Consider the following 56,654-nt stretch of genomic DNA (forward strand, 5'->3'; position numbering starts at 1 on the left):
CTGTCCTCCTTCTTCCAGGGAGCATGGGAGGCCATCGTCAACTTGGCCCAGACCATCTGGGGTGGTATCGGCGACTTCTTCTCTGGGCTGTGGGAGGCCATCTCCACCACGGCCCAGGCGGTTTGGAATGGCATCAGCGAGTTCCTCTCCGGCCTATGGACCGGCATCGTCAGCACTGCCCAAAGCATCTGGAGTGGTATCACCGAGTTCTTCTCTGGGCTGTGGGAAGGTATCAGGTCGGTGGCTGAGACTGTCTGGAATGGTATCAGCACCTTCCTGTCCGGCCTGTGGACGGGCATCGTGAACACCGCCCAGACCATCTGGAACGGTATCACCACCTTCTTCTCCGGGCTGTGGGAGAGCATCCGGGCCACCGCCGAGGCGGTCTGGAACGGTATCAGCACTTTCCTCTCCACACTTTGGACAGCCATTTCCGCGGCGGCGCAGACCATCTGGAACGGCATCGCCACCTTCCTGTCCACCCTTTGGACGGCTATCTCCACCACGGCCCAGGTCGCGTGGAACGGAATCAAGGAGTTCCTCTCCGGCATCTGGGAGGCCATCAAGGGTGTGTTCACCGCCGCGCTGGAAGCCATCAAGTCGGTGGTGACCGGGGCTTGGGAGGCCATCAAGAGCGTGGTCACCACGGCGATGGAGGCGCTCTAGACCGCAATCAGCACCGCATGGGAGGTGATAAAGACCGCCATCTCCACGGCGCTGGAGGCGATCAAGACCGCAGTCACCACAGCGTGGGAGGCTATCAAAACGGCGGTCACCACAGCGATGGAAGCCATCAAGACGGCAATCACCGCTGCCTGGGAAGCCGTCAAGACCACTGTGCTGACGGTCATGGAGACGGTGAAAACTGCTATCACCGCAGCGTGGGAGGCAATCAAAACCGCCGTCACCACGGTGGTCAACGCCATCAAAGATACAGTGACCCAGGTCTGGAATGCCATCAAGGAGGCCGTTTCCGGCATCATGGACCGGCTGAAGGAAACCGTCGTCAACGCCTGGAACGCGCTGAAGGAGGCCGTCACCAGCGTGGTCAATGGCATTAAAGAGGCGGTCACGGGTGTGTTCAACGGCCTCGCCGATGGTGTGCGGACGGCAATGACGAAGGTGCTGGATGCGGTGAAGTCTGGCTTCAACTTCGTCAAAGACCACATCCTCGGCCTGGGCAAACAGGCCGTGGGCTGGGGCCGCGACCTCATCATGGGCATCGTCAACGGAATCAAAGGGGCCATCGGCGCGGTCAAGGACGCTGTGTGCAGCGTGGGCGACACCATCCGCTCCTTCCTCCACTTCTCCGTCCCGGATGAGGGGCCGCTCACCGACTACGAGAGCTGGATGCCCGACTTCATGGCGGGCCTTGCCAGGGGCATCGAGCAGAGCCGGGGAGCCGTTCACGCCGCCATTGGAAATGTGGCGGACGATTTGGCTCTCACCCCCACTGTATCTGTGGCGGCGGGCAGCTTAGACGCTCTAAAAACTGGCAGCGGGAGATACACCGAAGCTACCGCCGCTGACAACAGCTCCGACCTGTCCGCTCGGCTGGATGCCATGTACGAGGTGGTCACCAAGTACCTGCCCCGGCTGGCCAACCGCCAGATCGTGCTGGACTCCGGCACTCTGGTGGGCGAACTGTCCGATGGCATGAACCGAACGCTGGGGAGGTCTTTCCTATGATCCGAAAATTCCGACTGACCAACGGCGCGGGGGACGGTTGGGACCTGAACAGCCGCTCCTCCTTCTTTCACTCCATCGCTGGCCTCGGCTTTAAGGACGGCACCCAATATGAGCAGGTCGGCACTGACTTCATCCCCCTGGAAGAACTGTTCTCCCAGGGGGAGATGTCGGGCCGCATCCTGTTCGGCGGAGCCGCCGCCTACCAGACCTACCGGGAGTTTTCCCGGTTCGTCCGGGCGGTGCCGCTCACTCTCATCTATCAGACGGACGAAACATACCGGGTCCCGATCCGGCTGACGGAGCTTTCCAAAGGAGAACTGATGGAGGGCGGCGGCGGGCTGGTCTGCGATGTGACATTCCTCGCCACCGGGCTGTTCTACAAGAGCGTCACCCGGCAGAGCGGGGTGCTGTCCATTGGCGGAAAGGTTTATCCGTACACCTATACCTACTCTTATACAGAGGTATCCCAGAACACCCTGGTCATCGATAGCGACAGCTACGAGGACAGCCCCTGCAAGGTCACCATCTTCGGCCCCTGCCTCAACCCGGTCTGGAAACACTATGTTGACAATGAGCTGTTCGAGACGGGCCGCTACGAGGGCCTCATCATGGCGGACCACAAGCTGGTGGTGGACGCCACCGGCATTCCGTACAGCATCACCGAGCGCGGGGCGGCGGATGACATTGTTGCCGACCGCTACCAGCTCTGCGACTTTACCACGGAGCGGTTCTTCCACCTCAAGCATGGGAGCAACCGTATCTCCGTTTCCCACGATGGACTGAACACAGTGAAAATGATGGTGGAAGGGAAGATTTCGTATGAAACCGTATAGTGTGGAGATTTTCCGGCCCGACTTCACGATGGTCGGGAACACCAATGTCAACGAGGTCACCTACAAAGAGGACTACCTCACCTCGGACGAGAACACCATCACGGTGCTGGCCCTCCCCGGTATCGAAAAGCAGGACTTCATCCGTATCAGCCGGGGCAGCGCGGAGTACGCCGGAGTGGTCACTGAGATCGGCTACGGCACCGACCACTCCAAGCGGCTACAAACCATCTCCTACAAACCTCTGGTGGAGCTGCTCAACACCGGCATCCTGTTCGATGTGAATGCCCAGGGCCAGGGGACGCTGGAGGAGTTCATCTGCGACCGCATCCGGGAGACCTTCATCGAAAACCCGGACACCCTCCAGAACATCCACGGCCTGTCCGTGGCCCACACCAGCGCCACCACCGGCTGGAGCCTGCACATCACCCCGGCCCAGAGCGGCGGACATTACAATATCGTCAACCTCATGGACTCGGTCATCATCCCCGCCATGCAGAAGTACGGCATTCTGGTCAAGGCCGCGCTGGACATCCAGAACCGGGAGATACACCTCTCGGTGGGCCGGGCCGGGGGAAGCATCCTCACCATCGAGGCTGACCTTCCGAATATCATCAAGAAAAGCGTCACCATCAAGCAGGTCAGCGCCGATGTAAACAAACTGGTGCTGTACGACAGCGCCGACTACGCTGCCACCCGCACCTACTACCTCCACCCAGACCTGGGCTACGACACCTACGACCGGGACCGCATCACCCCTGTGGTCTGCGAGATGCAGGCGGTGCAGAGCGAGGAGGGCAGCACCTTCGATGCCGCCGCCATCCGCGCCGCCCACGACAAGTTCTCCGGGCTGGCCTACTCCAACCTCATCGAGCTGACCATGGCGAATGACGATGGGCTGGTGAAGCCGGAGCGGATAGAGTTCGGGCAGGAGGTGGACATCATCTCGGACGGGGTGGCCTATCGGAGCATCCTCACCGGGCGGGAACGAGGGAAAAACACCAAGCTGGTATTCGGCACCGTCCGGCTGGACCTCACCAAAATTCTAAGGAGGAGCGGCAATGGCCAATAACATCGTTTTGAAAACCTTTCGCGGCGGCAGCGTGACCCCGCTGGACGACGCCATCATCCAGCAGACGGTCATCGGCACCAACGGCATCTTCAAGGGCTGCAATGTCACCTACGCCAGGGGCAACGTCCTCCATGTGTCCCAGGGCTTCGGCATGATCAAGGGGCGGTTCTTCGAGGTGTACGACTGTGAGGTTGGCGTCATCCTCAACAGCGGCTCCGGCACTCTCCAAGGGCGGCTGTATATCCACATGGACCTTTCCAATGCGGATGAGCCGATTCAGCTTTTGACCGAGACAGCCTCTGTGCTGACCGACCTGACCGGGGACGAGGATGTGAACTTCAACAACACCGCCTACGACCTGGAGCTGGCTACCTTTGGTGTGACCCGGACGGGCATCACCAACCTGGTGCCGACCTTCGAGAAGATCATCGGGGCCTCCGGCAGCGGCGGGGCCAGCTCCCTCCAGCGGTCCACCGAATACTTCAAAGGCGACTTCGTGACCTGCAAAAAGTCCCCCGGCTGGGTGACGCTCTACTGCACTACCGCTGGTGTGACCGCCGCCGCGGAGCCTGTGGAGTACGCTGGCATCGCCCAGGTGGGCGACACGGTGCAGGACGGCACCTGCGTGTTCACCGCCCGCGATGTGGTGGGTGAGATCGATGTGCTGAAGGACCTGTTCACCGACACCGAGACCAGTATCGCCGGTCTGGAGGACGGCCTTCAGGAGCTGCGGGAGGAGCTGAACCACAAGGCCGAGAATCTCCCGCCCCCGGTCGGCACCATTAAGTACAGCGCCGCCGACCCAGGCCCGGATTGGGTGAAGTGTGACGGTAGCTTTGTGAGTGAGGACGATTACCCCGAGCTGCTCCCGCTGCTCAACCACAAAGAGCCAACCGCTGCCGACCTGCTCACCGCCTATACAGCGGAAAAGGCCGGAGCCATCACCAACACCTGCGTGTTCAACGGCTCCATCTGGGCCTATCTGGTGGATGCACACCTTCTGGTCAGTATTCCGCCCACCGGCACCGCCAAGACCATCCCTGTTTCTGGTGCGGAAACCCTGTCCTCCGCAAGCCCCGCCTATCTCTCTATCTGCGGGGGATCTCTCTACCTGACACAGATTGGCGGTACTCAGACAAAGATTCTCCTATTTGAATTGGTGTCGTTCACTGGTTCAGAGTCCTCAATTGAAATGGCAGCGGTTACGACTTATAGGAGCGGTTCGGTCACTCAAACCGCTACCCAGTTCACGATCCCCTACGTGGTAGATGTGGGTGGTACTAAAATGATGTCACTATACATTAACGACACCTATTTCTACTACATTACATGGAAAGCAGGAGAATATGCCACTACCGCCCAACAGCAGCAGGGCTACTGCAGCGGTGCCAGCACCAACATGAACTATGTCTACTCGGCAAAGCTGGCGGCAAAATTCGGTTTCTCTCCAAAAAATCAAAACGAAGCTATCTATGCTTCCCGTTATTTGGGAGTTCGGGATGACAACGTTTACGGTATGAAGTTCTGGTTTAGTATTGCCTCTGTCTCTCAGTCACTCTATGGCACCCCGGAGAGTGACCCATACTACTCCTACGAAAGCTACACTGACATGAACGAGGCAATAGAAAAGGACACACGGGGTAAGTATCTTAAAAAGTTCATTGCTGAAAGTTATACTCCGCAGATGATGACGCTCCCCGCTGGTGGCGGTAACGAGTACCTTTATAACGTGGACCTTATTGACCGAAAGGTCACGTTGATGCACGGAAGGTACAACGGCGGGACGTTGCCGGAGTGGAGGGATATCAACATTAAGCTCCCGTCCAGGGCTGTCCTGTTCACCGATTCCGTCTGCTATGTGGCAGAGCAGTCCATGTGGTTCATCTTCGTGGGGACGGGGCTGCTGTTCGGCTCCAAGCTGGCCACCGGCGGCTGGGGCTATATCGACACCATGGGCCTCCTGGGGCTGGTGGCGAGGTATGGGTGCATCACCTATCTACCCGGAGAGAACGCGCTGTATATCAGCGGCCTTAACACGGCTGGCATTCCTGTGGTCTGCAAGCTGCTGTTTGATGGTGAGATGGATTTCACCGGCGCGGGCGCGTGGCTTCCCGTGCTGACCAAAGACGGCATCCCGGCCTACATCAAGGCCAAGACAACCGAATAACGGATGAAGGGCTGTCCGCCGCTTGGCGGATGGCTTTTTATTATACACATTTTTGAAACGGAGGGATTTTCCATGAAAGAGTTCTGGAACACGATCCAGATGGTATTCGCCGCCGTGGGCGGCTGGCTGGGGTACTTCCTGGGCGGCTGTGACGGCCTGCTCATCGCCCTGGTGGTGTTCGCCGTGGTGGACTACATCACCGGGGTCATGTGCGCCATCAACGATCAGAAGCTGTCCAGCGAGGTTGGCTTTCGCGGCATCTGCCGGAAGGTACTGATCTTCTTCCTGGTGGGGGTGGCGAACATCCTCGATGTGGAGGTCATCGGTACCGGGAGCGTCCTGCGCACCGCCATCATCTTTTTCTACCTGTCCAACGAGGGTGTGTCCCTTCTGGAGAACGCCGCCCACCTGGGCCTGCCCGTTCCCCAGAAGCTGAAGGACGTGCTGGAGCAGCTCCACGACCGGGCGGAGAAGGGCGGTGAGGACGAATGAGGCTCGTTGAATCCATCCTCACCAAAAACCCCTGCTACACCGCAGGCCGGGAGATCACGGCCAAGGGCCTCATGCTCCATTCTGTAGGCTGTCCCCAGCCCAGCGCCCAGGTGTTCGTTCGCAACTGGAACAAGGCCAGCTACGACCGGGCCTGCGTCCATGCGTTCATTGATGGCAACGATGGCACCGTGTACCAGTGCCTCCCCTGGAACCATCGGGGCTGGCATTGCGGGGCCAGCGGCAACAACACCCATATCGGGGTGGAGATGTGCGAACCGGGCTGCATCAGGTACACGGGCGGGGCTACTTTCACCTGCTCTGACCTTCCCACCGCTCAGGCCGTTGCCAAGCGCACCTATCAGGCGGCGGTGGAGCTGTTCGCCATGCTCTGCCAGAAGTTCTCCCTCGACCCTCTGGGGGACGGGGTCATCGTCAGCCACAAGGAGGGCTGCAAGCGGGGCATCGCCTCCAACCACGGCGACCCGGAACATCTCTGGACGCAGCTCGGCCTGCCCTACACGATGGACACATTCCGCAAGGCGGTCAAGGCCGCGATGGACGGTGGGGCCGCTGCTCCCAGCGATGTGTCCGGCACGAAGATTATGGGCGCGGCTGTCGCTACGGCGGAGCAGATGCGCACCTACATCAAGGCCAAGAATCCGAAGGTGGCCCAGAGCGTTCTGAACATGGTGCCGCTCTATCTGTCCGAGGGGGCGGCGGAGGGAGTGCGGGGCGACATCGCCTTCGCGCAGTCCTGTCTGGAGACCGGGAACTTCGGCTTCGCTGGCTCCGCCGTCACGCTGGACCAGAATAATTTCTGCGGCATGGGTGTCACCGCCAACGGCATGAAGGGTAATTCCTTCTCCACGCCCCAGCTTGGCATCCGGGCGCAGATGCAGCACCTCAAAGCCTACGCATCCACCGAGCCGCTGAAGAACGAGTGCATCGACCCCCGGTTCAAGTATGTGGCGCGGGGCTGCGCCGAGGTGGTGGAATGGCTGGGTCAGAAGGAGAATCCCCAAGGCAAGGGTTGGGCCACTGGCGCAGGTTATGGGGAGAAGATCATCACCATCCTCAACAGCATTCTTGCCACCGCTGGCGGAGCTGCTCCGGCTCCTGCCGCCGTTCCCTTCAAGGTGAGGGTCACTGCCACCGACCTCCGTATTCGCACTGGCCCTGGCACCGACACCGCCAAGACCGGGAAGTTCACTGGGGCTGGGGTGTTCACCATCACCGAGGTCAAGGACGGCACAGGCTCCGCCAAGGGCTGGGGCAGGCTGAAATCTGGCGCGGGGTGGATCGCCTTGGATTACGCGCAGAAAATTTAATCGGCATTCAAGCCCACCGGGAACATCCACCCGGTGGGCTTCTTGCTTTTACCATCGTTTTGAGGGGGTATCACTTATGGTGACAGCGAAAGCAAAAGACATTCTACGGTATCGGGAACAGGGGCTGGGCTATAAGCGCATTGCCGCCCTCACCGGCTACTCTATCAACACGGTCAAATCGGTGTGCAGAAGGAATCCTGACGGGGCAGAGCGATTCTGCCCTCAATGCGGGGCCATGCTGACGCACACACCCCATCACAGGGAGAAGAAGTTCTGCTCAGATAAATGCCGCATGGCTTGGTGGAACAGCCACCCGGAAGCTGTCAACCGCAAGGCTGTCTACCACTTCACCTGCGCCCAATGCGGTCAGCCCTTCGACAGTTATGGCAACGACCACCGAAAATACTGCTCCCGTGCCTGTTACGCCGAGGCGCGGCGAAAGGGGGTATAGGTGTGTCCGAGGAGTTTTTCCGCAATCTTGCAGCATACAAAGCAGCGATGAGCCTCGCCATGGGTATGCTCCACCAGGGCATCATTTCCGAGAGTGAGTACACTGAAATCGATACAATTATGACCAAAAAGTACGGCCTGTCTTTGGATAGCATTTTTCGTTCAAAAACTTGATAAACCTGCGGTTTAGAGCGAATATGTGACCACCAAGGAGGTGATTTTTTGGAACGCATTATTCAGAAAATGGGGCTGAAAGTCCCAGCCCAGCCCAAGGTCAAGCGGGTCGCGGCCTACGCCAGAGTGTCCTCCGGCAAGGATGCCATGCTCCACTCCCTTTCGGCCCAGGTCAGCTACTACAGCGACCTGATCCAGAACCATCCTGGCTGGCTCTACTGCGGAGTGTTCGCTGACGAGGCGTTGACCGGCACGAAGGAGAACCGTGAGAACTTCCAGCGGCTGCTGGCCGAGTGCCGCGCCGGGAACATCGACCTCATCATCACCAAATCGATTTCCCGGTTCGCCCGAAACACCGTGGTGCTGCTCCAGACCGTCCGGGAGTTGAAGTCGATGGGCGTGGATGTGTACTTCGAGGAGCAGAACATCCACTCCATGAGTGCAGACGGTGAGTTGATGCTCACCATTCTGGCATCCTACGCCCAGGAGGAGAGCCTTTCCGCCAGCGAGAATCAGAAGTGGCGCATCAAAAAGAACTTCGAGGATGGCAAGCCCTGGTCAGGGCAGATTCTGGGCTATCGGTACGAAAACGGCGTCTACATCGTCAAGCCGGAGGAGGCGGAGATCGTGCGGGGCATTTTCGCTGACTACCTTTCCGGCATGGGGGTCGAGGCCATCATGAAAAAGCTGAACGCCCAGGGCAAGACCACGCGCAACGGGAATACTTGGGGCCGTAGCTGTGTGCGGAAGGTTCTGGGGAACTACTCCTACACCGGCAACCTGCTCCTCCAGACCACATTTCGAGAGAACCACATCACGAAAAAGACGCTCCCCAACCGGGGTGAGCTGCCCATGTACCATGCGGAAAACACCCATGAGGCCATCATCAGCATGGAGGATTACCAGGCGGTGCAGGCGGAGATGGCCCGCCGCTCCGCCAAGCACAACAAGACCAAGTGCGGCCCCGTCAAGTACCCATTCACGTCAATGATCGTCTGCGGCACCTGCGGCAAGGGCTACCGGCGCAAGGTGACCCGCACCGGCCCGGTGTGGATTTGCAGCACCTTCAACATCTACGGCAAAGCCACCTGCCCCTCTAAGCAGATACCTGAACGGACGCTGGAAAAGGCGACGGCAGAAGTGCTGGGGCTGGATGAATTTGATGCGGAGGCCCTCCACGATAAAATAACGGCTATCCGGACCGAGGGGGGCAACACTCTGGTATTTCTGTTCAAGGACGGCACTCAAACCGTTAAACGGTGGACAGACCGCTCCAGGGCGGAAAGTTGGACCCCGGAGATGAGGGCCGCGGCCAGAGAATTTGCAAAGAAAGGACAGGCGATGAGATCATGCCAGCGGCAAGAGCAGTAACAGTCATTCCGCCGACCATTAACCTTCACACCCACGCCCCGGCGGTGGCGGCACAGAAACGGCGGGCGGCGGGGTATGCCCGCGTCTCCACCGACAGCGATGAGCAGTTCACCAGTTACGAGGCGCAAATCGACTACTATACCCGGTACATCAAGAGCAACCAGGAGTGGGAATTTGTGTCGGTCTATACTGACGAGGGCATTTCTGGCACGAACACAAAGCACCGGGTCGGTTTCAATCAGATGATCGCCGATGCCCTTTCCGGGAAGATAGACCTCATCGTCACCAAATCGGTGAGCCGCTTTGCCAGGAACACGGTGGACAGCCTAACCACCATTCGCAAGCTGAAGGAGCATGGCGTGGAGGTCTACTTTGAAAAAGAGAACATTTGGACCTTCGACAGTAAAGGCGAATTGCTCATCACCATCATGTCCTCGCTGGCCCAGGAGGAGAGCCGCTCCCTTTCGGAGAACATCACCTGGGGCCAGCGCAAGCGGTTCTCTGACGGCAAGGTCAGCCTCCCCTACAAGCAGTTCCTCGGCTACCGAAAGGGGCCGGACGGATTCCCGGAGATAGTGGAGGACGAGGCCAAAATTGTCCGCCGTATCTACGCCCTTTTCATGGAGGGCAAGACCAGCTACGCCATTGCCAAGGCCCTCACCGCTGACGGCATCCCCACGCCCTCCGGCAAAAAGAAGTGGGGAGCCAGCGTGGTGGAGAGCATTCTCACGAATGAAAAATACAAGGGGGCAGCACTCCTTCAGAAGTGCTATACGGTTGATTTCCTCAGTAAAAAGCGGAAGGTCAACGAGGGCGAAGTGCAGCAGTATTGGATCGAGCAGAGCCACCAGCCCATCATCCAGCCCCATGAGTTCGATGTGGTGCAGGCCGAGTTCGCTCGGCGCAAAGGTATGGGCCTCCACTACAGCGGCGGCGGGGTGTTCGCCTCCCGCCTGGTCTGCGGTGACTGCGGTGGCTGCTACGGCCCCAAGGTCTGGCATTCCAACAGCAAGTACCGCCGCGTGGTTTGGCAGTGCAATGGGAAGTTCAGCAACAAGGAGAAATGCAGCACTCCGCATCTGCTGGAGGAGGACATCAAGGCCCGTTTCCTGGCAGCGTTCAATCAACTGTTGGAGGGCAAGGATGCTCTGCTGGAGGATTGCCGCATCATGCAGGACCACCTCACCAACTGCTCCGCCATTGACGCGGAACTGGACGAGCTGCTCCGGGAGATCGCGGTGGTGACGGAACTGACCCAGCGGTGCATCCAGGAAAACGCCCGGAGTGCCCAGAGCCAGGAGGAATACGCCGAACGCTACAACGGCTATGTGGCATGGTATGAAAAGGCCAAGGCCAGAGTGGACGCCCTCCAGGAGCAGAAGAAACAGCGGCAGGCCGAGGCGGACCTCATCGGTGGATTCATGTTCGCCCTGCATGAACGGGAGGCAGGCATCACGGAGTTCGACAACTCCACTTGGCTTGCGGTGGTGCAGAAGGCCACGGCATACCACGATGGGCGGCTGGTGTTCACTTTCCAGAATGGGATGGAGATTGAGGGATAACTGAATACGGATACATGGCCCGCCGGTTCATCTTTGAGCTGGTGGGCCTTTTTCTCCGCCTGCTTTACATTCTGTATGGTGTTTTCTGGCCTTTTTCGGGCTTTCTTTTTTGCGAGAATGATGTATAATATTGTCGATAGAATCGGGGAGGCAATGATGCATGGCAAAGAAAGAAAAGCGAATACCACCTCATATAGTTGAAACACGCTCAAGAGATAATATTCGCTCATTGATTGATCGGGACGGGATTGCTCTTTTGCGGGATTTAACGGAGCGAGATTATGGAATTGATGCAATAATGGAATTGTTCGAGGATGGATGTGTTACTGGAAAATTTGCGCTTTTGCAGCTTAAAGGGAAAGAGCATAAAATTGTTCCGCTAAAAGGAAGCGAAGAAATTTCCTGCTCCATATCTGCATCAAATGCAAGCTATGCTTTGCAGCAGAATATACCAGTGATTCTGATTTATGCAAGTTTGGAGGAAAAAGAAAATTTTTACTATATTGCGCTACAAAATGCATTGACAGCTGCTCACCTCAAGAAACTGGAAAAGGGGCAAGATAGTATTACTGTCCGTATCCCAATTTGTAACTGCGTTGCAGAGGGGATGCAGCCTTTTTTTGACATAGTCAATACGTTTTATGAGCGCAAACAACTCACAATTTAGGCTAAACCCCCCTGCCGCAAATTTGCACCCCCCTCTCCATAAAATGCACCCCCCTGGCGAAATTTTGCACCCCCTATGCGGCAAGGGTGTGCATTTGTATCGGAATCACCAGTTCTTTTCATGTAAGGACGGTTATTCTGATACAATGGGTATCGGGATAATCGTCCTTACTTTTTGCCTAAAACCTCTGAAAATGGCTGATTGATTAACACTTCTGAAAAAACACCGCCTCTGACCTGGCAGAAAGCTGGGCCGGAGGCAGTGTTTTTTTGCATTTCCAGGTTTGTATATTGCAAGCAATCGTTTTTCTTGGGTATATCGTTGACCCCTTGGCTACATAGCAGCTGTCATCCCACCTACCTCTTGCATCAAGGGAAGTCATTTGCTATGATCAAAGATAAAAATGCTTACTCTGTTTGGGCGGATACTCTCCTTAAAGGTAAAAGGCTCCCACCCCGATATGGCAGTATGGCCGGAGGACAGACTCTACAGTGCCGCGCTCCAACCCCAGTGTGCCGCAGAGATGAGGCTGATAAAAAGCCGCCGGAAACATGATGTTTCCGGCGGTTTTCAGTGTAGTTGCCGCATCTAGTCCTCCTGCAAATAAGGTTTCATATTACGGAACACAACCTCATATCCGTTGGCATACATATGAATACCTTCTATGGTATATTCCTTTTTCAGGCGGCCCGTTTCATCTGCCAGCCCCTGGTTCACATCGATGAACCGGCATCCCAGCTCATGGGCCAACTCGCATACAGCGGCATTGGCTTTTTGGATATTTTCATTGGTGCGGGTCTTGAATGTAGCATCCAACATGGGGTCACCCGCCTCATGGGCCAGTTCATTGACTGGGTAGTAGGCCATAAGAATGATTTCGGTTTCGGGCAAACGCTCTTTGATCTGTTTTAGAATATTCCTGTAATTTTCAATCAGAGCTTCCTGCCGGTAGCCGGGCGCGCCAATGTCGTTAGTGCCGATGTTAATAAAGATTCTGCCGGGCTGTACGCCGAAAATCTGCTCTTCCATGTGGGCCAGCATATCCTGGGTCGTAAATCCCCCGATTCCGCGGTTATAGACCACTGTATGCATCCCATGATTCATCAGCAGCTCCCCTATCGGAAACTGCTCCATCAGAGAAGAACCGGTGAATAGAGTTTTGCCTTTCAGCGCCAGCTCATTTTGAACCCGAAAATGGGCCAGCCGGTCTTCCCGCATATGCTCCATCATGGCGCGAAAAGGGTCCTTCTGTTCGATATTACTCATAACTATTACACCGACCTTTCATTGTTTTTAATATTATCGTAGCATTAAATTACTTAAAGATTACGCGGAAATTGGCCGCGCGATGGGCGTGTGGCTCAGCTCGAATGAATATCCAGCTCCATCACAAAAGGCTGCTCTTTCCCGCAGGGCTCCCACTTGGGCAGACCCTCGCCGTTGGGGTCGCCGGTTCTCATGAAGTTACACCAGTAATCCAGCATCCGGGCCGAGAGGGCATAGCCGCCCGCCGTCCAGGGCCTCCAGCAGCGCCCAAGGGTGCCCATCATGTACCAGAGCTCAGCGGAGTGCCAGGCGCCCTGCTCGTCTCCGGGCAGGTCCCGGATAAAGTCGTAGACATAGGCGGGCTTTCTTCCCAGAGGGCCGGATGGAGGCAATCTTGTCCGCCCGCAGCTTGTTCACATAGTCCGGGTCCGCCAGCAGGGGCCGGCCCAGGGACACCACGTCGCAGGCGCCCTCGCTGACCGCTTTCACCGCCAGGCCGGGGTCGTCCATGCGCCCGGCGCAGATTACCGGGACGCTCACATTTTCCTTCACCAGCTTGGCATAGGGGATGTACAGCCCCTTCTCCTGGTACATGGGCGGGTGGCTCCACCACCAGGCGTCGTAGCTGCCCACGTCCACGTCCAGGCAGTCGTAGCCGTACTCCACCAAAAGCTTGGCGGCCTGTACGCCTTCTTCTAAGTCACGGCCTTTTTCCTCAAATTCCTCCCCGGGCAGAGCGCCTATGCGATAGTCTTTAATAAAGCTCTTGGGGCTGTACCGCAGGGCTGCCACAAAGTCCCGGCCGCACTTTTTGTGAATCTCCTCCACGATCTCCCGGGCGAAGCGCAGGCGGTTCTCAAGGGGGCCGCCGTATTCGTCGGTGCGGTGGTTGAAGAAGGAGATGGCGAACTGGTCGATCAGATACCCCTCGTGGACGGCATGAATTTCCACTCCGTCAAATCCAGCCCGCTTGGCATTATATGCGCCCTCGCCAAAGCGTTTGACAATGGTCTGTATCTCCTCCACCGTCAGCTCCCGGCAGACCTTATCCAGCCACCGGTGCATGATGGGAGAGGGGGCCACCGGCGGGTACTCCCCCAGGTTGGTGGGGATAGTCACCCGGCCAAAGCCGCCGGACATTTGCAGCCAGATCTTGCTGCCGTAGGCGTGGATGCGCTCGGTCATTTCCCGGCTGGTGCGCACGAACTGCACCGGGTTCCAAGTGGGGCTGGGCACATTGGGCATACCGTGCTCCTCCACCTCGTTGTCCACAAAGGTGACCCCGGTGATGATGAGCCCGGTGCCGCCATTGGCCCGCTCGGTGTAGTAGTCAATGCCCCGCTGGTTCCAGCCGCCGTCGGCGTCGCCCAGGCCCAGGGGGCCCATAGGGGCCATAGCGAAACGGTTGGGCAGGGTCAGCCTGCCGATTTGGACTTCGTCGAACAGGGGGTGGTATTTTTGGTTCATTGCAAACACTCCTTGAAAAAACTTTGAAATTATGAGAGCTTCTGTTTTGCCAGCCACTGGAACCGGGTAACTTCCTTACCATCTGACAGGACCGGCTGGCCATCGAAATCGATGTTAAATTCATCCCGCAGGCCGGGGACCCAGACCCCGTGGTTTATCACCGGCATGGGGGGCCGGTCGTCGATATAGGTCCTGTGGGCGTTCCGCGCGCCTGCGGCTATCAGCCGCTTATAGGTGGGCACGGCGGTTTCTTCCGGCGATACGATGGCGTCCGTTACCGCGTGAAGCAGCCAGACAGGCGTTTTCGCCAGCACCGCGATTTGTTCATCGGAGATGGTATCGTTATAAAGCGCCTCGCACATGGGATACCCCGCCGCAAAATAGCCGGGATAATCGATCATCAGGCGCATACTCATAAACCCGCCGTTGGAACATCTTCCCACATAGATTCGGGAGCGGTCGATGGGGTGCGCGGCGGCAAATTCATCGATCAGCGCTTTCAGGCCCTGGGGCGTTTCCAGTAAATACTCCTCATAACGCCCGAACATATGGAAGTCCTTGCCATCCCGGAAATTGCACTGCCATACGTTGAATTTCTGCTCCACCCGCCGGTCAACTACCGCGCGGAATTGGCTGTCATAGCGCGGGCCGTTGGATTCATCCCACTTTTCCTCGGTCACAAAGGTCCAGTGGGTACCGCCCAGCCAGAAGAATGGCGTGCCGTCGGCGTAGGTCCTATAACGCCCCTGGGGGCCGGCGCGCACAAAGCCGTGCCGATGAGCGGCAGTTCGCCCGTATAGGGTACGCAGACGATCTCGCCGCTTTGGGTCAATCCCGGATCGTCAGGATTCGCGTGAATTTCATAGTTCCACTGTCCCACTGCTGTGGGCGCAAAACGGACACAGAAGGTCTGGCCTCCGTCCCAATAACCGGGGAGTAGGATCTTTTCACCGTTCGGGCCCGTAAAAACAGCGGTAATGTCCACATCCAGAAATGGGTTCGCCGCCTCCCTGACCGCGGTCAAGGTGATTTTCCCCCGTTTCCAACATTCGGTCTGCATTTTATCTGCCTGCCTTTCTGCTGTCATAAAAAGCAAACCGCAACCTCTTCAGAGATACACTCCCGGCTGCTGCTCCCGGCAAAGATGCGGAACACGCCGTTTTCCAGCCGGTACTTCCACTGGTCGTCGTAGAAGCCCATATCCTGCTTTGGCAGGCTGAACGCCGTTTCGTTCTTTTCTCCCGGAGCCAGCCGCACCTTCACAAAGCCCTTGAGCTCCTTCACCGGCCGGACGATACTGGCCGCCACATCCTGCATATAGAACTGCACCGTTTCCACGCCGGCCCGGTTCCCGGTGTTCTCCACCTGCACGCGGATATCCAGGGCTTCTCCGACATCCTCTACCCGCAAGTCCGACAGGGCGAAGCTGGTATAGCTCAGCCCGTGGCCGAAGGGGTAGAGGGCGTCCAGCGGGGCGTCCAGGTATTTCGAGGTAAATTTGCTCTTGCTGGCCGGCCTGCCGGTGCTGGGGTGGTTGTAGTACACCGGGCACTGGCCGGTCATGGCCGGGAAGCTGGCGGACAACTTCCCCTCCGGCATGGCCTTCCCGGAAAGCACATTGGCAACGGCGTGGCCCATCTGGACGCCCAGGTGCCAGGCCTCCACAATGGCCGGAACGTGCCGGTCCTCCCACTCCAGCGCCAGGGGGCGGCCGTTCATCAGCACCAGCACCACAGGCTTGCCGAAGCCCAGGAGCTTTTCCAGCAGCTCCCGCTGCTTCCCTGGCAGGGTTACGTCCGCCCGGGAGGACGCCTCGCCGGACATGGCTTTGGTCTCGCCCAGCACGGCTACGACCACATCGCCATACGCCCCGGCCCGCTGAATCTCGTCCGCGTTCATATCCCCCTCCGGCCCGCCGCAGGGGAAGTATTGCAGGTTGGGGAAAGCCTTCTCCATGCCCGCCCGGATGGATACGCAGTCCTCCTTCCGCCAGCTCAGCGCCCAGGCCCCTACCACCTCCTCCCGGTCGCCGGCCAGGGAGCCCACCAGGGCGATCTTCTTCTCAGGAGACAGGGGCAGCACATTTCCCTCGTTTTTCAGCAGCACGATGGACTTCTCCCCGGCCTCCCGGGCAAGAGCCAAATGCTCCTGCGGCAGGGTGTCAAAGCGGTGCATCTCCTCCTCGGTGAGGTAGGGATTGTCAAACAGACCCAGCCACATCTTCACGCTGAGAATCCGGCGGACCGCCTCGTCTACCACTTCCATGGGCACCTGCCCGCTCTCCACCGCCGCTTTCAGATGATTTTTGTAGATATTTGTGCCCATGTCCATATCCAGCCCGGCCCGGGCCGCCTGGACGCCCGCGTCCCTGTCGTCAGCCGCGATACCGTGGCTGACGCACTCTTTGATGGCGTTGGCGTCGCTGACTACAAAGCCGGGCAGACCCAGGGTATCCTTCAAGACATCCCGGAGCAGGAATTTGTTCACTGTGCAGGGCACGCCGTTCCAATCGTTGAACGCTGCCATCGCGGTCTGCGCCCCGGACCGGACCGCCGCCTGGAAGGGCTGGAGGTACACATTAAAGAACAGGCTCATGGCCATATTGACCGTGTTGTAATCCCTGCCGCCCTCGCAGGCCCCGTAGCCCACATAATGCTTCAGGCAGGCGGCCACGTAGGGGTCGCCGGACTGTTCCGGCTCCTGTAGGCCCTCTATTTTCGCCTGGGCAAAGGCGGAGGCCAGGCAGGGGTCCTCGCCGGGGCCCTCGGAGACCCGGCCCCAGCGGGCGTCCCGGGCGATGTCCACCATGGGGGCAAAGTGCCAGGAAACACCCCCGGAATGGGATTCCCGGGCGGCCATGCGGGCGGTTTTTTCATCAGGGCCGGGTCAAAGGTCCCGGCCTCCGCAATGGCGATGGGGTACACCGTGCGATAGCCGTGGATCACGTCCAGCCCGAAAAGCAGCGGGATGCCCAGCCGGCTCTCCTCCACGGCAATCTTTTGCAGCTCATTGGTCTTGGCCGGGTCCTGCACCATCAGGGAGCCGACTCCCCCGGCGCGGATCTCATCCTCGTGATAGTTCTGCTGGGCGGTACTCATAATTTTTTTGAACTCGGCATTGGAAAGCCGCCCGTCGGTGACCATCTCGATGAGCTCGCCAAAGGGGACCTCAAATCCCCCCACAATGGAGGGGGATTCCTGGTTCATCTGGCCGATCTTTTCCTCCAGGGTCATCTCAGCCAGCAGGCTTTCGATTTTGTCCCGCTGGGCGGCTGTCAGTGTGAGCATATTGAACTCCTTTCTGCATATGTTTATTGTCTTATTTTACCAAGTGTTTTTTCATACTTCAAGATACAAATTGATGTTTCCACCAGTTTTCTCTTTTGTAAAAACCGGGCGCCTGGAACAGACCGCCCGGTTTTTATATGGAAACGATGAGAAATATCTCAGAAGTGTTATGGCAATACCGCAGAATTCTAAGTACCGTATTGGGCAGTCAGATTTTTCTTCAGAGTGTACAGATTGAGCGCCGTCCATCTCACCATTGACCAGCGAAAGCTGTGCGCTATCACGGAAAATGTGCAAGCAAAACGGTGCTCAGAATTGTGCGGTGTTGCCTTATCTTAACCCTTAATGGAACCGAGCATAACCCCGGACTTAAAGTATTTCATAACAAAGGGATAGACGATAAACATAGGGATGCTGGATACCATAATGACACAGTATTTACCAGGTTTTTATAGATGTCGCTGTTGCCGGCCAAATCGCTGGCCGAGGTGGCGCTGGTCATGTCATTGATCAGGAGGATCTCCCTCAGCACCAGCTGCAGCGGCCATTTTTCACGGCTCTGGCTGACGTAGATAGAGGCGGTGAACCAGGAGTTCCAGTTGCCAATGATGTAGTACAGAGTAACCGTTGCCACTGTGGCCTTGACCAGCGGCATAAGCACCCGGAAGATAATGGTAAACTCGTTGGCCCCGTCCAGCTTAGCCGATTCGATCAGGCTCTCCGGCACCGTGCTGAAGGAAGTGCGCATCATAATCAGGTTGAAGGTGGACATACAGGTGGGGATGATGACCGCCCAGCGGGTCTCCAGCATCCCCAGCCCCTTCACCAGCAGATAGCTGGCAATCATACCGCCGCTGAACAGCATGGTGAAGGAGATGAGGAGCAAAGCCACGAAAGGTGGCTTCTTGACATTATACTCCCCAAGAAGTATAATGGTATTGAGGAGGTGACCTCATGGTCCGCAAACTCTTTCACGGCTCATCGCATATAATTGAAAAACCCATCTGTGGACAGGGCAAGCCCTACAACGATTATGGCCTTGGCTTTTACTGTACCGAAAACTTGGATATGGCAAAGGAGTGGGGCGCAGGCCCGGACAGGGACGGTTATGCCAACTGTTATGAGTTGGCATGCAACGGCCTGCAAATTCTGGACCTCAACTGCTCAGAGTTTTGCATTTTGCACTGGCTGGCGATGCTGCTGAAATACCGCCAGTTCGATATTCCCTCCGGCTTGGCGCTGGATGCAAAGGAATACTTGTCAGAGCACTTTGCTTTGGATTGTTCCGCCTATGACGCCATTATCGGCTATCGGGCCGATGACAGCTATTTTTCTTTCGCCCAGGATTTCATCAACGGCGCAATTTCTTACCGTCAGTTGAATAACGCCATGTACTTGGGCAAACTGGGCCAGCAGTTTGTCCTGAAAAGCCCGGAGGCATTCGAGCGGCTACAGTTCTTAGGATACGAAACCGCATCCAGTCAGGAGTGGTATTCCAAAAAGCTTCTGCGTGACAGGACGGCCCGCCGGGAATACTTTGATGTGGAACGGAACCGCCGTCAACGCGGGGACATTTATATCACGCAAATCCTGGACGAGGAGATGATGCCCGGTGACCCACGCCTATGACAAGGTCTACCTGGAGAAGGCACGCTCTAACCTGGGACGGATGCTGGACTTCGCGGTGTATGACCTCGATTTCAGGCTGACGGATTTCTATAAGCTGTTTTTGGCGTCTGATGCAGCCCAGAGATTCGGAAACGGCGATCCGGCCCTGATTGCCGGGATGTCCGGCGTGGAGCTGGCCTATTCCGTATTAAGCAGCGCTGGCCAGCCAAAACAGCGCGCACAGCCGCGATATACAGTGAATCGGAGCGAGGAATACTGGACCGGCTGGGCTCTTGCCTATTACCAGTGGGAAACCGGGATTTCCTTTTCTGAGTTAGACCGGTATGTGCCGGTGGAAAAGGTGAGGAGCCTGTATTCGCCCTATCACGAAATGGATATCCGCCAATTCTGCGAAAGGATGAACGAGCTTTACCGAGAGGCCAAACCCGAAACGAATCTAAAGCTCCTGCGCCGGCAGGCGGGGCTTAGCCAGGGACAGCTTGCCGCGCTTTCCGGGATATCGGTACGCACCATCCAGCAGTACGAACAGCGGCAGAAAAGTATAAACAAGGCTCAGGCTGAGTATTTGGTGCGTCTTTCCCAAAGTCTGTGCTGCAATATGGAACAGTTACTGGAAAAAGTTGAATAAATCTGTTGTAAAAACAGCCTATGTAAGTTTTCCTGAAGAGTGAGAAACCCAGGATGGGCCTACTTTTTAACATGAAAGAATGTGGAAAAACCTGTGAAGTGGCGTAAATACTAGGTTTTTTGGTGGGAAGCCGCTGGGAATTTTCTTGCCTATTTTAGGCCTCGAAACGGCCTGCGCCGCCCCAGCCCGCAAACCGTAAAAAGCACCTTTGTTAGACCGTTTAATTTTTACGCAAAACCTTTTAAGAAACCGCACAAACCTAGCATTGGTGCGGTTTAAGCGGCTTTTAAGAAAATAGCCCGTGCATTTTTTGCACGGGCTACCAAACTATGCACGGGCCTAGAAAACACTAGGTTTCCTCGGCGCGCTTGGCGTAATAGTAAACTACGTTTACTATACCGATGATGCACCGGATTCATGTCCCTACCGGGTATTGCTTTTTGACCATCTCAACCTTATTTCTGGCAAAGTTCATCCGGTTTCCTCCCTTCTGTAAATAGCAGCCTGTTGGCCGCACTCAGTCCGTAGCCCCGAATCAGCATGGCGGTCTGAATCACCAAAAAGTACCGGGGCGGCAGCATACTGGCATCGGCCAGTTCTGTGAGAGCAACGGTTTTGCTGCCGGTGATGATGTCCTTGGCAACCCCGAAGCAGACATAGGACATGGCGTCCAAATGCCGGGGCTTCATGGCAGCGATGTCGATCTCGTTGGTACCGATGTGATTCTCAGCTTGGTGCCGGAGCCTGGGGTCAGAGGTCAACAAAAAAGGGCCGCGGCAAATCGTCTGCTGCATCCCTTATGGTACTTGATTTCTTTCTCAAACAGTACGCCGCGCTTATCATTTCGGAAGATCATCCCTACAGCCCCTTTCTTCTTTTAGCTCTGCTCCATGTCCTTGCGGATGGTTTCAGCCTCGGGTGGATCACGCTGGAAGCCTGGGACCTGTTTCATGAAACTTTCATAGACCCGGTCGGTCTTGCTTTCGGTGAAGTTAGGCGCTTTACATTCCTCCTAAAAATTTTCTCTGGAAACGCAAAAAGGGATCAAAGATTTCTCTCTGGTCCCTCTCAAAAAATATTTTGCTTTTTCTGTGCTGGCTCGTGTTTTGTCAACCACGCAGGTTCAGATCCCAAAAATCGAAGACTTGCCGTAGGCAATGTCTTTGGCATCCCCCAAAACACGGGATTTTTTACGGCCCGTTTTCTGCCCTTTAAACGTCGAAATCCCCTAGAAGTTCTAGGGGATTTCGACGTGGCATCTTTTTTGTAAGGTCATCTTGGTGGAGCGTCCGCAACCAACGGTGAACACCCCGCATAGCCGGAAACGTCACTTTCAAAGTGTCCTTCTATCTCGTCCAGAAGAATATCATCAATGGTGATCGGCCTGTCCCCGCCGTTGAGGATCAGCGTCATTCTATCGTCGTAAAGGTAGATGGCCCGCAGGAAAATATTCACTATTCCCCGGCGGCTGTTTTCGTCGTTGATATTTCCCCGTTTCAGCGAGTAGAGAAATGCTTTGATTTGCGGTGCGGTGAATGTGACCTGCTTTCCCATTTCTATGGCAAGCTGGCCCTGCAACTCGTCCTTTTCCCGCTTGCGCTTCTCAATGCGCTCGGTGATCATATCCACCGCCTGCCCACGCTCCAAGGCTTTCCAGAGGTTTTCTATGGCGGCGTCCGCCTCCTGTATCGCCGCCTTAATGCGCTTAATGGCGGAGCTGTCATAGTCGGCCTCACAAGCGGCAGCAACCGCGAGGGCAATTTTCTCAATATTGCTGTCTGTCAACAACTTGCGGCACTCCAAAACAACCCTGTCCTCGATTTTCTGCTTGTTGACAACTTTCTTCCGGCAGGTCTTTTTCTTGGCGCTCTTGCAGGCGTAGTAGCGGTAGGCCGTCCCGGATTTTCCCGTTCCGCCGTAGCCGGTCATCATCTCCCGGCAGTAGCCGCAAAACAGCTTCGTCGTCAGCAGATATTCCTCTCGCCCCCTGGAACGGGCGGGAGCTTTTTTGTTGCGGTCAAGGATATGCTGTACCCGCTGAAAAAGCTCGTCCTCAATGATGCGGGGCATCCCGCCCGGCGTTTCCGTGTCCTTGTAGATGTAATAGCCGATGTACCGCTTGTTCCGCAAAAGCCGGTGCAGACTGTTCTTGTTGAACTCCTTGCCCTGGGAGGTCTTGACCTGCTTCGAGTTGAGATATTTCGTGATTTCAGCGACGGTTTTTCCGCTGGCGTACATCTCAAAAATCTCCCGGACAATAGCAGCACCCTCCGGGTCAACATGGAAGCGGCGTTCCTCGTCCACATAGTAGCCAAGGCCCGAATTGCTCCCATTGCTCAAACACTTTTCGGCGTTGATGTCCATGCCCCGCCGTATCTTTTGGGACAACTCCGCCGAGTAGTATTCGGCCATGCTTTCCAACACGCCCTCCACCAAAATGCCGCTGGCGTCGTCGCTGATATTTTCCCTGGCGGAGATCACCCGGACACCGTTCTTTTTCAGCTTGGCCTTGTTGATGGCGCTGTCATAGCGGTTCCGGGCGAAGCGGTCAAGCTGGTAGACAAGCACGCCCTCGAAGATGTGTTTGTCGCTGTCGGCAATCATACGCTGGAACTCGGCCCGGCTGTCCGTTGTACCGCTCTGCGCCCGGTCGATGTATTCACCAATCACAATATGTCCGTTGTTCTTGGCAAACTCGTAGCAGGTTTGAAGCTGGCCCTCGATGGATTGTTCCGTCTGGCTGTGGCTGGAATATCGGGCGTAAATGACGATGTTCACTTTTTCACCCCCTCCAGCATTTCAACGATGGCTTTTTTCAAGCGGTCATTCAAGGGCGAGGCTGGGTCAAAGCACATCTCCACAAACCGCCTCATGTCCTTATCTTCCTCCAGAATTTTGGGCTTGTACTCGTACAGCTTGCCCTGGGGCTTTTCAGTGCGGCAGCAAAGATAGTCCATCGACACATCGAAGTAATCCGCATACCAGATCAGCACTTTGATGGGAGCGGCGGAGTAGCCTGTTTCGTATCGATTGATGGTAGCCTGGGGGATGCCAGCGATTTTTCCAAATTTGGCTTGGGATAACCCGATGCCCTCCCGAAGCGTTCTCATTCTTTTGCCTATATCGCTCAAATTGCTCACCTCCTGTCGTACTGATAGTATAGCAGAAAGTGAGATTTCTGTAAATCCAAATTATGAATTATAAAGAAAGGAGATGTGAATACTATGCCAGTATTTCATGTCAAGAAAACCACAGATTACACCGTCATGTCCAACTACCATCTGCGGGACAAATCCCTGTCCCTGAAAGCCAAGGGCCTCCTATCGCAAATGTTGTCACTCCCGGAAGAATGGGACTATACCCTGCAAGGGCTGGCCTACATCAACCGGGAGCAAATCGATGCCATTCGTCAGGCAGTCCACGAGCTGGAGCGGGCCGGGTATATCGTGCGGACGAGGGAACGGGACAGCCGGGGACATCTGCAGGGAGCGGAGTACACCATCTATGAACAGCCGCAGTCGCTGCCCGATTTACCGGCGTTGGAATAACCTGCATCGGGAAATCCAATGTTGGAAAAGCCTATGTAGGCAAATCCGACGCAATAAAATAAAGATAGAAGTAAATAAAGAAAAAACAAGTAAAGACCAATCAATTACCCATTCCTTTCCTATCCGTTCCTTGGGAAACGAGCGACAAAGCCGCCAGAAGGGAATGGAAGGGAGAGGCAGGGAGGTCAAATAGCAGCAGGAGTTATCATAGATGTTATCTGACCCGCAGAAACCGTACAGACGCGAAGCGGGTGTACGGTTCCTGCGGGTGCCGCAAGAGGGCCGCGGCCCTCTTGCGTGACAGTACAGCTTTACAGATCAGAACAAGCCAGGATAGGACACCGGAGTATCGGTTTCCTGTCCTGGCTTGTTTCTTCCTTGTTTCTACGCAGTTAGAAGTCCATTTTCGAGGGTGTAGGTTAAATCGTATTACCCCCTGTGTGACTGCTGTTTGAAAGCCTTGAAAATAGGCCGCTGAACAGGCCCTAAATGCGTAGGCTGATTTGGAAACTATATCTCTTAAAACACTAATTATTAGACATGGGTATCAATCCATGCTTCTAAACTATCTTTTCTCTTAGCTACCACTGGGATGCCTAAGTCTGAAATACGTGTACTTGTATTATCAGTAATTTTCACAGCCACTACCGGTTTGCCAATGCTCAGTGCATACTCAATTTCATCAATCGCCATTCCAGAATTATTAGCTGGGCGGTTAGAACAAACAACAACACTGGCATATTTGATTTGTAATTTAATCTGTGGGTCGACATTGTAACGCTTATCAATTTTATCAAAGGGGTCACTACTCGGAACGGAATAATCTCTCACTGCATATTTTGTACGGCTAAGCAAGGCACTGATTTCTGGATAATCGTCATTGTTCCAACGGTGGGGGATAAACACGTTAATCATCTTATGAGCCTCCTTTTATATTGTGTTCTTATTTACAAGATTCCAATAATGCTGCCCCTGTGCAGTTAATTTGCAAGACTTACGATGTATTGCAGCATAATACATATGTTCCTCACCTACAGGGATTACCAAATTGAGTTTTGCATATTTTTGCAAAATTGAAAAAATAGCCTCATGCTCCTTATTTACGTCTTTTATATCTGCTTCATGTTTATCTGGCTCATATGTAGGATCTAATGGGTATTCATCATATGGTGATACAAAAAAGCTCGTTATCTTTCTCAATTCGGATATTTGAATTGGCGGTGCATTTTTTCTCAATGAAACAAAACGATTAATATTCGCCTTAAATACTGGCCGTTGCTCCCATGCCCCCAACGAGCGGTCAATATAAGAATAAACACTACCAGGTGAAACTTCACCAAGTAAATTCATGGCTCCACCATATAATGCCTCTACCAATAGAGACGTAAATACTCCATGTCCATTTTCCTCTGTAGCATATTCTGATTCTTCACAAGCGGCCAGGATTGTTGTGCCGTCATGTAAAACTGAATAATTTGTCATTTCAGCAGAATTAGCAACTGCCCCACTAAAGCAACTGTCGAGAATAATAATTTTGTTTTGAGCTCTTGACTTTGCTACAAAACCCATAATCTCATTTAGAGATAGTCCCTCGTCTGGACGTGTTACTTCACTGGTACATAAGTAGCCGCCTAATGCATCAAAACTACCATGTCCAGAATAATAAAACACAGCAATCTCTGATTCACTCTTAAATAAATCCTCAACTGCGTCTCTCAAAGCGTTCCTGGTAATATAGGAGGCTTCGCTTGTCGCACACATCGATTTTACTTCAAAATTTAGAGTTCCATCTCCATGGCGTTCCAAAACCGCTTTTACAGAATTAGCGTCATTTACACATCCATGCAGATCATTTATAGATTCATAACAATCTATTCCAACGCACAATGCTTTTCTCATTTTTAGATACCCCCATTTTAACGAAAGAACAAACATCAATTTCAAAATCATTATAGCATAGAACAAAACAGATTTCAATCCCCCATAACAAGGGTTTGGGACTATCCCAACAAGCAAAAACGGACACGGCCCGGCAGGGAGCGGATTTGGCCGTTTTTCGGGAGTGTGGCCACACTCCCTATGCTTGCTCTGATAGTGTTCCCTCCGCTCCGCTTCTTCTGTTCTCCACGTCAATGCTTACCGTATATAGCAACTATCTCGCAAATTCTGCGTTTCATTTCTGTGCGAATATGTGGAGGCTCGATGCACTCACATTTATCCCCAAATCCAAGGAGAATATCATAATAATACTCGTTTTCAATAAATGGAAAATTCACAAAGTAATGTTCCTCGCCATCTGGCACAAAGTGGTCTTGGGCACAATATTCAAGCACCCTATCCAGTATAGATTTATGAATACGAATTTTGACTTCCGTTTGCATCGCCACCAAAGTTTCCTCAAAATCCAAAATCGGTTTTTGATAATTTCGTGGAATAAAAGTGTCCTGCTCCATTTTCAGGTCTGACATACGGGACAGCCTAAATAGGCGATAGTCGTTCCTGTGATAGCAGTACCCATAAAAATACCAATGACTGCTTTTCAACACAAGCTGATACGGTTCAACCGTCCGAACAGTTTTATTCCCATGGTGAGCTGTATACTCAAAGGAAAGCAGTCTGCAATTTTGCAAAGCGGCTTTGATCGTTTCCAAATATGGCTGTATATTTTGGTTACCTATCCACGGACTTAAATCTATACAAATTTGATTTGTTTTTATCTCAATGTCTTTCGCCTTTTCAGCAGGAATAAAACTTTTAACCTTCGCGAGAGCGTTTACCAGTTCATCTCCCCGTACTATATTGGAAAGGCTGGAAAGCCCCATCAAGATTGCGGAAAGATCACTAGTTGAGAAAACCTTTTTGTCAATCTTATATTCCGGCATAATTTCAAAGCCGCCGCCAACTCCTGATGTGGAGCGAATATGAATGGCTCCTATTAGGAACACTGTAATATCAAGGCTTTTCGGAGCCTGCAACCACAAAAAAATAAAATTAGAGCTATCACATTACGCAGAAAGCCGTCCGGGAAGAAAAAACGGGCGGCTTTTTTGCGTGGATAGCCGGGAGGGAGGCGAAAAAATAGTAACAAACTTTTAACACAAAATTTGTGCAACATTCACGAAAATAAAAAGGAGGTAACGAATGGCAGACGAAAAGCTGAACACGAGCCCGGAGGAAAATCCCCAGCCCAGCCTGTTCGATACGGGCCCGGCTGAGGCTCCCACGCCGGAGCCCCCGGCCCCGGAGAAAGCCCCCGAGCAGGCCGCCGGGGAACCACCCGCGCAGGATGCCCCCGCTGGGGCCCCCGGCGAGGTGAACGTATCCGCTGACCAGATTGAAAAGCTGATGGCGGAGCGCCGGGCGGCGGAACGTGCGGAGGTGGAGAAGAACGAGCCGCCCGAACCGGAACAGCCGCCCACCCCGGCCCCGGAGGAAAAGGCCCCCGCCAAAAAGGGAAAGGCCGCCGAGGAAAAAACGCCCACCCCGGAGGATAAGCCCAAGGGCAGGCGTGGCCGCAAGCCGAAGGAGGAAAAAGCGGAGCCCGGCAAGCCGGGAGGGACGGGGGCCCGCCGTGGCCGCCAGGCCAAGGCTGACAAGGCGGCCACGGACAAGCCCCCGTCCCCACCTCGAGACAAAATGTCCCAAAGCAAAGGGACAAAAGCCGCCACGGTAAAGGGCAAAGAAGAGGCCCCCGCCGCTCCCCAGCCTGCGCCGGAAGCGCCGCCCCAGCCCCGTGACGCGACCCGCGCCGAAAAGGAAGAGATTGTTTATCTCAACCTCTCGGAGCTGTTCCCGTTCAAAGACCATCCCTTTGGTGTCCGTGACGATGCGGAAATGAAAGGGCTTGTGGAGTCCGTCAAGGACAACGGCGTACACCAGCCCGCGCTGGTGCGTCCCCGGGAGGGCGGCGGCTATGAAATCATCGCGGGCCACCGCCGCCAGCGGGCCAGTGAGCTGGCCGGGTTTGCAAATATGCCCTGTATCGTCCGCAACATGACGGATGACGAGGCCATCCTTGCGATGACGGACGACAACCTGCGCCACCGGGAAAAGATTCTGCCGATGGAAAAGGCCCAGTCTCTGAAAATGCAGGTGGAGGCCATCAGCCATCAGGGGACGAAGATGGAGGGCGTGGCCGCCGGGGACGTGGGGAAACGCTCCACGGAAATCGTGGGGGAACGGAACGGCATGAACTACAAGCAGGTACAGCGGTATATCCGGCTGACCGAGCTTGTGCCGGAGCTCCAGTCTATGGTGAACGAGAAAAAGCTGTCTTTCACCCCCGCTGTTGAAATCTCGTTCATCAAGCCCAAAAACCAGAGGTTTATCGCCGTTTCCATTGAGGGCGAGCAGGCATCCCCCTCGCTCTCCCAGGCCCAGGAGCTCCGCAAGCTGGATAAGGACGGGAAACTGAACGGCGATGTGATTGACGGCATTTTGAGCCGTGAGAAAAAGGAGGTAGACAAGGTGATTATTTCCGCCGCTGAACTGAACAAGTATTTCGGCAAGGACACCACGCCCCGGGAGATGAAAGACCAGATTATGTCCCTGCTGGATGCGTGGAAAGAGAAACAGCCCCCGGAGCGCACCGCGCCGGAGAAAAAGACTGACCGGGAAAAGTAAGCCTTGAGACATTTTGTCCCAAGGCTTTTCTCTTTCCCGCGCCCCTCCCCCGCGTCCTGCATGGCGTTCTTTTAGAGAGGGGCTCTGGTGGTATATCCCCCGTCGCCGCCTGCTACTGGGCACAGCCGGGAGTGGGCAGTCAAGGGGCGGAACGCCCGCCGCCTGCGGCGGCTTGCCCTTGACGGCCCGCCCCGGCTGTGCCACCCCTCCCGGCGCGGCGGGGGATATATCCTCCAGAGCCGCCCCCTTTCCCATGAATGGGAAAGGGCGGGGGGATAGGGCTGAACGACAACTATCAAAATATCGGAGGTAAACGACTATGAAACGACCCCTTGCTTACATCACCGCCGCTTGGTATGGCGGCGACACGGAAAACGCGGAGCTTGCCGCGCAGTACTGCCGGGCGGTTTACGATGCGGGCTTTGCCCCTATCTGCCCCGCACTGTTTCTGCCCCTTTTCCTCAATGACGCGGTTCCCGAGGAACACAAGAGCAGCATCGACATTGGCCGTGACCTGCTCCGCCGCTCCCGGGTGCTGGTGGTGTGCGGGCATACCGTCACCGAGTCCATGAAGAACGACATTGCCGTGGCCCAGCGGCTGGGCATCACCGCCACCACCCTTGAGGGCATCCTGACCGTCAAGGGCCAGGGCCGCCGCTGACATGGCCACGCTGTTCGAGGCGTACATCACCAATCTGGGGAAATACAACGAGGGCGAGCTGGTGGGGGAAACGCTGAAATTCCCCACCAGCCCCCAGGCGGTGGAGGCGCTGTTAAAGAATATCGGCGTGGACGGCATACGCTACGAGGAATTTTTCATCACCAGCTTTGACGGCGATGTACTGGGGCTCTATGACTATCTGGGCGAGTATGAAAATCTGGACGAGCTGAACCATCTGGCCTGCCTGCTCTCGGAGCTCCCCCAAAGCGAGATTGAAAAATTCGAGGCCGCGCTCCATATGGGGGCGCATACCTCCAGCGTGGCGGACATCATCAACCTTGCGGAAAATCTGGACTGCTTTGAATTTTACCCGGATATTGAAAGCGAGGACGATTTGGGCCGCTGCTATGCAGAGGACTTGCCGATACCCGCCGAGCTGAAAGACTACTTTGACTATGAGGCATACGGGCGGGACATATCCATCAACGAGGGCGGCCACCTTGCCCCCGGCGGCTATATCGTCCAGACGGGCGATATTAAGGAAGTTTATCACGGGATAGAGGATATTCCCAAGGAGCACAAGGTTTTCGCCCTCCCCCGGCTCTCCATCCGGGAGCAGATGGCCGCCTACAAGGAAGTGATTGACCGTTCCTCTCTGGCGGCTGAACGCAAGCACCCGGAAACAAACCGGGACGAGCGGTGACTTCGAGACAAAATGTCCCAAAGGCCGGATGGCCTATCCCCCATGAAAGGAGGCGGTTCTGATTGATTGACGAGGATGTTTCCCGGCGCACTATCGCGCTATCCATGCGGACGGGAAAGCTGACGGCCCGGGTGCTGGCCTATGCGCTCCGGGCGGCTGGCCGGAAGATACAAAAGGAACGCCGGGCCCACCAGACGCCCCACGGCAGGCAGTCCGTGAAAAAGCTCATGGCCCACGGCGCGGCGACCAACAGCATCGAGCTCACCGGGGCCCCAAAGGAATTTGACCGGGTGGCCCGGAAGTGGAACGTGGATTATGCCTTTTACAAGACCGGGCCGGACAAATATCTGCTATTCTTCAAGTCCGGGCAGGCGGATGCAATCACCGCTTGTTTCTCGGAATACTCCCGCCGGGTGCTGGATAGGGCAAAGACTGACCGCGTACCCATCCGGGAACAGCTCAGACGGGCCGCCGCCGAGATACTGCGCCAGCCCGCGCCCCAAAAGAAAGACCGCGTAAAGGAGGCCGCCCATGAGGACAGATAAGCTGAAAAAGTACCTTTTGCCGAACCTCCCCTATCTGTTCATCGCGTGGGCCTGCCTAAAGGTGGGAACGGCCTACCGTCTGGCGGCGGGGGCGGATTTGGCCCATAAGCTGGTGGGGATGGTGGCGGCCCTCGGCCCGGCCTTTGCCGACTTCGCGCCGGGGCTCAATCCTTTTGACTGGCTCACTGGCATCGCGGGGGCCGTGGCGATCCGGCTGATTATCTATCAGAAAAGCAAAAAAGCCCAAAAATACCGCCGGGATGAAGAATATGGTTCGGCCCGCTGGGGAACGGAAAAAGACATCAAGCCGTTCACCGACCCCAAGTTTGAAAACAACATCATTCTGACCGGGACGGAATTTCTCACCACCAACACCCGGCCCGCCGTCCCCGCCAACGCCCGGAACCTGAATTGCTGTGTTGTCGGTTCCTCCGGCTCCGGCAAGACCCGGTTCTGGCTCACGCCCCAGCTTCTGCAGGCCCATTCCTCCTATGTGGTGGTAGACCCAAAAGGCGGGGTGCTGGAGCAGGCGGGGTATTTCCTGCAAAAGAAAAAGGGATATAAAATCAAGGTTTTCAACAGCATTGATTTTTCCCGCTCTATGCACTATAACCCGCTGGCCTATATCCGCAACGAGGCCGACATTCTGAAATTTGTCAATACCCTAATAGCAAACACCAAAGGCGAGGGCAAGGAGGGCGACCCGTTCTGGACGAAATCAGAAACGCTTTTATACTGCGCCCTTATCGCCTATATCATCTTCGAGGGCCCGGACGAGGACAAGAACATGAACACCCTTGTAGACATGATTTCCGGCATGGAGGTCAAGGAGGACGATGACGATTTTATGAACGCGGTGGACTATATGTTCGCCGGGCTGGAAAAGCGCAAGCCGGACTGTTTCGCGGTCAAGCAGTACAAAAAGTACAAGCTGGCCAGCGGCAAGACTGCCCGCTCCATACTTATTTCATGCGGTGCGCGGCTGGCCCCATTTGACATCCCGCAACTCCGGGAGATTATGAGCTATGACGAGATGGAGCTTGACAAGCTGGGGGACAGACGGACGGCGGCTTTCTTCATCATCAGCGATACCGACACCACCTACAACTTTATTGTAGCTCTGGCGTTTTCGCAGATGTTCAACCTCTTGTGTGAACGGGCGGACAACGTACACGGGGGCCGCCTGCCCCATCATGTGCGGGTGCTGTGGGACGAGGCCGCCAACACCGGGCAGGTGCCGAACCTCGAAAAGCTGGTGGCGGTCATCCGCTCCCGGGAGGTGAGCCTGACGCTGTTCTACCAGCAGTTGGCCCAATGTAAGGCAATCTACGACAAGAACGCGGAAACCATTTTAGGCAACATGGACAGCGTGGTATTCCTCGGGGGCCGGGAGGCCAGCACTATCAAGGAGATTTCCGAGAACTGGCTGGGCAAGGCCACCATCTCCATGCAGACCGAGGGCCGCTCCCGTGGGCAGTCGGAAAGCTACAACCAGAACACCCAGCGGCTGGGCCGGGAGCTTATGACCCCCGCCGAGCTTGCCACCATGCCCGGCGACAGGTGCATCCTGCAACTGCGGGGCCTGCCGCCGTTCTACTCCCGGAAATATGATTTGAAACAGCACCCCAACTACCGATACACGGCGGAGGCGGACAAGAAGAAAAACGCCTTTTCGCTGGAGCGGCTTATCTGCCGCCGTATAAAAAAGCTCAATCCCAACGAGCAGTACACCGTGTACGAGGCGGACGTGCCGGACAAAACGCCCATAGACGAGGACGAGGACATCCTCAACTATGACGATTTGGACGACCCGGACGCTTTTGTATAGCTTTGGGACATTTTGTCCCAAGGAGTAGCCAGCCGCCTACACTGGGCGGCTTTTCTTGTGCCCGGGAATATCCCGGAGAAATGGAGGACTATATGGCATTTTTCGCATCCGCTATCACCACTTTGCAGACCCTTGTTATCGCGCTGGGCGCGGGCCTCGGCGTTTGGGGCGTTGTTAATCTGCTGGAGGGCTACGGCTCGGACAACCCCGGCTCAAAAAGCCAGGGCATGAAACAGCTTATGGCCGGAGGCGGCATCATCGTCATCGGCACGACCCTCATCCCGCTGCTGTCGGGGCTGTTTTAAGGGCGGCGGCTTATGGACTTTCTCACCGACTGGCTCACGGACTGGCTGAAAGAGCTGCTGATTGGCGGCATCATGGGGAACCTTGAGGGGCTCTTTGATACCGTCAATGCCCAGGTCGGAGAGATTGCGGTGCAGGTAGGGACGACCCCGGCGGCATGGAACGCCGGGGTTTTCTCCCTCATCCGCCAGCTTTCCGAGACGGTGATTTTACCCATCGCCGGGCTGGTGCTGACCTTTGTAGCCACCTATGAGCTGATACAGATGCTCCTTGAAAAAAACAATATGCACGAAGTAGACGTGGCGAACCTCTATAAATGGATGTTCAAGACCGCGTGTGCGGTGCTGATACTTTCCAACACGTTCAATATCGTGATGGCCGTCTTTGACGTGTCGCAGAGCGTGATTTCCCGCTCTGCCGGGCTGATACAGGGCTCCACGGCGGTTTCGCCGGATATGCTGAACGACCTCCAGACCACGCTGGAGGGGATGGACTTGGGCCCGCTTTTGGGGCTGTGGCTCCAGTCCTCGGTCATCGGGCTCACCATGCAGGCGCTGGGCATCATCATTTTCGTGCTGGTGTACGGAAGAATGATAGAAATATATCTGCTGACCAGCCTTGCGCCCATCCCCGTGGCGACCCTCTCCAACCGGGAGGTGGGCGGCATGGGGCAGAACTACTTAAAATCCCTTTTTGCCGTGGGCTTTCAAGGGATGCTGATTTTAGTCTGTGTCGGCATCTATGCGGTGCTGGTGCAGAACATTGCCGCCGGGGGCGACCCCATCGGCGCGATATGGGGAACCGTGGGCTATACGGTGCTCCTTTGTTTCATGCTGTTCAAGACCGGGACAATCGCCCGCAGTATCTTCGGGGCCCACTGATTTAGCGGCACTTCGGGACATTTTGTCCCAAAGGCCCGGAGAGGAGGTGCGCTGTGCCGAGGCGGTACAAGTTAGGCCCGGAGGGCGAAATGCGCCGGGCGTGGGGCGGAAAGCTCCCGGAGGAATTTGACCAGCGGGATATGCTGGCGTTCATGGCTGAAACCGACCTGCAACTGCAAGGGGCGGTATCAGCGGAAACACTGTCCGCGATACACGCGGCAGGCTACGACTATACGGGCGGGGCGGTCATCCCCCGGCCCGGAAAGGAGGATTTATCTATGGCGAACACACAGACGGCGGTGCAGACCGCCGAGGAACTGGCGGCGGCCCAGGAGGAAATGCGCCGTCTGATTTTCGAGGCCCCTATCGCGGAGCTGGCAAAACACCAGGGCATCAGCGTGGACGAGGCAGTGGCCCTCCGGGTGGAGCAGAACCTTGCCGCCGCCACTATCCCCATCGAGGTGTCGGTGCGGCCCATTGAGCCCCAGGGCAAGCTGATTGGCTTTGCCAGCGTCAACTTCGGCGGCGTGGTGGTGGACGATTTCAAGGTGGTGAACGGGCAGAACGGCATTTTCTTAGGTGCGCCCTCAAAACCCGACCCCACCAGCAGGACGGGCTACCGGGCCACGGTGCGTATCAATGACCGGGCCACCCAGGAGCGGCTGAACGCGGCGGGGGTGGAGGCGTACCATTCGGCGGTTGAGAAACTTATCGCCCGGGCCGAGGCGGTGCGCCCCGCGCCCATCCGGGAGCAGATGGATAAGGCGGGAAAGGAGGCCGCGCAGAAAAATGCCGCCCGCTCCGCCCCGGCAAAGGGAAAGGAGGGACGGGATGGCAGATAGCCCGGCTTTGGGACAAAATGTCCCAAACCTTAACCCGGAACCCTCCGGGCTCTACCTTATGGACGGCATCGCGGGCCTGCGCTCCCTCCCGGAGCACTCGGTTGATATGCTTCTGACCGACCCGCCCTACGGCACGACCCGCAACTATTGGGATGTGCCTTTGCCGCTCCCGGAGCTGTGGGAGGCGGTGCGCTGGGCGGTCAAGCCCTCCGGGGCGGTGCTGTTCTTCGCCCAGTGCCCCTATGACAAAATCCTCGGCGCGTCCAACCTCTCCATGCTCCGCTATGAATGGGTGTGGTATAAGAGCCGCTGTACGGGATTTCTCAACGCCCGCCGCGCCCCGCTGAAAAAGACGGAGAATATTTTAGTGTTTTACCAAAAGCTCCCCCTCTACAATCCGCAGTTTGAGCAGGGCAAGCCCTATAAGAAAATCGCATCCCAGCGCGACCAGAGCCCCAACTATGGGAAATTTGTCCGCTCCGGGAGCGGCTCGGAGGACGGGCGGCGGTTCCCGGGGAACCTGCTTTCATTCCAGACCGTGGCCCATACCGTCCACCCCACCCAGAAGCCCGTGGAGCTGTGCGAGTATCTGATAAAGACCTACACCGCCCCCGGCCAGGTGGTGGCGGACATCTGCGCGGGCTCCGGCACAACGGCCATCGCCGCGCTGAACACGGGCCGGGAATTTATCTGCTTTGAGACGGCCCCGGCCTTTTACGGCCCGGCCACGGAGCGCATCACGCAGGCGCGGGCGGCTGTGGCCGCTGGCGGAAAGGGGGTGTGACTATCGGTAAATATAACGTGATATACGCCGACCCGCCGTGGCGGTATGCCCAAAAGGGCCTGCAAGGTGCGGCGGAGCGGCACTACCCCACGATGGGGATTGAGGAATTATGCGCGTTGCCCGTGGCGGATTTGGCGGCCCCGGACAGCGTTCTTTTTCTGTGGGCCACGTTCCCCCAGCTCCCGGAGGCCCTGCGGCTTATCAAGGCGTGGGGCTTCCAGTATAAGTCCGTGGGCTTTGTCTGGCTGAAAAAGAACAAAAAGGCGGACAGTTGGTTTTACGGGCTGGGCTTTTGGACGCGGGCCAATGCGGAGGTGTGCCTGCTGGCGACCCGTGGGCATCCCCGGCGCAAGGCCCCCAACGTCCACCAGTTCATCATCTCCCCTATCGAGGGCCACAGCAAAAAGCCGGACGAGGCCCGTGAAAAAATCGTGGCCCTTATGGGGGACGTGCCCCGGGTGGAGCTGTTCGCCCGCCAGACGGCCCCCGGCTGGGACGTGTGGGGGAATGAGGTGGAGCCCACCGAGGGACTTCAAAATTTCGGGGCCCCCGCAAAGTCGGCAGACTTTGTGGGGAGAGGAGGCGCAACGGAACGGGGCGAGCTTTGGGACAAAATGGGTTTGTTGACAAAGTCGACTCTTGAAAAAAGATGCACAAAATTAAGCGGTGAAATGAGGTTATTCAAAGGAAGGGATCGTCTTTTTCCACCTATTTCTTTGTACGTTTTGCCAACGAGCGTTTTTCGTTTAGGACTTTGTCAACAGACCCAAAATGTCCCGAAGTGAGCGGAGTGAAGTTTGTGCCGACGAGTCCCAAAGGAAAGGAGGCTTGAAATGCCCTATGTGAATGTACCTAACGACTTATCCAAAATCAAGACGAAAATCGCTTTCAATCTGACGAAACGCCAGCTTGTGTGCTTTGGCGGCGCGGCCCTTGTGGGAGTCCCCTCCTACCTGCTGGCCCGGAGCGCACTGGGGAACACGGCGGCGCTGTTCCTGATGCTGGGCATCATGCTCCCGGCGTTTCTGCTGGCGATGTACGAGAAAGACGGCCTGCCGCTGGAAAAGGTGGTAAAGAACATTATCCGGGCCAAGTACCTGCGGCCCGGCGTGAGGCCCTACAAGACCGGGAATATCTACGCGCCCTTTACCGGGCAGGCGGGAAAGGAGGCAGTGAATGGAAAACCGAAAAAGCAAAAGAAAGAATAAGGCGGCCTTATCTGCCCAGCAGTCCATCCCCTATGTGGCGATGCACCCGGACGGGGTGTGCCAGCTCCCCGGCGGGCTCTACACAAAGACCGTGGAATATGAGGACATCAACTACTCCGTGGCATCCACCGAGGATCAGTCCGCGATATTCAGCGGGTGGAGCTCGTTCCTCAACTACTTCGACAGCGCCCTCCCCGTCCAGCTCTCCTTTATCAACCGCCGCTCCCACTCTACCAGCCGCTACCATGTGAACATCCCCGCCCAGGCGGACGATTTTGACAGCATCCGGGGCGAGTTCGTGGGGATGCTCAAACGCCAGATTGCCCGGAGCAACAACGGCATCGAACGCTCCAAATATATCACCTTTGGCGTGCCTGCCGAGGGCATCGCCGCCGCCCGGCCCCGGCTTGACCGGGTAGAGGCGGACGTGATGGGGAACCTCCACCGGCTGGGCGTTCCCTCGTCTGCGCTGGACGGGCGGGAGCGGCTGGCCTTACTGCATGGGCAGATGCACCCCGGACGGCGGGAGCCGTTCCGCTTTTCGTGGGCGGACATTTCCAAAACCGGGATGGGGACAAAGGACTTTATCACCCCAAACGGCGGCTTTGACTTCCGGGGCTCCCGGTTCTTCCGTGTGGGCGGCTTTTGGGGCGCGGCGTCCTATCTTCAGATTTTGGCGTCCGAGCTCTCTGACCGCCTTTTGCGGGAAATTCTGGAGCTGGACGCGGAGCTCACCGTCACCATGCACATCCAGACCGTTGACCAGTTAAAGGCGATAAAGACCATCAAGGGGAAAATCTCGGACATTGACAAGATGAAAGTGGAGGAGCAGAAAAAGGCCGTCCGCGCCGGGTACGACATGGACATACTTCCCCCCGACCTTATCACCTTTTCCAAGGACGCGGCGGAGCTCTTGGGGGATTTGCAGTCCCGGAATGAGCGGATGTTCCTCTTGACGTTCACCGTCATCAACCTCGCCCCCACCCGCCAGCGGCTGGAAAATGACGTGTTCACCGTCTCCGGCATCGCGCAGAAATACAACTGTGCGTTAAAGCGGCTGGACTGGCAGCAGGAACAGGGCTTTATGTCCTCGCTGGCCCTCGGCTATAACGAGGTGCAGATACAGCGGGGCATGACAACCAGCTCCACCGCGATTTTCATTCCCTTTATGACGCGGGAGCTCCGCATGGGCGGGCAGGCCCTCTACTACGGCATGAACGCGCTTTCCCACAATGTCATCATGGCAGACCGGAAAAAGCTGAAATCCGCCAATGGGATGTATCTCGGCTCCACGGGCTCCGGCAAGAGCTTTGCCGCCAAGCGGGAATTGATAAACGTCTTTCTTGCCACAAGTGACCGCATCGTTATCGTTGACCCGATGGGGGAATATTCCCCGCTGGTGCGGCGGCTGGGCGGGCAGGTCATTGAGATTGCCCCGGACAGCCCCCACCACATCAACCCGATGGATATTGAAATCGGTTTGAATGACGAGGACAGCCCCCTTTCCATGAAAGCGGATTTTCTGCTTTCCCTCTGTGAGCTGGTGGTAGGCGGCAAGGACGGCCTGCAACCCATCGAAAAGACCGTGATTGACCGCTGTGTGCGGCTGGTGTACCGGGAACTTGCGCTGGGGCTGGAGGGCGCAAAGATGCCTTTGCTCCAGAGCTTGTACGAGGAATTACTCAAACAGCCGGAGCCGGAGGCGAAGCGCGTGGCAACGGCCCTTGAGCTCTACTGTACGGGCTCCCTCAATCTGTTCAATCACCCCACCAACGTGGACTTGAGCTCCCGGGTAGTGTGCATCGTGCTGAAAGGGCTGGGGGAGAACCTCCGCAAGATTGCGATGCACGTCACCAACGAGTTTGTCACCTCGGCGGTGCATACCAACTACCAGAACGGGGCGGCGACATGGTGCTACTTTGACGAGTTCCACATCCTGCTCCGAGACCCGCTGACCGCCAGCTACTTTGTGGCGGTGTGGAAGATGCTCCGCAAAAAGGGCTGTGTGCCCTCGGCCCTCACGCAGAACGTGAAAGACCTTTTGGCCAGCCGGGAGATTGAGAACATTCTGGATAACACCGATTTTCTCGTCCTGCTCTCCCAGGCCCAGAGCGACCGGGCCATCATCGCAAAACAGCTCTGCATTTCTGAGCACCAGCTTTCCTATATCACCCATAGCAACTCCGGCGAGGGCCTGCTGTTCTATGGGAATGTGACTATCCCCTTTGTTGACCGTTTCCCCAAGGGTGAGATTTACAACCTGCTCACCACCCGCCCGGAGGATATAGCCAATGACCAGAGGAACGAATAACGCCGGGCCCGCCGGGGACAAGGGCACTTCGGGACAAAATGTCCCAAAGTCCCCCAAGGGCCCCAAAACCAAAAAATCGAAATTCCGCATGGAAAGCGAACAGGAAAAAATCAGCAAATCCAAGCTCCGCATGGAGACGCGGGAGGACAAGCTGAACCGGGCCCGGAAAAAGCTGGAGGGCAAAAAGCCCCCTAAACCCCGGGGCCCGGTGCGCCGGGTGCTGGGGGCAGCCGGATGGAACGTCCACGGCTTTGTGCATGGCAAGGTTTATGAGGTGGAGCATGAAAACGTGGGAACCGAGGGGGCCCACCGCTCCGAGCTTGTGGGCGAGGCCGCCCTCCGGCATGGGACGCGGTATGCGAAAAAGCGCATCCGGGAGCACCCGGCCCGGGCCGTCCATAAGGCCGAGGCGCAGTACATCAAGGCCCGGGCGGACTACCAGTTCCGCATGGCCGCGCAGGAGAACCCGGAGCTTGCAAAAAATGCAGTTACCCGCTATTGGCACAAGCAGAAATTAAAAAAACAATACGCCAAACAAGCGCGGCAGGCGGCGAAACAGACCGCGAAACAAGGGGCCAAGGCCGCCGGGAAAACCGCCGCCGCCACGGAAAAGCTGGCGGAGCGGGCCGTGGCTTTCGTGAAACGGCATCCCGTGGGGACGCTTATCGCGCTGGCCTGCGTGGTGCTCATTTTGTCGCTCCAGTCCTGCTCGTCCTCCCTTATCACTTTGGGGAATGCCGCCGCAGGCGCGGTTGGGGCCACCACCTACCCCGCCCAGGACGGGGATATGCTGGGGGCCGAGGCCGCTTATTGTTCGCTGGAGGCGGAGCTCCAGCATTATCTCGATACCTACGAAAGCACACACGACTATGACGAGTACCATTTTGATTTGGACGCTATCGAACATGACCCCTATGTGCTGATTTCCTTATTGAGCGCATGGCATGAGGGCGAGTGGACGCTGGCGGATGTCCAGCCTACGTTGCGGATGCTCTTTGACCGCCAGTACACGCTGACAGAGAACGTGGTAAAGGAGCGGCGGTACTACATCGAAACGGATACATGGACGGACGAGGACGGCAATACCCACACCGACAGCTACCGGGTGTATTACGATTACTACATCTGTACTGTGACACTGGATAACTTCAACCTTTCCCATCTCCCTATCTACATCATGGGGGAGGACAAGGTTTCCCGGTATTCCCTCTACATGGCTACGCTGGGCAACCGCCCAGACCTCTTTCCCGGCTCGTCCTATGTGGGGAAATACACCAGCCCGCCGGAAGGCTACGAAGTGCCGGGGGAATATCTGGACGATGAAACATTCGCGGCGATGCTCTCCGAGGCCGAGAAATACCTCGGTTATCCCTATGTATGGGGCGGGAGCTCCCCGGCCACGTCCTTTGACTGCTCCGGCTTTGTTTCGTGGGTAGTCAATCATTCCGGCTGGAACGTGGGGCGGCTGGGGGCCCAGGGGCTTTACAACATCTGCACCCGCACCAGCTCCCCCCGCCCCGGCGACCTTGTTTTCTTCAAGGGAACCTATGACACCCCGGGAGTCTCCCACTGTGGCATCTATGTGGGGGACGGGATGATGATACACTGTGGCGACGTGCGTCCAGATAGGGCGAAAGTAGAAGTAGATGAAAGGGGGATAGATTGAAGGTACTACCCCGTAAGATAACACGGGAATCCACCTGACTAACCGAAAGGCGAAAGCTGACACGGGAACATAGCACGTCAGGAAAGCGGAAAGTCACCTAAAGGCAATCGGGTGCGACTGAACCGCAAGGATAAGTGAATATGAGGATAATTCTGGGTTTGAATCTTGTGAGTTCCCAGTCCCTGTTCAGTGTGGGCATAGGAAATTTGCCTGAAACCTATGGTGCGAACAGTGTTAGAAAGGCGAACCTTCAGACACGTTATCAGCAATGCCGGAAAGGGTTGCCTTCCGGCAGGTTATCAATTATCACGCACGGCACGCCGGAGAACCGGTGTCAACGGAACGAAAGCATATCCGACAATTCACACTTACCTACTACTTTCGTTAACTGGAGATTGCCTAAACCAGAATGCCCGCAAGGGCTATGTGGCAGACACTGAAAATCTGGCATGGCAACGGAGCTTCCATAGTAGTCCGAGAACCCTGAAAAGACAGGGAAAGCCGTAAATACGGATGCGGGAAAGCCGCTCACATGGCGAAGGGAAGCAGTCTGAGCGAATTAAAATCAAAAATTGATTAGGGAGGAAAACCTCAATGAAACCAACAATGGAGATTTTAACCAAATTGCAGGAAAACTCAAAGAAACACCATGATGAAATATTTACAAGGCTCTACCGTTATCTGCTCCGCCCGGATATATACTTTACCGCCTACCAGCATTTGTACTCAAATGACGGTGCTGGAACAAAAGGCGTGAATGAGGATACGGCGGACGGATTCAGTGAGGTATATGTAGAGCGGATTATTGAAGCGTTGAGGACGGGAACATACTGCCCGAAGCCAGTACGCCGAACCTATATCCAGAAGTCCAACGGGAAAATGCGCCCTTTAGGGCTGCCAACTTTTGCGGACAAGCTGGTTCAGGAAAGCATGAGAATGGTTTTGGAGGCAGTTTACGAGCCGGTTTTCTCACACTATTCACACGGGTTTCGCCCAGGAAGAAGCTGCCACACCGCATTAGCGCAACTCAAGAAGGAGTTTATTGGGGCAGGCTGGTTTATTGAGGGCGATATAAAAGGCTGTTTCGACAACATCAACCACACGGTGCTGATTTCCGTACTAAAAAAGAAAATCAGGGACGCCAGATTCCTAAACCTCATTCAGCTGTTTTTAAAGGCAGGCTACATGGAGAACTGGAAATACTATGGTACTTACAGCGGCTGTCCGCAGGGCGGGATTATTTCACCAATCCTTGCGAATATCTACCTGAATGAACTGGACAGCTATGTTGAGGAATTGAAAAAGGAGTTTGATGTCAAGACACCGTACAAAACAACGCCGGCATATCAGGCGATAGCAAGAAAGCGGGCAAACCTCAAAAGAAAGATAGACCGCCGGGAGGACGGTACAGAGCGTGACCTGCTGATAGCGGAATACAAGAAGCTGTCGGGAGAGTTGTATAAAACCCCGGCGAAGCTATGCGATGACAAAAAGATTAAATATGTCCGCTACGCTGATGATTTCCTGATTGCCGTAAATGGGAACAAGCAGGACTGCGAATGGATTAAGGCGAAACTCACGGAGTTTATCCAAGATACCCTGAAAATGGAACTAAGCCAAGAAAAGACGCTGATAACCCATAGCAGTACACCCGCAAGATTTTTGGGCTATGATGTGCGGGTGCGCCGTGACCAGCAGGTGAAGCCGTGGAAGAAATGCAGACAGCGCACAATGAATAATACCGTGGAATTACTGATACCCTTCCAGGATAAAATCGAAAAGTTTCTGTTTTCTAAAGGCATTGTCAAACAAAGAGCCGATAACGGGAAACTGGAACCGGCTGGGAGGCTGTCACTGTTGCGCCACACAGATTTAGAGATTGTGACGGTCTTTGACGCTGAACTAAGGGGGATATGCAACTACTATCATCTTGCCAGCAATTACCGGAACCTAAACTATTTCAGCTATCTAATGGAGTACAGCTGTCTGAAAACACTGTCCGGCAAACACCGGTGCAAGCTGTCTAAAATTTATGACAAGTACCGCATTGGTGAGAAACGCTGGGGGATTCCCTATGAAACGAAAGCCGGGAAGAAAATCCGCCGCCTTACAAAGTTCAATGAGATTGACGGCAAAAAGTGTGAGGACATAGAGCCTGCGATAGTAACGGTTATTTCCAAAGGGAGAACCACGATTGATGACCGGTTAAAAGCCAGAATATGCGAACTTTGCGGAAAGGCAGGTGGGAAATTGGAGGTTCACCATGTAAACAAGGTGAAGAACCTGAAAGGAAAAGAACCGTGGGAACAGGTAATGATAGCAAAACGGCGCAAAACTTTGGTGGTTTGCTATGACTGCCACCAGAAAATACATCATGGATTCTAAGAGTTATTTCTGCAATGGAGCAAAGAGGGCGAGCCGTGTGCATTGAGAGGTGCAAGCACGGTTTTGGGAGGGGGCTGCGCAGACCTACCATAGAAATGTGGCAAGGCGGCGCTTTCCTACTCTACCCTATCAGCTACGCCAACTTAAACAGCAGCTACTGGCAGGCCCACTTCTACGCCTACGGGCGTTTACCATGAAAAGGAGGTTTTCAATGGCGATAAGCAAGAGCGCAAAAATCATGGCCGAGATGGAAAAGGTCAAGGCCAAAATCAGCGACCAGCAGGCCCGGCTGAAAGAGCTGGAACAGAAACACAAGGAGGCCGAGAACGAGGAAATCGTGGACATCGTGCGGGGCATGAGCATTTCCCTTGAGGAGCTCCCGCTGGTGCTCCAGCGCATCAAGGCCGGGGACGCTTTGGGACAAAATGTCCCGAAGTCCGCCGGGCCGGAAAAGGAGGACGCGGAATGAAACTGAAAAAATATCGTGTGTTGGCGGCGGCTCTGTGCGCCGCTTTTTTGCTGTGCGGCATCACCACAACGGCCTACGCCGGGGGCGGCGAGGAATGGGAGGACGGTACGGGCGGCCCGGAATGGGAGGGGCTTGACCCCGTGGAGCCCGCGCCGGAGCCGGAACCCGAGCCCAACCCCTTTACCCCGGACGGGCAGGGGACGATGGTGGATAACGCCACCGACCAGGACGGCAAGGAATTTTTCACTATCATGGCGGCGGACGAGTCCGTGTTCTATCTGGTGATTGACCGCCAGAGGGAGACGGAAAATGTGTACTTCTTGAACGCCGTCACCGTGGCCGATTTGATGGCCCTTGCGGAGCCCTCCCCGGAGCCCGTCCCCGAACCGCTCCCGGAGCCGGAACCCGAACCTGCTACCGAGCCGAAGCCCGAGCCCGAGCCGGAAAAATCCGGCGGGGCGGGGACGCTCCTGCTGGTGCTGGCGGTGCTGGCCCTCGGCGGCGGGGCCGGGTGGTACTTCAAGATTTACCGCCCGAAACAGCAGGCCGCCGCTCCCGGCGAGGATTTTGACGAGGCCGGGGAATACGGCGAGGACTATGGCGGCGGTGAGTATGACGACCTCCCCCCGTGGGATGAGGAAGAAGAAAAGGAGGACGGAGAATGAATTTCACATCGAACCCTTTGGAACGGGAAATGAAACGCCGCCCACGGCCCCGGGCTCCCCGCCCGGAACAGCCCCGGGAGGGCTCCCGGTGCTGTGGCTGTCCCTACTGGCGCGGCATCCCCTGCGGCTCCTGCTTTCAGAGCCTTTTGAAAAAGCCGGGCGGGAGGTGATATTTTGCGCGAGCTGACCCGTGAGGAAAAGGCCGCTATCCGCTCCCTTGTAGTGAAATGGTGCGCCAACTATGACCGGGAATATGGCTGTCTGCCCCTCGACTGTGAGTGCTATATGCTGGGGAAGTGCTGGACGGGGGCCTACTGCCGCTACTTCCGGGAGGCCGTCCTGCCGCTGAACCCGGTGCTGGAGGCCGCCCTCAATACCGAGGGGCCCGCCCCGGAAACCCGGCCCTGTCCTGTCTGCGGGCGGCCCTTTCTCCCGGACGGGCGGCGGCGCTACTGCTCCGTGGCCTGCTCCAAGGCCGCGAGGCAGAAGAAACAGCGGGGATATATGCGGAAATACCGGGGGTGATGTGTGAGCATTTAGGGGTATAAAAGCCCGCTGTTTTCAAGGCTTTCCGGGGCCGCTTTTGGGGCGGGGCGTACTTTTACACGTCCTGCCCCGATTTCCCCGGATGATGCTAACATTTCGAGAGGAGGTTCCTATGGACAAAAATCAAGGTTATACAATCTTAAAGGCCGTCATGCTGGAGAATGGCCGGGGCTTTGCGCTGGGGGAGCATCCCCGGGCCCCCTCCCCCTTTGTGACGTGGGCCTGCTATGATGACGAACACGGCGCAAGGCAGTATGAATGGGGGCATTATGGCAGTGACCGGGCCGCGCTGGAGCAGGACTTGCTGGAGCGTGTGGAAAACTACCAGCAGCAGTTCTCCGTCAAGGTGGCGCAGATTGAGGCCCCCGGCCTTTACAAGTATTATTCCACCCAGCGGCCCGTTGACATCGGTACGTTCCCCAAGCCTGCAGGCAACGCCCCGGACGAAATCGTAAACTACGACAAGCGCGTACCCGTGGAGGGCGGCGCGTTCCTTGCGTGGGGGCATCTGACCTACACAAAGCCTTTGACGGAAAAGCAGGCGGCGGACTATGAGCTCCGGCCCGCCCCGGAGGTGTCCGGCCTGCTGCGGGACGGCGGCAGGCCCCGCCCGATTGCCGAACAGATGAAAGAGGCGGCAAGGCTGGCCGGGGAACGGCAGGCCCCCTCTGCGCCTAAACGGAACGCGCCCGACCGGGGCGACAGATAGCGTGGCTGGCAAAAAGCGCCGCCGCCCCATCCATCTCCATGTGATGGTATCTGAGGAAGAGCAGGCACTTATCCAGGAACGCATGGCCCAGGCGGGCATCCGCAACATGGGGGCCTATATGCGCCGGATGGCCCTCTGCGGCTATGTGCTCCAGATTGACCTTGCCCCCGTCCGAGAGCTGGTGTCCCTCCAGCGGCGATGCTCAAACAATCTCAATCAAGTGGCCATCCATGCCAACACCTACGGGGGCATCTACCCCGAGGAAATATCGGCCCTCCAGCGGGACTACTCCGCTTTGTGGGGCCCTCTGTCTGATTTGCTGAAACAGCTTTCCGCGCTGGTGGAGCTGTGACCTGCTGGGGAGCGGTGCTGTGCCGCTCCCCGGCTTTTTTCGTACTTCGGGACATTTTGTCCCAAAGTCCCAACGAGAGGAGGTGCTACCACGGCCACGACCTACATCCGGCCCTACAAGAAGGCGGCGGGACTGAGCGCCGTCCAGACGATGGAGGAGCGTTTTGCCTACGGGCTCAACCCCCAAAAGCTGGGGGCCGTGTCCTCCCACCTTTGCGACCCGGCCACAGTCGCCGCCGAGTTTCTGCTGGTGAAAAGCGAATACCAGGCGGCCACGGCCCGGCCCGTGGAGCGCGGGGCGCTGTTCTTCCAGATACGGCAGGCGTTCCCGCCCGGCGAGGTGACGGCGGAGGAGGCAAACAAGCTGGGCTTTGAAACGGCGATGCGCTGGACGAAAGGCAAATACCAGTTTTTCGTCTGCACCCATACCGACAAGGGCCACATTCACAACCACATTTATTTCAATTCCACGGCCTTTGACTGCTCCCGGAAATTCCATAATTTCCTCGGCTCCAGCTTTGCCCTCCGGCGGCTGTCTGACCGGGTATGTCTGGAGCATGATTTGTCCGTGATACAAAATCCCAAACAGCACAGCAAGGGCCGTTTCCTCCACTATGGCCAGTGGGTAGGGGAAAAACCGCCCTCCGCGCAGCAGCGGGTGCGGCTGGCAATCATCGCGGCCCTTGAGAAAAAGCCCGCCGACTTTGCCGCGTTCCTGCGGCTGATGGAGGAGTCTGGCTTTGCTGTCAAGCGCGGGCGGGGCGGCGTGGTGTCGTTCCTCGCGCCGGGGCAGGATAAATACACCCGGCTCCGGGCATCCACCCTCGGCGCGGGCTTTGACCCCGAGGACATCCGGGCGGTGATTGCCGGGGAGCGGCCCCTCCCGGAGCTCCCCAAGGACGCGCCGCCCCCGATCCGGCAGGTGGGCCTTATCATTGACATCCAACAGCGCATGGCCGAGGGCAAGGGCCCGGCTTATGAACGGTGGGCGAAAGTCTACAACCTAAAACAGATGGCCGCCGCCCTCCAGTTTTTGCAGGAGAATAATCTGACCGACTATGACGCGCTGGCGGCCAAGACCACGGCGGCGGTTGACCGGGCCCACGCGCTGGCCGGGGAGCTCCAGACCACCGAGGCCGCCCTCTCCAAAGTCTCCGGGCTGATGGGGGCCGTGGTGGACTATGCAAAGGCCCGGCCCGTATTTGACGGCTACAAGGCGGCCCGGTACTCGAAAAAGTATCTGGCCGAACACGAGGCGGAGCTTGCCACCTACCGGGCGGCCCGGGCCGCTATGAATGAATTGTTAGGCGGTGAAAAGCTCCCCAAAATGGACGCGCTGAAAAAACAGCGGCGGGAGCTGGCGGATAAGAAAAAGGCCCTCTATGCCGAGTATCGGCAGGCCCAGCGGGATATGCGGGAGGCCGTGGCGGTCAAGGCCAACATCGACCATCTGCTCGGCCTTACGGACGGGCGCACTGATAAGGAACAGACGCGATAGCGGCGGTGACGCAGCCAACCTCTTTGGGACATTTTGTCCCAAAGAGCCGGGTTTGGGGAGGCTCCCCAACAAGCATTTTTGCGGGCCCCCGGCCCAGCAAAAATTTCGGAGTGTGGCCACACCCGAATTGCTTGCCGTTTGTGCGCTCCCCTATACATGGCGCGAAAAAACGGAGGTCGCGCTTTTCCTTACGCTCCCTCCGTTTCTCTGGCTTTTCTGATACCCTCTGCGGCTCCCTCTATGATGATAAGCTCCTTTTCGTCCATTCCGTTCAGCATCCGGTCAATGTGTTTCCGGCGCTCACTCTCGCCGCCCAGCTTGTCCGGGTAGAAAAATTCATCCACGGAAATATCAAAAAGGGTAACGAGCTTGTAAAAGGCGTTGAGGCTGGTGTGCTGGCCCCGATTTTCAATATACATGATGGAGCGCGGGGTGAGGTCTACAAGCTGGGCCAAGTGCTCCTGCGTCCAGCCTTTAGCTTTTCGTCTGCGCTTGATTTCTTGGCCCAGGGCATGACAGTCCAGGCGCTTTTCGTATTGGTACATTTTCACATCACCCCTATATTATTTTACATTTCGGGGCGGAATATGAGAACGAAATAAAATTTTATATTTTAGTAGTATTTGTTTTCACTTTTTCTGCGTGAAATTTTTACATTTCATAGAGTGATTTGCTATTGACCTATTAGGTAAAAAGAGGTATAATGATGTTGACCTAATAGGTTAATCTTTTGCAAACGGAGGAACACACAATGTCTATTAAACTATTGGAGTTAGATCCACAAAGGCGGGATGCTATTCTAAATTCGGCATTAAAAGAATTTTCTATGCAAGGGTATGATAATGCATCGACCAATATCATCGCTAAAAATGCCGGGATTTCTAAGGCCCTAATGTTTCACTATGTAAGTAACAAACAAGAACTATTTCTTGTCGTATATGATTACTTTTCCGAACTTATCAGAAAAGAGTATTTTGAATTGATGAATTACGAAGAACGCGACATTTTCACTAGACTGCGTCAATCGTACTTTTTGCAGATTAAAATGTCTGAAAAATATCCTTGGATTTTGGACTTTAATAAGCTATCACGCCCCACAAATTCCGCTGAGGTAAACGAAGAACTTGAAAGTCGAGCACATAAAGAAAAATCGAGTTGCTACCCAAAATTGTTCGATAACATAGATGAAACCAAGTTTAGAAAAGGGTTGAACATAGAAAAATGCAAGCAGCTTATCTTTTGGTCTAATGTTGGATTTGCTGACCAGCTATTAGAAAAAATTCGAGAGCAGAAAAGCGCTGTTTTGGATAGTGCTACCATTATTTCTGAACTTGATGATTATTTTGTTGAACTACGGAAAGTTTTTTATGAAATCAGCGATAAATAAGGCTAGGGAATATCCCATAAAGTTAAAAAGAAAACAGCACATCAGTGTTGCAGTGATAATTTGGATTGTCTTTTTTTCGATTGTATTTGACGTAGGCGAAAAGCATTATAATGGAGGAGATGAAATGGAAACAGCACAGGAACCAATCGTTGTAGCATTTCCTTTAAGGGGTGAATGGCTTGCACCAAACACTCCTGGCACAAAAATTCCCAGTCACGGCACAAACCAATTAGGAACAAGATATGCTTTTGACTTTGTGCAAGTAGATTGGAATAGAACAGGTTGGCCAGCATATCGCACAAGTTTTTTGCGATACCTTTTTTCGGGTATTCCATTAAATCAATATTATTGTTGGGGACAAGAGGTATATTCACCTTGCGATGGAGTTGTTGTCCAAGCTCAAGATGGATATGCGGAAAATTCTAAAACAAATTTATTTTCAGATACGGTTAATGCGTACAAAAACGCACATTATTTTAATCCCGAAAGAGATGATATACAATCTGTTGCCGGAAACTACATTATCATAGACTGTGGCAACAATGTATATGCCGCTCTCGTTCATCTTCAAACAGGTTCTATTCAAGTTTCTGTTGGTCAAAGTGTAAAGACGGGGGATGTAATAGGTCGGGTCGGTCATTCAGGTAACTCGTATGCACCGCATTTGCATTTTCAGCTTATGGACAGTAGCGACATAACGATTGCTAATGGATTACCTTGTGCCTTTGAGGAATATGAAGTTTATCAAAACAACGAGTGGAATGTCATACAAAACGGTATTCCTACAAGCACAGATAGGATACGCTTTGAAAAAACAGACTGAGAAATAGGAAATTAGGACTGCATAGCATAAAACATCCGCCCAACGGGAAATAAAAAAAACCGTTGTTGCGGCGGCTGATTATCTGCGCGCCAAAACAAAATACAGTAGCCTAACGGCGGTTTTGAAATAACAAATTTCAAGCCGCCGTTTTCTTTTGAAAAAATAGAATACGGAGGGTGTATTAAGGTCGCCCATTTTTAAGGACACGGCGGTATCCGGGAGGTATCGTTATGTCCTTTTTGATTTCTGCTACGCGTAACTTGTCAAAAAAAGTATAGCCCCACCACCGGGTTACTCCGGCCAACAACACGAAATTTGCAAGTACATAAAGAACTGCGTCATTTCATGCGCCCGCACAGTACAACGCTGTGCGGGCGTTGTCGTTTCTTGTCGGCTCCACTTTGGGACAAACAGTCCCAAGGTGCGGGGCGGCTCCCCCGGGTGCCGCTCCCCGCCGCCCTCCATATCGTTTCCCGGCAACCCAACCACAAAAAACGATATGGAGGTACATATAATGACTATCATCAACTTGCGCGACTTTTACTACTGGTACACCCAGGACGAATATATTGAGGTTACTGACGATGTGGCCGAGGCGCTCCAGGCCAGCGTCCGCTACGAGGCGGCCTATACCGAGCGTGTCCGCTACAACAAGGCATACTATTCCTTGGATGCGGATGACGGCATCGAGTATTCCGCCTGCCTGCACGAGCTCACCCCGGACGAGGTGCTGGAGCTCAAGGAGCGGTTCTGCCGTCTGTGGAACGCGCTGAACAGCCTGCCGGAAACCCAAGGCCGGAGGGTGGATGCTCACTTTATCCTCGGCATGACCTACCGGGAGATTGCCAAAGCCGAGGGCGTGGATAAGAGCGCGGTGCGGCGCTCCGTTCTCAGCGGCATCGCACAGATGAAAAAATATTTGAGAAAAAATCCGTGATTGCCGTCTCCATTTGCTCCATTTTTCTGGTGGTATATGAGAGGAAGTTTTTTCTTCTCCACAACTGAATAGCGGGCGGCCCCGGGTGAACGCGGGGAGCCGGGCGGCGGGTGCGCTGGGACTTCTCCCACGGGAGGACGAGCGACCAACACCACCGCCGCGTGTGGGGAATTTGCCAGCCCCACGGCCACGATCCGCGAGGGACAAGCTGGCCGCTTGCCGCTTGAGGCCGCCGCACAAAACAAGGAAATGCCGGGCCGCTACCTGCTGTCTTTTGACGGGCCAAACATACGGGCCCGGCGTTTCCATTTCAAACAAGTTCGAGACAAATTGTCCCAAGGTGAGGACAGGCCAAAGGGCAGCACTTTCGCGGTGCTGTCCTTTCGCGTTTCCCCACCAACCCAAAACGCAAAGGAGGTTTTACCGTGAAACTGACCGCACAAGAGCTGGAACAAATGAAAAGCGTGGACATCGGCGCGGTGAGCGCGGATGCGCTGGCTGACGTGAGCGGTATGGCCTTTGACCGCACCCTCCCCCGGGAGGAGCGGCTGGCCCGGTTTGTGAGACGGGCCGTCAATCCGTACTGCTTTAGCGTGGGCGGCGTGGGCGTGAAAATTGAGTTTGCCGAGGGCGGCCCCTCCCTCCAGGATACGCTGACCGCCTTTCTTATCCGGCAAAAGAGCGGGCTGTGACTGCTGTTGCGGCCCGTTCCTACTTCGAGACAAAATGTCCCGAGGCATCGGCATCCTTGCTGATACCCCGGAACAGAGTTATAATATAAGTGTAATGTGATAGGGAAGGAGGAACAATGGCACGAGCTAAAAACAGAGGAAATCAGCAGACATATACCCCTACATATACAATCCGGCGCTGGCGTTTGGGCGAGTACATCCGCCTTTCCAAAGAGGATTTGAAAAAGGGCAAGGACGACAGCAACAGCGTGAAAAACCAGCGTGACCTGCTGGGGGACTTCTACCAGCGGCACATGGACGAATTTGAAAGCGCGGTTGAATATGTGGACGATGGGCACACCGGAACGGATGCCAACCGCGAAAACTTCCAGCGGCTTTTGGCCGATGTGATGAGCGGGAAAATCAACTGCGTGATTGTGAAAGACCTTTCCCGGTTCGCCCGGAATTACAGTGACGCGGGGAGTCTGATTGATAACTTGTTTGTGCAGATGGGCGTCCGCTTTATCTCCCTTGCGGAGAACGTGGACAGCTACCTAAACCCCGACAGCGTTTCAAACATTATCGTTCCGATAACTAACGTGATGAACGATAACTATTGCTACCAGACCTCAAAGAAAATCCGGCAGGTTTTTGATTACAAGCGGCGCAACGGCCAGTACATCGGCTCTTTCGCTCCCTATGGCTACATCAAAGACCCAAAGGACAAGCACCAGCTTATTGTGGATGCGGATGCGGCTGAAATCGTCAAGCGCGTTTATTCCATGCTCCTGCAAGGCTCGTCTAAAAGGGCCATCGCGCTGTATCTGAACGAACACGGCACACCCAGCCCCACGGCCTACCGCCGGAAAAAGGGCCTGCCCGTTTCCTCGGCTGTGGCGGACGACCCCATGTGGGGAGCCCGCATGATACATGAAATCCTCACTAACCCCATCTATACCGGGGATTTGGTACAGGGCCGCCGCCGGGTGAAAAGCTACAAGGTACACCAGATTGAGGCTGTGCCGGAGGAAGAATGGGTGCGCGTCCCCGATACTCACGAGGCCATCATCACCCACGAAACCTTTGACAAGGTGCAGGCCCTGCTGGTACGCGATACCCGGACATCCCCCAAAGGGCGGGAGGTTCACTTGTTCAGCGGTTTTCTGAAATGTGCGGACTGCGGGAAATCCATCACCCGCAGCCAGAGCGGGAAAAATATCTATTACGCCTGCTCCACTTACAAGAACCGCTCCCGGACGGCCTGCTCCATGCACTCTATCAAGCACAACCGTCTGGAGGCCGCCGTTCTGTTCGCTATCCAGTATCAAGTGAACACCGCCGTTTCCTACTCGGAATTGATAGCCCGTATCAACTCGGCCCCGCTGAAAAAAAGTCAATCCCACCGCCTTAACGACCAGATAGCCGCAAAGGAAAAGGAATTGACCCGGATAACCCGCTACAAGCAGTCACTGTATCAAGATTGGAAAGACGGGGAGATCACCCAGCAGGAATACCGGGATATGAAAGCCGATTATGAACGGCAGGCCGCCGAGCTTGCGGATGTGCTGGCCCGGCTGAACGCGGAACGTGCGGAGCTGGCAAACGGCGTTGACAAGGAACACCCCGCGCTGGTAGCCTTTGCAAAGTATCAAAGCATCGAAACGCTGACCCGTGAAATCCTCACGGACTTGGTAGACCATATCAAGGTTTACGAAAACGGCAATATCAGCGTTCATTTCAAGTTCGCGGACGAGTTCCGCAAGATTGCCGAGTACATTGAAATCAACACCACCGATACCGCCGAGGCGGGCTGACCCCCGCCAAAAGCAAAAAACCTTTTGACAGTGTGTTTTCCTAATAGGAGTTAATCATAGGAATACCAGCTAAATTGATTGCGTCTATATCCCGGTAGATTGTACGAGGCGAGACCTCAAACATATCTGCTAACTCCTGTGCGCCCATACGCTTTTTATCAAGCAGTATCATAATAATGCTGACAAGCCTATTAATTTTCATCTGGTGACCGCCTCTCAAAAAGCCTCTATTTCATTATAGATTGTTGCCATACTGATGTCAACGATTAGATGGTAAGATAACGGTGTAAGTAAAATAAGGCCAATGAAAATGGAGGGTATTATGTTCACAGTCTACATTTACGTCCTTGACACCTTGGCAGATTGGGAGTTGGGCTATGTTACGGCGGAATTAAACTCCGGGCGGTTCTTCAAAAAGGGCGCGCCCGAAGTATTAGTCGAAACAGTCGCACTCTCAAAGGAGCCAGTCAAAACTATGGGTGGGCTGACGATTGTTCCTGATTGCTCCATCAGCGATATTGAGATGGGCGAAAAAAATGTACTGCTGTTGCCTGGGGCGAACACATGGGACGACCCGAAGCATAGAGCCATTATTAAAAAAGCCAGTGAGTTTCTTTCTGCGGGGGCTATGGTGTGTGCTATCTGTGGGGCTACCGCTGCACTGGCAAACGCTGGCCTGTTGGATCAGCGCCCGCACACAAGTAATGGAGCCGGATACCTTGAAATGGTTTCTCCCGGCTATAAGGGACAGAAGTTCTTTGTTGACGCACCATCTGTGGCAGATCGTAATCTGATTACCGCAAGTTCCACTGGGGGTTTACTGTGGGCAAAGCAGATTATTGAACGGTTAGATGTTTTTCAGCGCAACACATTGGAAGCGTGGTATGCGTATTTCAGCACTGGTGAGGCGCAACATTTCTTTACCCTTATGCAAACTTTGGCGTATACACTAATATTGTTTTAACCTGCCAGCAGTGGCAGCAAAGAAAAAAACCGCTGCTGGCAGAAAATTTTTCATGCCTTTTTGTACGGTGGTTTTCAAAAAATGAAAGCCGCCGTTCTTTTCATCTCCATAGAGAGCGACGCGGTAACGCTGACAGATACGGCGGCTGACAGGAGGCAGCCGCTATGAAGTACACAGTCATTCGACACAATCTGACAGCCCTTGATTTGTCAAAAAAAGCCCGGCCCCCGCCTGGGGGAACTACGGCCACGAAGTTATACTATACAATGCAGATATAGTAAATTATACAGTGCAAACCGCCCGGTGGGTCTGTGACCTGCCGGGCGGTTTTTGTCGTTCCCTGCGGCCTGGAAAATTTTCTTCACTTTTTTCTCTGCAGAAAGCGGTTTTGCGCGCAAAACTTGTGCCGCTGAACGCTCTGTTAGCGGAAAGGGAAAGTACACCACCATCCCCCAAACGAAAGGGGGTGAGAAGATGGAAACGAACCCCCGCGACTATGGCGAGCGGTGCAGGTTTGACGCCTTTTGCAAGACCGTGTTGAAGCATGAGGCAATCGACTACATCCGGGAAACGAAGCGGCGGGCCAGCCGGGAAACGTCCTTGGAGCGGCTGCCCCAAATGGCGATGGACAAGCTGTGTTCGGCGGACGACTATCCTAGCGACAGCTATGTGTTCTCGTACTGCGGCTACGACCTGCCGATCAGAAGCCAACAGGTGGCCGACGCCTTTGCCGGTCTGCCGGAGCAGGAGCAAAGCATTTTGATTTTGCGCCTGGTGCTGGATTTGACGGACAGTGAGATCGGCAAGGCCTTGGGCCTGTCCCGGAGTGCCGTCCAGCGACGCAGAACAAAATCGCTGAATGTCCTGCGGACAAAGCTGACAGCGAGGAAAGGAGGTTAGCACCATGAAGCGCCGGAACTATAAGGGCCGTGAACTGCTGCCGTTTGCGGTGAGCGATGCGGCCCAGGCTGGGGATGCTGATGCCATGGAGCAGGTCTTGCGGTACTACGAGGGCTACATAAACAAGCTCTGCACCCGGACGATCTACGACGAAAGCGGTTGTCCCCATGCCTGCCTGGACGAGTACATGAAAAGTCGCCTTGAAAACAAACTGATCCGCGCCATTCTCGGCGTGAATTGATAACCGGCCCCGGCTGGGAGGAACAGCTTACCCTTTCCCTGTTCCTCCCGCCTGCGGGCCTTGTCCTGCGTCTTGGAAAGGGGAAATGCCTTTGACGAAAGAACAACCTGAAATCAGAACTAAAACCTGTCAAATCGAATTGCCGCAGGCTATTATAGAAACCTTTGCCCGCTTTCTTGTCCCGGAGATACGGAAATACTATGACAGCGAACAGGGCCAGCGGGAGTTTGCGGAATGGCAGGAAGCACAGGGCAAAACAGAATAAACCGATAAAACAGCGGAGGCCAAGGCTTTTACACCTTGACCTCTGCTGTTCGTTTTGACATCAGAGCCACACCATCACGGCGAAACCGCCTTTGAAATAATAGGTGTTCGTCCAATGTCCATCTGGCCCTACCGTGCTTAAAAGATGCCATCGACCCTTGGAGGGCCAAAAACCCTAGTATTTATGCGGTTTTCCGGGCTTTTCAAAAGCCGTCATTATAACTCTGCCTTAAAAGATGCCATAATTTCTTACTCTGTTTGTAATGCGTTTCGAGCCCTTCAAAAATCCAATTCCATCTTATCTTCAGTATCTCCTAGGCCTTGTTTGAAAAATAGCAAAGGCTGAGCTAAATCAACAAAATCGCAATAGAGGCAATGTAAACGAAAGCGAGAAAAGACGCATCCAATTTATCATATCTGGTGGCGATCCTGCGAAACCATTTGAGCTTTTGGAAGAAACATTCAACCAAATGCCGTTCTTTGTATAACCACCAATCTACCGGCCAAGGATCAGAAACATTGCTCTGCGGCGGGATCACATAGCTGGCTCCCTGTTCTGAGATATAAGCCCGGATCGTCTTTGCCCCATAAGCACGGTCTGCTAATACTTTGCTGCCACTGATTTTTACCCTTTCCAGCAGTTCAACAGCGTGGAGCGAATCATGGTCATTCCCCGCAGACAGCATGAATTCAACCGGATTTCCCAGTCCGTCCACAATAGCATGCAGCTTTGTGTTCAACCCGCCTCTGGTTCGTCCAACAGCCTTATCTGTTGTTTTTTTCCCCCCCATTGGCGCTTTCGTGGACCTTGATGCAGGTAGAATCCAAGCTCAGGTTTTCCATATCCGCATCTGCGGACAATGCGCGAAATATGGCTTCCAATGTACCATCGTCCCGCCATTTAGCAAATCGGGCATACACAGACTGCCAGGAGCCATACGCCTCCGGCATTTCCCGCCACTGTGCTCCGCTGCGGACGATCCAAAGCATCCCATTGAGCATGTTTCGGTCATCTTTCCGAGGCCGGCCTCGCTTCCCCGTCCTTTCTGACGGTAACAGCTCTTTTATGCGCTCCCATTATCCTTTTGTCAATTCATACCGTTTCATATCTCTATTTTCGCACTAACCCGCAATTTGTGCAATATTTATTTTTCAAACAAGGCCTAAACCCTGCTCACAGGCAATATTCAAATATTCATCCAGCCTCTGGCTTTCCAACTCGGCTACCATCTCCGCAAAAGGCCGCAGATCCTGGTTCACGACATAAACATCCAATGCCTCAAAATATTCAAGGCGCTTTTCTTTTACAATCGAAACTGGCAGGAACCCCGCCTGCATCAACTGATAATTCATGATCATCCGCGATGTTCTGCCGTTGCCATCGGTGAAGGGGTGGATACGCACAAACTCGGCGTGTGTCCAAGCTGCCATTTCAATAGCGTTTAGGTCTCGGGGATTGTGCAGCACAGAGCAGAATTCTTTGATCTGCCAGTACATCTCGCTGGGAGGAGGCGGCTTGTGATTGGCTCCTGTGATACGCACCTCAACATTTCGGTATATCCCACCGATCTGGATGTTCTCCATAATCCGCGCATGAATGTCTTTGATGATCTGCTCGTCCAGCGGCCTTCCCTTTGCTATGCAGCCTTTCACATAGTTAAACGCCCTGGCGTGGTTTGCAACTTCATATATCTCCCGGAGGGTTTTGCCGCCCACAGACAGCCCATCCTCCAGAATAGCTTTTGTTTGGACAAGCGTCAGCGTGTTCCCCTCGATGGCGGTGGAATTGTGGGCATATTCGATCTCAAATGCTTTGTCAAACTTGGATATGACCTGGTCAGGAATGCCGGGCAGAGTTTTCTGGAGCTGCCAGCGCTTTTCACATAGCATTTGATAATCTACAGGACTGCCTTCCTCCCTTGTACAAAGCGTTGTATAATCCATGGCACTCACTCCACCTAACTTCATCCCGCGCAGAAAGCCAACTCAGCCTTCTTCCGCTATTTTTTTGACTTCGTCCAAATCCAGGCCACAAATATCGGCAATTT

The 56,654-nt window shown here is 55.1% G+C and carries 60 protein-coding genes and 6 pseudogenes (1 of these 66 running past the window's edge); 47 read left to right on the forward strand and 19 right to left on the reverse strand.

Annotated features, from left to right (window positions below):
* From U8U68_RS08305 to U8U68_RS08360, 12 genes are all read left to right on the forward strand, one after another.
* Nucleotides 1–666, forward strand: a 666-nt coding sequence (locus U8U68_RS08305; protein ID WP_437124419.1) for a phage tail protein, incomplete at its 5' end; no start/stop codon positions are given.
* Between the two features lie 24 nt (nt 667–690).
* Entirely contained in the window at nt 691–1,689 is a 999-nt protein-coding gene (locus U8U68_RS08310; protein WP_322200369.1) for a phage tail protein, read from the forward strand.
* Nucleotides 1,686–2,522 (forward strand): phage distal tail protein domain-containing protein, encoded by an 837-nt coding sequence (locus U8U68_RS08315; RefSeq protein WP_322200370.1) that lies wholly within the window; start codon nt 1,686–1,688, stop codon nt 2,520–2,522. The genes U8U68_RS08310 and U8U68_RS08315 overlap by 4 nt, the downstream gene beginning before the upstream one ends.
* Nucleotides 2,509–3,591, forward strand: a complete 1,083-nt coding sequence (locus U8U68_RS08320; protein WP_322200371.1) for a hypothetical protein — start codon at nt 2,509–2,511, stop codon at nt 3,589–3,591. Before U8U68_RS08315 ends, U8U68_RS08320 begins: the two co-directional genes overlap by 14 nt.
* Nucleotides 3,581–5,758: a hypothetical protein gene (locus U8U68_RS08325; RefSeq protein WP_322200372.1), complete on the forward strand. Its 2,178-nt coding sequence runs from the start codon at nt 3,581–3,583 to the stop codon at nt 5,756–5,758. The genes U8U68_RS08320 and U8U68_RS08325 overlap by 11 nt, the downstream gene beginning before the upstream one ends.
* Nucleotides 5,759–5,830: 72 nt before the next feature.
* Nucleotides 5,831–6,250 (forward strand): phage holin family protein, encoded by a 420-nt coding sequence (locus tag U8U68_RS08330; RefSeq protein WP_322200373.1) that lies wholly within the window; start codon nt 5,831–5,833, stop codon nt 6,248–6,250.
* Nucleotides 6,247–7,578, forward strand: a complete 1,332-nt coding sequence (locus tag U8U68_RS08335; RefSeq protein WP_322200374.1) for an N-acetylmuramoyl-L-alanine amidase — start codon at nt 6,247–6,249, stop codon at nt 7,576–7,578. Before U8U68_RS08330 ends, U8U68_RS08335 begins: the two co-directional genes overlap by 4 nt.
* Before the next feature lie 76 nt (nt 7,579–7,654).
* Nucleotides 7,655–8,029 carry an RNA polymerase subunit sigma-70 gene (locus U8U68_RS08340; RefSeq protein ID WP_322200375.1) on the forward strand — a complete coding sequence of 125 codons (375 nt, stop codon included), beginning with the start codon at nt 7,655–7,657 and terminating at the stop codon, nt 8,027–8,029.
* 2 nt (nt 8,030–8,031) lie between these two features.
* Complete coding sequence (locus U8U68_RS08345) at nt 8,032–8,202, forward strand: SHOCT domain-containing protein (protein ID WP_322200376.1); 171 nt, start codon at nt 8,032–8,034, stop codon at nt 8,200–8,202.
* Between the two features lie 48 nt (nt 8,203–8,250).
* On the forward strand, nt 8,251–9,573 hold the full coding sequence (locus U8U68_RS08350) for a recombinase family protein (RefSeq protein WP_322200377.1): 1,323 nt from the start codon (nt 8,251–8,253) through the stop codon (nt 9,571–9,573).
* Complete coding sequence (locus tag U8U68_RS08355; RefSeq protein ID WP_322200378.1) at nt 9,552–11,135, forward strand: recombinase family protein; 1,584 nt, start codon at nt 9,552–9,554, stop codon at nt 11,133–11,135. Before U8U68_RS08350 ends, U8U68_RS08355 begins: the two co-directional genes overlap by 22 nt.
* 160 nt (nt 11,136–11,295) lie before the next feature.
* A complete protein-coding gene (locus U8U68_RS08360; protein WP_322200379.1) occupies nt 11,296–11,802 on the forward strand; it encodes a DUF4365 domain-containing protein in 507 nt (168 codons plus the stop codon).
* Nucleotides 11,803–12,390: 588 nt separating this feature from the next.
* Here the strand turns inward: U8U68_RS08360 and U8U68_RS08365 are convergent.
* The 8 genes and pseudogenes from U8U68_RS08365 to U8U68_RS08405 all read right to left on the reverse strand — a co-directional run bounded on the left by U8U68_RS08365 (nt 12,391) and on the right by U8U68_RS08405 (nt 18,714).
* Nucleotides 12,391–13,068, reverse strand: a complete 678-nt coding sequence (locus U8U68_RS08365; RefSeq protein ID WP_322200380.1) for a GDSL-type esterase/lipase family protein — start codon at nt 13,066–13,068, stop codon at nt 12,391–12,393.
* Nucleotides 13,069–13,163: 95 nt separating this feature from the next.
* Entirely contained in the window at nt 13,164–13,460 is a 297-nt protein-coding gene (locus tag U8U68_RS08370) for a carboxylesterase family protein (protein ID WP_322200381.1), read from the reverse strand.
* Nucleotides 13,444–14,535: pseudogene (locus tag U8U68_RS08375) on the reverse strand (oxidoreductase); the annotation flags it as partial. The gene U8U68_RS08370 and the pseudogene U8U68_RS08375, both read right to left, overlap by 17 nt.
* 29 nt (nt 14,536–14,564) lie before the next feature.
* On the reverse strand, nt 14,565–15,299 hold the full coding sequence (locus U8U68_RS08380) for an apiosidase-like domain-containing protein (protein ID WP_322200382.1): 735 nt from the start codon (nt 15,297–15,299) through the stop codon (nt 14,565–14,567).
* Entirely contained in the window at nt 15,212–15,595 is a 384-nt protein-coding gene (locus U8U68_RS08385) for a DUF5060 domain-containing protein (RefSeq protein ID WP_322200383.1), read from the reverse strand. Before U8U68_RS08385 ends, U8U68_RS08380 begins: the two co-directional genes overlap by 88 nt.
* Nucleotides 15,596–15,618: 23 nt before the next feature.
* Nucleotides 15,619–16,800, reverse strand: coding sequence for a glycoside hydrolase family 3 C-terminal domain-containing protein (locus U8U68_RS08390; RefSeq protein ID WP_322200477.1), 1,182 nt, complete (start codon nt 16,798–16,800; stop codon nt 15,619–15,621).
* 18 nt (nt 16,801–16,818) lie between these two features.
* Nucleotides 16,819–17,822 (reverse strand): annotated as a pseudogene (locus U8U68_RS22350) (glycoside hydrolase family 3 protein); the annotation flags it as partial.
* A 379-nt stretch (nt 17,823–18,201) separates the two neighbouring features.
* On the reverse strand, nt 18,202–18,714 hold the full coding sequence (locus U8U68_RS08405) for an ABC transporter permease subunit (RefSeq protein ID WP_322200385.1): 513 nt from the start codon (nt 18,712–18,714) through the stop codon (nt 18,202–18,204).
* A 62-nt stretch (nt 18,715–18,776) separates the two neighbouring features.
* Here U8U68_RS08405 and U8U68_RS08410 point away from each other — a divergent pair, with 62 nt between their 5' ends.
* Nucleotides 18,777–19,451: a DUF3990 domain-containing protein gene (locus U8U68_RS08410; protein ID WP_322200386.1), complete on the forward strand. Its 675-nt coding sequence runs from the start codon at nt 18,777–18,779 to the stop codon at nt 19,449–19,451.
* A complete protein-coding gene (locus tag U8U68_RS08415; protein ID WP_322200387.1) occupies nt 19,435–20,079 on the forward strand; it encodes a helix-turn-helix domain-containing protein in 645 nt (214 codons plus the stop codon). The genes U8U68_RS08410 and U8U68_RS08415 overlap by 17 nt, the downstream gene beginning before the upstream one ends.
* 455 nt (nt 20,080–20,534) lie before the next feature.
* On the opposite strand, the gene U8U68_RS08420 is transcribed toward U8U68_RS08415, so the two are convergent.
* Nucleotides 20,535–20,873 carry a hypothetical protein gene (locus U8U68_RS08420; protein ID WP_322200388.1) on the reverse strand — a complete coding sequence of 113 codons (339 nt, stop codon included), beginning with the start codon at nt 20,871–20,873 and terminating at the stop codon, nt 20,535–20,537.
* Between the two features lie 5 nt (nt 20,874–20,878).
* Here U8U68_RS08420 and U8U68_RS08425 point away from each other — a divergent pair, with 5 nt between their 5' ends.
* On the forward strand, nt 20,879–21,349 hold the full coding sequence (locus U8U68_RS08425) for a hypothetical protein (protein WP_322200389.1): 471 nt from the start codon (nt 20,879–20,881) through the stop codon (nt 21,347–21,349).
* 2 nt (nt 21,350–21,351) lie between these two features.
* Here the strand turns inward: U8U68_RS08425 and U8U68_RS08430 are convergent, their stop codons facing one another.
* Entirely contained in the window at nt 21,352–22,857 is a 1,506-nt protein-coding gene (locus tag U8U68_RS08430) for a recombinase family protein (RefSeq protein ID WP_322200390.1), read from the reverse strand.
* A complete protein-coding gene (locus tag U8U68_RS08435; RefSeq protein ID WP_322200391.1) occupies nt 22,854–23,210 on the reverse strand; it encodes a helix-turn-helix domain-containing protein in 357 nt (118 codons plus the stop codon). Before U8U68_RS08435 ends, U8U68_RS08430 begins: the two co-directional genes overlap by 4 nt.
* A gap of 93 nt (nt 23,211–23,303) precedes the next feature.
* On the opposite strand from U8U68_RS08435, the gene U8U68_RS08440 reads away from it, so the two are divergent.
* Complete coding sequence (locus U8U68_RS08440; RefSeq protein ID WP_322200392.1) at nt 23,304–23,627, forward strand: hypothetical protein; 324 nt, start codon at nt 23,304–23,306, stop codon at nt 23,625–23,627.
* A 534-nt stretch (nt 23,628–24,161) separates the two neighbouring features.
* On the opposite strand, the gene U8U68_RS08445 is transcribed toward U8U68_RS08440, so the two are convergent.
* The 3 genes and pseudogenes from U8U68_RS08445 to U8U68_RS08455 form a co-directional block, all read right to left on the reverse strand.
* Nucleotides 24,162–24,542 (reverse strand): hypothetical protein, encoded by a 381-nt coding sequence (locus tag U8U68_RS08445; RefSeq protein WP_322200393.1) that lies wholly within the window; start codon nt 24,540–24,542, stop codon nt 24,162–24,164.
* Nucleotides 24,543–24,557: 15 nt separating this feature from the next.
* Nucleotides 24,558–25,526 (reverse strand): caspase family protein, encoded by a 969-nt coding sequence (locus tag U8U68_RS08450; RefSeq protein ID WP_322200394.1) that lies wholly within the window; start codon nt 25,524–25,526, stop codon nt 24,558–24,560.
* 230 nt (nt 25,527–25,756) lie between these two features.
* Nucleotides 25,757–26,548, reverse strand: a pseudogene (locus U8U68_RS08455) (helix-turn-helix transcriptional regulator); the annotation flags it as partial.
* A gap of 220 nt (nt 26,549–26,768) precedes the next feature.
* Between U8U68_RS08455 and U8U68_RS08460 the strand changes: the two are divergent.
* From U8U68_RS08460 to U8U68_RS08565, 22 genes and pseudogenes are all read left to right on the forward strand, one after another.
* The gene (locus U8U68_RS08460; protein WP_322200395.1) at nt 26,769–28,250 is read left to right on the forward strand and encodes a ParB/RepB/Spo0J family partition protein; all 1,482 of its coding nucleotides are present in this window, start codon (nt 26,769–26,771) and stop codon (nt 28,248–28,250) included.
* Nucleotides 28,251–28,337: 87 nt separating this feature from the next.
* Nucleotides 28,338–28,529 carry a hypothetical protein gene (locus tag U8U68_RS08465; RefSeq protein ID WP_120428587.1) on the forward strand — a complete coding sequence of 64 codons (192 nt, stop codon included), beginning with the start codon at nt 28,338–28,340 and terminating at the stop codon, nt 28,527–28,529.
* Nucleotides 28,530–28,569: 40 nt separating this feature from the next.
* On the forward strand, nt 28,570–28,911 hold the full coding sequence (locus U8U68_RS08470; protein WP_016316827.1) for a DUF7768 domain-containing protein: 342 nt from the start codon (nt 28,570–28,572) through the stop codon (nt 28,909–28,911).
* 1 nt (nt 28,912) lies between these two features.
* Nucleotides 28,913–29,614 (forward strand): antirestriction protein ArdA, encoded by a 702-nt coding sequence (locus U8U68_RS08475; protein WP_322200396.1) that lies wholly within the window; start codon nt 28,913–28,915, stop codon nt 29,612–29,614.
* 62 nt (nt 29,615–29,676) lie between these two features.
* Entirely contained in the window at nt 29,677–30,159 is a 483-nt protein-coding gene (locus tag U8U68_RS08480) for a PcfB family protein (protein WP_437124420.1), read from the forward strand.
* Nucleotides 30,146–31,987 (forward strand): VirD4-like conjugal transfer protein, CD1115 family, encoded by a 1,842-nt coding sequence (locus U8U68_RS08485; RefSeq protein WP_322200397.1) that lies wholly within the window; start codon nt 30,146–30,148, stop codon nt 31,985–31,987. Before U8U68_RS08480 ends, U8U68_RS08485 begins: the two co-directional genes overlap by 14 nt.
* Before the next feature lie 92 nt (nt 31,988–32,079).
* Complete coding sequence (locus U8U68_RS08490; protein WP_016316823.1) at nt 32,080–32,292, forward strand: Maff2 family mobile element protein; 213 nt, start codon at nt 32,080–32,082, stop codon at nt 32,290–32,292.
* 12 nt (nt 32,293–32,304) lie between these two features.
* Nucleotides 32,305–33,171 (forward strand): VirB6/TrbL-like conjugal transfer protein, CD1112 family, encoded by an 867-nt coding sequence (locus U8U68_RS08495; protein ID WP_160228441.1) that lies wholly within the window; start codon nt 32,305–32,307, stop codon nt 33,169–33,171.
* A 53-nt stretch (nt 33,172–33,224) separates the two neighbouring features.
* Entirely contained in the window at nt 33,225–34,013 is a 789-nt protein-coding gene (locus U8U68_RS08500; protein WP_322200398.1) for a septation protein SpoVG family protein, read from the forward strand.
* Complete coding sequence (locus tag U8U68_RS08505) at nt 34,003–34,797, forward strand: DNA-methyltransferase (protein WP_120428669.1); 795 nt, start codon at nt 34,003–34,005, stop codon at nt 34,795–34,797. Before U8U68_RS08500 ends, U8U68_RS08505 begins: the two co-directional genes overlap by 11 nt.
* Nucleotides 34,794–35,321: pseudogene (locus U8U68_RS08510) on the forward strand (MT-A70 family methyltransferase); the annotation flags it as partial. The gene U8U68_RS08505 and the pseudogene U8U68_RS08510, both read left to right, overlap by 4 nt.
* A 309-nt stretch (nt 35,322–35,630) precedes the next feature.
* Complete coding sequence (locus tag U8U68_RS08515; RefSeq protein ID WP_120428672.1) at nt 35,631–36,005, forward strand: PrgI family protein; 375 nt, start codon at nt 35,631–35,633, stop codon at nt 36,003–36,005.
* Entirely contained in the window at nt 35,974–38,316 is a 2,343-nt protein-coding gene (locus U8U68_RS08520) for a VirB4-like conjugal transfer ATPase, CD1110 family (protein WP_322200399.1), read from the forward strand. The genes U8U68_RS08515 and U8U68_RS08520 overlap by 32 nt, the downstream gene beginning before the upstream one ends.
* Nucleotides 38,297–39,982: a C40 family peptidase gene (locus tag U8U68_RS08525; RefSeq protein ID WP_322200400.1), complete on the forward strand. Its 1,686-nt coding sequence runs from the start codon at nt 38,297–38,299 to the stop codon at nt 39,980–39,982. Before U8U68_RS08520 ends, U8U68_RS08525 begins: the two co-directional genes overlap by 20 nt.
* Before the next feature lie 594 nt (nt 39,983–40,576).
* Complete coding sequence (locus tag U8U68_RS08530) at nt 40,577–42,367, forward strand: reverse transcriptase domain-containing protein (RefSeq protein WP_016284391.1); 1,791 nt, start codon at nt 40,577–40,579, stop codon at nt 42,365–42,367.
* 211 nt (nt 42,368–42,578) lie between these two features.
* Nucleotides 42,579–42,836: a DUF4315 family protein gene (locus tag U8U68_RS08535; protein ID WP_044919934.1), complete on the forward strand. Its 258-nt coding sequence runs from the start codon at nt 42,579–42,581 to the stop codon at nt 42,834–42,836.
* Nucleotides 42,833–43,501 (forward strand): CD1107 family mobile element protein, encoded by a 669-nt coding sequence (locus tag U8U68_RS08540; RefSeq protein WP_322200401.1) that lies wholly within the window; start codon nt 42,833–42,835, stop codon nt 43,499–43,501. The genes U8U68_RS08535 and U8U68_RS08540 overlap by 4 nt, the downstream gene beginning before the upstream one ends.
* Complete coding sequence (locus tag U8U68_RS08545) at nt 43,498–43,671, forward strand: hypothetical protein (protein ID WP_169714846.1); 174 nt, start codon at nt 43,498–43,500, stop codon at nt 43,669–43,671. Before U8U68_RS08540 ends, U8U68_RS08545 begins: the two co-directional genes overlap by 4 nt.
* 4 nt (nt 43,672–43,675) lie before the next feature.
* Nucleotides 43,676–44,026 (forward strand): cysteine-rich VLP domain-containing protein, encoded by a 351-nt coding sequence (locus tag U8U68_RS08550; RefSeq protein WP_160573355.1) that lies wholly within the window; start codon nt 43,676–43,678, stop codon nt 44,024–44,026.
* A 133-nt stretch (nt 44,027–44,159) separates the two neighbouring features.
* Nucleotides 44,160–44,756: a defense against restriction DarA-related protein gene (locus U8U68_RS08555; RefSeq protein ID WP_322200402.1), complete on the forward strand. Its 597-nt coding sequence runs from the start codon at nt 44,160–44,162 to the stop codon at nt 44,754–44,756.
* A 1-nt stretch (nt 44,757) separates the two neighbouring features.
* Nucleotides 44,758–45,108, forward strand: coding sequence for a plasmid mobilization protein (locus tag U8U68_RS08560; RefSeq protein WP_407922910.1), 351 nt, complete (start codon nt 44,758–44,760; stop codon nt 45,106–45,108).
* Between the two features lie 150 nt (nt 45,109–45,258).
* Entirely contained in the window at nt 45,259–46,605 is a 1,347-nt protein-coding gene (locus U8U68_RS08565) for a relaxase/mobilization nuclease domain-containing protein (RefSeq protein WP_322200403.1), read from the forward strand.
* Between the two features lie 188 nt (nt 46,606–46,793).
* Here the strand turns inward: U8U68_RS08565 and U8U68_RS08570 are convergent, their stop codons facing one another.
* Nucleotides 46,794–47,156: a helix-turn-helix domain-containing protein gene (locus U8U68_RS08570; protein ID WP_442857895.1), complete on the reverse strand. Its 363-nt coding sequence runs from the start codon at nt 47,154–47,156 to the stop codon at nt 46,794–46,796.
* Between the two features lie 200 nt (nt 47,157–47,356).
* On the opposite strand from U8U68_RS08570, the gene U8U68_RS08575 reads away from it, so the two are divergent.
* The 5 genes from U8U68_RS08575 to U8U68_RS08595 all read left to right on the forward strand — a co-directional run bounded on the left by U8U68_RS08575 (nt 47,357) and on the right by U8U68_RS08595 (nt 52,237).
* Entirely contained in the window at nt 47,357–47,992 is a 636-nt protein-coding gene (locus U8U68_RS08575) for a TetR/AcrR family transcriptional regulator (RefSeq protein WP_120427353.1), read from the forward strand.
* A complete protein-coding gene (locus U8U68_RS08580; RefSeq protein WP_243111235.1) occupies nt 47,973–48,815 on the forward strand; it encodes a M23 family metallopeptidase in 843 nt (280 codons plus the stop codon). Before U8U68_RS08575 ends, U8U68_RS08580 begins: the two co-directional genes overlap by 20 nt.
* Before the next feature lie 514 nt (nt 48,816–49,329).
* The gene (locus U8U68_RS08585; protein WP_322200404.1) at nt 49,330–49,752 is read left to right on the forward strand and encodes a sigma-70 family RNA polymerase sigma factor; all 423 of its coding nucleotides are present in this window, start codon (nt 49,330–49,332) and stop codon (nt 49,750–49,752) included.
* A gap of 425 nt (nt 49,753–50,177) precedes the next feature.
* Nucleotides 50,178–50,444, forward strand: coding sequence for a DUF6870 family protein (locus U8U68_RS08590; protein ID WP_016316805.1), 267 nt, complete (start codon nt 50,178–50,180; stop codon nt 50,442–50,444).
* 116 nt (nt 50,445–50,560) lie between these two features.
* The gene (locus tag U8U68_RS08595; RefSeq protein ID WP_322200405.1) at nt 50,561–52,237 is read left to right on the forward strand and encodes a recombinase family protein; all 1,677 of its coding nucleotides are present in this window, start codon (nt 50,561–50,563) and stop codon (nt 52,235–52,237) included.
* Nucleotides 52,238–52,292: 55 nt separating this feature from the next.
* On the opposite strand, the pseudogene U8U68_RS08600 reads toward U8U68_RS08595, so the two are convergent.
* A pseudogene (locus tag U8U68_RS08600) lies at nt 52,293–52,439 on the reverse strand (helix-turn-helix transcriptional regulator); the annotation flags it as partial.
* 120 nt (nt 52,440–52,559) lie between these two features.
* Here U8U68_RS08600 and U8U68_RS08605 point away from each other — a divergent pair.
* The 4 genes from U8U68_RS08605 (at nt 52,560) to U8U68_RS08620 (ending at nt 54,607) form a co-directional block, all read left to right on the forward strand.
* The gene (locus tag U8U68_RS08605; protein ID WP_322200406.1) at nt 52,560–53,201 is read left to right on the forward strand and encodes a type 1 glutamine amidotransferase family protein; all 642 of its coding nucleotides are present in this window, start codon (nt 52,560–52,562) and stop codon (nt 53,199–53,201) included.
* Between the two features lie 474 nt (nt 53,202–53,675).
* Nucleotides 53,676–54,101: an RNA polymerase sigma factor gene (locus U8U68_RS08610; protein ID WP_322200407.1), complete on the forward strand. Its 426-nt coding sequence runs from the start codon at nt 53,676–53,678 to the stop codon at nt 54,099–54,101.
* Between the two features lie 4 nt (nt 54,102–54,105).
* Entirely contained in the window at nt 54,106–54,342 is a 237-nt protein-coding gene (locus U8U68_RS08615) for a helix-turn-helix domain-containing protein (protein WP_322200408.1), read from the forward strand.
* Between the two features lie 91 nt (nt 54,343–54,433).
* Nucleotides 54,434–54,607: a hypothetical protein gene (locus tag U8U68_RS08620; protein ID WP_322200409.1), complete on the forward strand. Its 174-nt coding sequence runs from the start codon at nt 54,434–54,436 to the stop codon at nt 54,605–54,607.
* Nucleotides 54,608–54,953: 346 nt separating this feature from the next.
* On the opposite strand, the pseudogene U8U68_RS08625 reads toward U8U68_RS08620, so the two are convergent.
* From U8U68_RS08625 to U8U68_RS08635, 3 genes and pseudogenes are all read right to left on the reverse strand, one after another.
* Nucleotides 54,954–55,674: pseudogene (locus U8U68_RS08625) on the reverse strand (IS5 family transposase).
* Nucleotides 55,675–55,758: 84 nt separating this feature from the next.
* Nucleotides 55,759–56,550 (reverse strand): Fic family protein, encoded by a 792-nt coding sequence (locus U8U68_RS08630; RefSeq protein WP_322200410.1) that lies wholly within the window; start codon nt 56,548–56,550, stop codon nt 55,759–55,761.
* A gap of 42 nt (nt 56,551–56,592) precedes the next feature.
* A protein-coding gene (locus U8U68_RS08635; RefSeq protein WP_322200411.1) for an Rpn family recombination-promoting nuclease/putative transposase crosses the window boundary here: on the reverse strand, nt 56,593–56,654 show its 3' portion. The gene runs 820 nt beyond the window's last position; 62 of the gene's 882 nt are visible here — the last part of the coding sequence; its start codon lies beyond the right edge, outside the window; the stop codon is at nt 56,593–56,595.

The organism is Acutalibacter intestini (genome assembly GCF_034334985.1).
Lineage (GTDB): Bacteria > Bacillota > Clostridia > Oscillospirales > Acutalibacteraceae > Acutalibacter > Acutalibacter intestini.

What these genes read in the sequence shown, in the direction of transcription:
- U8U68_RS08490 (WP_016316823.1), top strand. Translation starts at nt 32,080, where the DNA reads ATGGCATTTTTCGCATCCGCTATCACCACTTTGCAGACCCTTGTTATC.
- U8U68_RS08525 (WP_322200400.1), top strand. Translation starts at nt 38,297, where the DNA reads ATGACCAGAGGAACGAATAACGCCGGGCCCGCCGGGGACAAGGGCACT.
- U8U68_RS08540 (WP_322200401.1), top strand. Translation starts at nt 42,833, where the DNA reads ATGAAACTGAAAAAATATCGTGTGTTGGCGGCGGCTCTGTGCGCCGCT.
- U8U68_RS08470 (WP_016316827.1), top strand. Translation starts at nt 28,570, where the DNA reads ATGAAACGACCCCTTGCTTACATCACCGCCGCTTGGTATGGCGGCGAC.
- U8U68_RS08440 (WP_322200392.1), top strand. Translation starts at nt 23,304, where the DNA reads ATGCCAGTATTTCATGTCAAGAAAACCACAGATTACACCGTCATGTCC.
- U8U68_RS08520 (WP_322200399.1), top strand. Translation starts at nt 35,974, where the DNA reads ATGGAAAACCGAAAAAGCAAAAGAAAGAATAAGGCGGCCTTATCTGCC.
- U8U68_RS08555 (WP_322200402.1), top strand. Translation starts at nt 44,160, where the DNA reads ATGGACAAAAATCAAGGTTATACAATCTTAAAGGCCGTCATGCTGGAG.
- U8U68_RS08575 (WP_120427353.1), top strand. Translation starts at nt 47,357, where the DNA reads ATGTCTATTAAACTATTGGAGTTAGATCCACAAAGGCGGGATGCTATT.
- U8U68_RS08615 (WP_322200408.1), top strand. Translation starts at nt 54,106, where the DNA reads ATGAAGCGCCGGAACTATAAGGGCCGTGAACTGCTGCCGTTTGCGGTG.
- U8U68_RS08330 (WP_322200373.1), top strand. Translation starts at nt 5,831, where the DNA reads ATGAAAGAGTTCTGGAACACGATCCAGATGGTATTCGCCGCCGTGGGC.
- U8U68_RS08335 (WP_322200374.1), top strand. Translation starts at nt 6,247, where the DNA reads ATGAGGCTCGTTGAATCCATCCTCACCAAAAACCCCTGCTACACCGCA.
- U8U68_RS08340 (WP_322200375.1), top strand. Translation starts at nt 7,655, where the DNA reads ATGGTGACAGCGAAAGCAAAAGACATTCTACGGTATCGGGAACAGGGG.
- U8U68_RS08420 (WP_322200388.1), bottom strand. Translation starts at nt 20,873, where the DNA reads ATGCAGCAGACGATTTGCCGCGGCCCTTTTTTGTTGACCTCTGACCCC.
- U8U68_RS08320 (WP_322200371.1), top strand. Translation starts at nt 2,509, where the DNA reads ATGAAACCGTATAGTGTGGAGATTTTCCGGCCCGACTTCACGATGGTC.
- U8U68_RS08315 (WP_322200370.1), top strand. Translation starts at nt 1,686, where the DNA reads ATGATCCGAAAATTCCGACTGACCAACGGCGCGGGGGACGGTTGGGAC.
- U8U68_RS08425 (WP_322200389.1), top strand. Translation starts at nt 20,879, where the DNA reads ATGGTACTTGATTTCTTTCTCAAACAGTACGCCGCGCTTATCATTTCG.
- U8U68_RS08360 (WP_322200379.1), top strand. Translation starts at nt 11,296, where the DNA reads ATGGCAAAGAAAGAAAAGCGAATACCACCTCATATAGTTGAAACACGC.
- U8U68_RS08565 (WP_322200403.1), top strand. Translation starts at nt 45,259, where the DNA reads ATGGAGGAGCGTTTTGCCTACGGGCTCAACCCCCAAAAGCTGGGGGCC.
- U8U68_RS08530 (WP_016284391.1), top strand. Translation starts at nt 40,577, where the DNA reads ATGAAACCAACAATGGAGATTTTAACCAAATTGCAGGAAAACTCAAAG.
- U8U68_RS08545 (WP_169714846.1), top strand. Translation starts at nt 43,498, where the DNA reads ATGAATTTCACATCGAACCCTTTGGAACGGGAAATGAAACGCCGCCCA.
- U8U68_RS08445 (WP_322200393.1), bottom strand. Translation starts at nt 24,542, where the DNA reads ATGATTAACGTGTTTATCCCCCACCGTTGGAACAATGACGATTATCCA.
- U8U68_RS08610 (WP_322200407.1), top strand. Translation starts at nt 53,676, where the DNA reads ATGGAAACGAACCCCCGCGACTATGGCGAGCGGTGCAGGTTTGACGCC.
- U8U68_RS08630 (WP_322200410.1), bottom strand. Translation starts at nt 56,550, where the DNA reads ATGGATTATACAACGCTTTGTACAAGGGAGGAAGGCAGTCCTGTAGAT.
- U8U68_RS08410 (WP_322200386.1), top strand. Translation starts at nt 18,777, where the DNA reads ATGGTCCGCAAACTCTTTCACGGCTCATCGCATATAATTGAAAAACCC.
- U8U68_RS08385 (WP_322200383.1), bottom strand. Translation starts at nt 15,595, where the DNA reads ATGCAGACCGAATGTTGGAAACGGGGGAAAATCACCTTGACCGCGGTC.
- U8U68_RS08585 (WP_322200404.1), top strand. Translation starts at nt 49,330, where the DNA reads ATGACTATCATCAACTTGCGCGACTTTTACTACTGGTACACCCAGGAC.
- U8U68_RS08580 (WP_243111235.1), top strand. Translation starts at nt 47,973, where the DNA reads ATGAAATCAGCGATAAATAAGGCTAGGGAATATCCCATAAAGTTAAAA.
- U8U68_RS08495 (WP_160228441.1), top strand. Translation starts at nt 32,305, where the DNA reads ATGGACTTTCTCACCGACTGGCTCACGGACTGGCTGAAAGAGCTGCTG.
- U8U68_RS08535 (WP_044919934.1), top strand. Translation starts at nt 42,579, where the DNA reads ATGGCGATAAGCAAGAGCGCAAAAATCATGGCCGAGATGGAAAAGGTC.
- U8U68_RS08595 (WP_322200405.1), top strand. Translation starts at nt 50,561, where the DNA reads ATGGCACGAGCTAAAAACAGAGGAAATCAGCAGACATATACCCCTACA.
- U8U68_RS08515 (WP_120428672.1), top strand. Translation starts at nt 35,631, where the DNA reads ATGCCCTATGTGAATGTACCTAACGACTTATCCAAAATCAAGACGAAA.
- U8U68_RS08485 (WP_322200397.1), top strand. Translation starts at nt 30,146, where the DNA reads ATGAGGACAGATAAGCTGAAAAAGTACCTTTTGCCGAACCTCCCCTAT.
- U8U68_RS08365 (WP_322200380.1), bottom strand. Translation starts at nt 13,068, where the DNA reads ATGAGTAATATCGAACAGAAGGACCCTTTTCGCGCCATGATGGAGCAT.
- U8U68_RS08325 (WP_322200372.1), top strand. Translation starts at nt 3,581, where the DNA reads ATGGCCAATAACATCGTTTTGAAAACCTTTCGCGGCGGCAGCGTGACC.
- U8U68_RS08450 (WP_322200394.1), bottom strand. Translation starts at nt 25,526, where the DNA reads ATGAGAAAAGCATTGTGCGTTGGAATAGATTGTTATGAATCTATAAAT.
- U8U68_RS08355 (WP_322200378.1), top strand. Translation starts at nt 9,552, where the DNA reads ATGCCAGCGGCAAGAGCAGTAACAGTCATTCCGCCGACCATTAACCTT.
- U8U68_RS08505 (WP_120428669.1), top strand. Translation starts at nt 34,003, where the DNA reads ATGGCAGATAGCCCGGCTTTGGGACAAAATGTCCCAAACCTTAACCCG.
- U8U68_RS08475 (WP_322200396.1), top strand. Translation starts at nt 28,913, where the DNA reads ATGGCCACGCTGTTCGAGGCGTACATCACCAATCTGGGGAAATACAAC.
- U8U68_RS08605 (WP_322200406.1), top strand. Translation starts at nt 52,560, where the DNA reads ATGTTCACAGTCTACATTTACGTCCTTGACACCTTGGCAGATTGGGAG.
- U8U68_RS08390 (WP_322200477.1), bottom strand. Translation starts at nt 16,800, where the DNA reads ATGGAAGTGGTAGACGAGGCGGTCCGCCGGATTCTCAGCGTGAAGATG.
- U8U68_RS08460 (WP_322200395.1), top strand. Translation starts at nt 26,769, where the DNA reads ATGGCAGACGAAAAGCTGAACACGAGCCCGGAGGAAAATCCCCAGCCC.